General features: G+C 59.2%; 57 protein-coding genes (2 of these 57 only partly in view). 28 read left to right on the plus strand and 29 right to left on the minus strand.

The window, feature by feature from the left end:
* Together ACJ8QF_RS02795 and rhtA are read right to left on the minus strand one after the other, a co-directional pair.
* Positions 1–51: the start of a YhcH/YjgK/YiaL family protein gene (locus tag ACJ8QF_RS02795; protein WP_049187300.1), read on the minus strand. Its footprint begins 417 nt before the window's first position; the window shows 51 of its 468 coding nt (coding positions 1–51); it begins with the start codon at positions 49–51; the stop codon falls past the left edge of the window.
* A 132-nt stretch (positions 52–183) separates the two neighbouring features.
* Positions 184–1,071 carry a threonine/homoserine exporter RhtA gene (gene rhtA / locus ACJ8QF_RS02800; protein ID WP_004939202.1) on the minus strand — a complete coding sequence of 296 codons (888 nt, stop codon included), beginning with the start codon at positions 1,069–1,071 and terminating at the stop codon, positions 184–186.
* A gap of 400 nt (positions 1,072–1,471) precedes the next feature.
* On the opposite strand from rhtA, the gene ompX reads away from it, so the two are divergent.
* Positions 1,472–1,990, plus strand: coding sequence for an outer membrane protein OmpX (ompX, locus tag ACJ8QF_RS02805; protein WP_004939201.1), 519 nt, complete (start codon positions 1,472–1,474; stop codon positions 1,988–1,990).
* 90 nt (positions 1,991–2,080) lie between these two features.
* Here the strand turns inward: ompX and ACJ8QF_RS02810 are convergent, their stop codons facing one another.
* A complete protein-coding gene (locus ACJ8QF_RS02810) occupies positions 2,081–3,061 on the minus strand; it encodes a nitrilase family protein (protein WP_131164491.1) in 981 nt (326 codons plus the stop codon).
* Positions 3,062–3,152: 91 nt separating this feature from the next.
* Between ACJ8QF_RS02810 and ACJ8QF_RS02815 the strand changes: the two genes are divergently transcribed.
* Positions 3,153–4,025: a LysR family transcriptional regulator gene (locus ACJ8QF_RS02815; RefSeq protein WP_004939197.1), complete on the plus strand. Its 873-nt coding sequence runs from the start codon at positions 3,153–3,155 to the stop codon at positions 4,023–4,025.
* A 4-nt stretch (positions 4,026–4,029) separates the two neighbouring features.
* On the opposite strand, the gene ACJ8QF_RS02820 is transcribed toward ACJ8QF_RS02815, so the two are convergent.
* The 6 genes from ACJ8QF_RS02820 to ltnD form a co-directional block, all read right to left on the minus strand.
* Entirely contained in the window at positions 4,030–4,560 is a 531-nt protein-coding gene (locus ACJ8QF_RS02820; protein WP_197752907.1) for a GNAT family N-acetyltransferase, read from the minus strand.
* Between the two features lie 63 nt (positions 4,561–4,623).
* The gene (locus tag ACJ8QF_RS02825) at positions 4,624–5,994 is read right to left on the minus strand and encodes a GntP family transporter (protein WP_015377160.1); all 1,371 of its coding nucleotides are present in this window, start codon (positions 5,992–5,994) and stop codon (positions 4,624–4,626) included.
* Positions 5,995–6,100: 106 nt separating this feature from the next.
* Positions 6,101–6,877: a 2-oxo-tetronate isomerase gene (gene otnI / locus ACJ8QF_RS02830; RefSeq protein ID WP_004939193.1), complete on the minus strand. Its 777-nt coding sequence runs from the start codon at positions 6,875–6,877 to the stop codon at positions 6,101–6,103.
* 3 nt (positions 6,878–6,880) lie between these two features.
* Positions 6,881–7,513 carry a 3-oxo-tetronate 4-phosphate decarboxylase gene (gene otnC / locus ACJ8QF_RS02835; RefSeq protein ID WP_410003307.1) on the minus strand — a complete coding sequence of 211 codons (633 nt, stop codon included), beginning with the start codon at positions 7,511–7,513 and terminating at the stop codon, positions 6,881–6,883.
* A complete protein-coding gene (otnK, locus tag ACJ8QF_RS02840; protein ID WP_154870595.1) occupies positions 7,510–8,769 on the minus strand; it encodes a 3-oxo-tetronate kinase in 1,260 nt (419 codons plus the stop codon). The genes otnC and otnK overlap by 4 nt, the downstream gene beginning before the upstream one ends.
* Positions 8,769–9,683, minus strand: a complete 915-nt coding sequence (gene ltnD, locus ACJ8QF_RS02845; RefSeq protein ID WP_154870596.1) for an L-threonate dehydrogenase — start codon at positions 9,681–9,683, stop codon at positions 8,769–8,771. Before ltnD ends, otnK begins: the two co-directional genes overlap by 1 nt.
* 283 nt (positions 9,684–9,966) lie before the next feature.
* On the opposite strand from ltnD, the gene ygbI reads away from it, so the two are divergent.
* Complete coding sequence (gene ygbI / locus ACJ8QF_RS02850; RefSeq protein ID WP_049187309.1) at positions 9,967–10,737, plus strand: DNA-binding transcriptional repressor YgbI; 771 nt, start codon at positions 9,967–9,969, stop codon at positions 10,735–10,737.
* 101 nt (positions 10,738–10,838) lie between these two features.
* On the opposite strand, the gene ACJ8QF_RS02855 is transcribed toward ygbI, so the two are convergent.
* The 4 genes from ACJ8QF_RS02855 to ACJ8QF_RS02870 all read right to left on the minus strand — a co-directional run bounded on the left by ACJ8QF_RS02855 (position 10,839) and on the right by ACJ8QF_RS02870 (position 13,542).
* On the minus strand, positions 10,839–11,414 hold the full coding sequence (locus ACJ8QF_RS02855) for a hypothetical protein (protein ID WP_442537241.1): 576 nt from the start codon (positions 11,412–11,414) through the stop codon (positions 10,839–10,841).
* A gap of 122 nt (positions 11,415–11,536) precedes the next feature.
* Positions 11,537–12,304, minus strand: coding sequence for a molybdopterin-dependent oxidoreductase (locus tag ACJ8QF_RS02860; protein ID WP_004939173.1), 768 nt, complete (start codon positions 12,302–12,304; stop codon positions 11,537–11,539).
* Positions 12,297–12,902 (minus strand): cytochrome b/b6 domain-containing protein, encoded by a 606-nt coding sequence (locus ACJ8QF_RS02865; protein WP_033633746.1) that lies wholly within the window; start codon positions 12,900–12,902, stop codon positions 12,297–12,299. Before ACJ8QF_RS02865 ends, ACJ8QF_RS02860 begins: the two co-directional genes overlap by 8 nt.
* 13 nt (positions 12,903–12,915) lie before the next feature.
* Positions 12,916–13,542: a hypothetical protein gene (locus tag ACJ8QF_RS02870; protein ID WP_275095609.1), complete on the minus strand. Its 627-nt coding sequence runs from the start codon at positions 13,540–13,542 to the stop codon at positions 12,916–12,918.
* A 140-nt stretch (positions 13,543–13,682) separates the two neighbouring features.
* On the opposite strand from ACJ8QF_RS02870, the gene ACJ8QF_RS02875 reads away from it, so the two are divergent.
* The 9 genes from ACJ8QF_RS02875 (at position 13,683) to ACJ8QF_RS02915 (ending at position 24,569) form a co-directional block, all read left to right on the plus strand.
* Positions 13,683–14,354 (plus strand): heavy metal response regulator transcription factor, encoded by a 672-nt coding sequence (locus tag ACJ8QF_RS02875; protein WP_442537242.1) that lies wholly within the window; start codon positions 13,683–13,685, stop codon positions 14,352–14,354.
* A complete protein-coding gene (locus tag ACJ8QF_RS02880) occupies positions 14,351–15,772 on the plus strand; it encodes a heavy metal sensor histidine kinase (protein ID WP_004939156.1) in 1,422 nt (473 codons plus the stop codon). The genes ACJ8QF_RS02875 and ACJ8QF_RS02880 overlap by 4 nt, the downstream gene beginning before the upstream one ends.
* 528 nt (positions 15,773–16,300) lie before the next feature.
* Positions 16,301–17,140, plus strand: a complete 840-nt coding sequence (locus ACJ8QF_RS02885; RefSeq protein ID WP_280631661.1) for a winged helix-turn-helix domain-containing protein — start codon at positions 16,301–16,303, stop codon at positions 17,138–17,140.
* 165 nt (positions 17,141–17,305) lie between these two features.
* Positions 17,306–17,935, plus strand: a complete 630-nt coding sequence (locus ACJ8QF_RS02890; RefSeq protein WP_131164484.1) for a helix-turn-helix transcriptional regulator — start codon at positions 17,306–17,308, stop codon at positions 17,933–17,935.
* A gap of 427 nt (positions 17,936–18,362) precedes the next feature.
* Entirely contained in the window at positions 18,363–18,950 is a 588-nt protein-coding gene (ecpA, locus tag ACJ8QF_RS02895; RefSeq protein ID WP_004939148.1) for a common pilus major fimbrillin subunit EcpA, read from the plus strand.
* Positions 18,951–19,028: 78 nt separating this feature from the next.
* On the plus strand, positions 19,029–19,697 hold the full coding sequence (locus ACJ8QF_RS02900; RefSeq protein WP_442537243.1) for a hypothetical protein: 669 nt from the start codon (positions 19,029–19,031) through the stop codon (positions 19,695–19,697).
* 17 nt (positions 19,698–19,714) lie between these two features.
* Positions 19,715–22,267 carry a CS1-pili formation C-terminal domain-containing protein gene (locus ACJ8QF_RS02905; RefSeq protein ID WP_275095611.1) on the plus strand — a complete coding sequence of 851 codons (2,553 nt, stop codon included), beginning with the start codon at positions 19,715–19,717 and terminating at the stop codon, positions 22,265–22,267.
* Positions 22,257–23,891, plus strand: coding sequence for a fimbrial adhesin EcpD (gene ecpD / locus ACJ8QF_RS02910; protein ID WP_280630771.1), 1,635 nt, complete (start codon positions 22,257–22,259; stop codon positions 23,889–23,891). The genes ACJ8QF_RS02905 and ecpD overlap by 11 nt, the downstream gene beginning before the upstream one ends.
* Positions 23,892–23,900: 9 nt before the next feature.
* Positions 23,901–24,569, plus strand: a complete 669-nt coding sequence (locus ACJ8QF_RS02915) for a fimbria/pilus periplasmic chaperone (protein WP_049187322.1) — start codon at positions 23,901–23,903, stop codon at positions 24,567–24,569.
* Here ACJ8QF_RS02915 and ACJ8QF_RS02920 read toward each other — a convergent pair.
* Complete coding sequence (locus tag ACJ8QF_RS02920; RefSeq protein WP_004939130.1) at positions 24,566–26,032, minus strand: sensor histidine kinase; 1,467 nt, start codon at positions 26,030–26,032, stop codon at positions 24,566–24,568. The two genes, ACJ8QF_RS02915 and ACJ8QF_RS02920, sit on opposite strands and share 4 nt — an antisense overlap.
* A gap of 3 nt (positions 26,033–26,035) precedes the next feature.
* Positions 26,036–26,749, minus strand: coding sequence for a response regulator transcription factor (locus ACJ8QF_RS02925; RefSeq protein WP_004939128.1), 714 nt, complete (start codon positions 26,747–26,749; stop codon positions 26,036–26,038).
* Positions 26,750–26,899: 150 nt separating this feature from the next.
* On the opposite strand from ACJ8QF_RS02925, the gene ACJ8QF_RS02930 reads away from it, so the two are divergent.
* From ACJ8QF_RS02930 to ACJ8QF_RS02945, 4 genes are all read left to right on the plus strand, one after another.
* Positions 26,900–27,511, plus strand: a complete 612-nt coding sequence (locus tag ACJ8QF_RS02930; RefSeq protein WP_004939124.1) for a cytochrome b/b6 domain-containing protein — start codon at positions 26,900–26,902, stop codon at positions 27,509–27,511.
* 10 nt (positions 27,512–27,521) lie between these two features.
* Complete coding sequence (locus ACJ8QF_RS02935; protein WP_044031628.1) at positions 27,522–28,298, plus strand: molybdopterin-dependent oxidoreductase; 777 nt, start codon at positions 27,522–27,524, stop codon at positions 28,296–28,298.
* A gap of 59 nt (positions 28,299–28,357) precedes the next feature.
* Positions 28,358–28,648, plus strand: coding sequence for a pentapeptide MXKDX repeat protein (locus ACJ8QF_RS02940; RefSeq protein ID WP_280630770.1), 291 nt, complete (start codon positions 28,358–28,360; stop codon positions 28,646–28,648).
* 65 nt (positions 28,649–28,713) lie between these two features.
* Entirely contained in the window at positions 28,714–29,184 is a 471-nt protein-coding gene (locus tag ACJ8QF_RS02945) for a YkgB family protein (protein WP_280630769.1), read from the plus strand.
* Between the two features lie 44 nt (positions 29,185–29,228).
* Here the strand turns inward: ACJ8QF_RS02945 and ACJ8QF_RS02950 are convergent, their stop codons facing one another.
* Positions 29,229–31,268 carry a choline transporter gene (locus tag ACJ8QF_RS02950; RefSeq protein WP_004939112.1) on the minus strand — a complete coding sequence of 680 codons (2,040 nt, stop codon included), beginning with the start codon at positions 31,266–31,268 and terminating at the stop codon, positions 29,229–29,231.
* Here ACJ8QF_RS02950 and ACJ8QF_RS02955 point away from each other — a divergent pair.
* The 4 genes from ACJ8QF_RS02955 (at position 31,259) to betA (ending at position 35,561) form a co-directional block, all read left to right on the plus strand.
* Positions 31,259–31,597 (plus strand): hypothetical protein, encoded by a 339-nt coding sequence (locus ACJ8QF_RS02955; RefSeq protein WP_280630768.1) that lies wholly within the window; start codon positions 31,259–31,261, stop codon positions 31,595–31,597. The two genes, ACJ8QF_RS02950 and ACJ8QF_RS02955, sit on opposite strands and share 10 nt — an antisense overlap.
* A gap of 71 nt (positions 31,598–31,668) precedes the next feature.
* Positions 31,669–32,271 carry a transcriptional regulator BetI gene (betI, locus tag ACJ8QF_RS02960; RefSeq protein WP_154870602.1) on the plus strand — a complete coding sequence of 201 codons (603 nt, stop codon included), beginning with the start codon at positions 31,669–31,671 and terminating at the stop codon, positions 32,269–32,271.
* Positions 32,272–32,285: 14 nt separating this feature from the next.
* Complete coding sequence (betB, locus tag ACJ8QF_RS02965) at positions 32,286–33,758, plus strand: betaine-aldehyde dehydrogenase (protein WP_280630767.1); 1,473 nt, start codon at positions 32,286–32,288, stop codon at positions 33,756–33,758.
* A 135-nt stretch (positions 33,759–33,893) separates the two neighbouring features.
* Positions 33,894–35,561 (plus strand): choline dehydrogenase, encoded by a 1,668-nt coding sequence (betA, locus tag ACJ8QF_RS02970; protein ID WP_280630766.1) that lies wholly within the window; start codon positions 33,894–33,896, stop codon positions 35,559–35,561.
* Between the two features lie 108 nt (positions 35,562–35,669).
* Here the strand turns inward: betA and ACJ8QF_RS02975 are convergent, their stop codons facing one another.
* From ACJ8QF_RS02975 to ACJ8QF_RS02985, 3 genes are all read right to left on the minus strand, one after another.
* Positions 35,670–37,295 carry an FMN-binding glutamate synthase family protein gene (locus ACJ8QF_RS02975; protein ID WP_015377182.1) on the minus strand — a complete coding sequence of 542 codons (1,626 nt, stop codon included), beginning with the start codon at positions 37,293–37,295 and terminating at the stop codon, positions 35,670–35,672.
* Between the two features lie 183 nt (positions 37,296–37,478).
* Positions 37,479–38,069 carry a LuxR family transcriptional regulator gene (locus ACJ8QF_RS02980; protein WP_004939094.1) on the minus strand — a complete coding sequence of 197 codons (591 nt, stop codon included), beginning with the start codon at positions 38,067–38,069 and terminating at the stop codon, positions 37,479–37,481.
* 21 nt (positions 38,070–38,090) lie between these two features.
* Positions 38,091–38,807 carry an EAL domain-containing protein gene (locus ACJ8QF_RS02985; protein ID WP_197752895.1) on the minus strand — a complete coding sequence of 239 codons (717 nt, stop codon included), beginning with the start codon at positions 38,805–38,807 and terminating at the stop codon, positions 38,091–38,093.
* Positions 38,808–39,321: 514 nt separating this feature from the next.
* Here ACJ8QF_RS02985 and ACJ8QF_RS02990 point away from each other — a divergent pair.
* From ACJ8QF_RS02990 to ACJ8QF_RS03005, 4 genes are all read left to right on the plus strand, one after another.
* Complete coding sequence (locus ACJ8QF_RS02990) at positions 39,322–39,849, plus strand: fimbrial protein (RefSeq protein ID WP_004939088.1); 528 nt, start codon at positions 39,322–39,324, stop codon at positions 39,847–39,849.
* Positions 39,850–39,915: 66 nt separating this feature from the next.
* Positions 39,916–40,599, plus strand: coding sequence for a fimbrial biogenesis chaperone (locus tag ACJ8QF_RS02995; protein ID WP_004939085.1), 684 nt, complete (start codon positions 39,916–39,918; stop codon positions 40,597–40,599).
* Between the two features lie 27 nt (positions 40,600–40,626).
* The gene (locus ACJ8QF_RS03000) at positions 40,627–43,242 is read left to right on the plus strand and encodes a fimbria/pilus outer membrane usher protein (protein WP_015377184.1); all 2,616 of its coding nucleotides are present in this window, start codon (positions 40,627–40,629) and stop codon (positions 43,240–43,242) included.
* 11 nt (positions 43,243–43,253) lie between these two features.
* Positions 43,254–44,294, plus strand: coding sequence for a fimbrial protein (locus tag ACJ8QF_RS03005; protein WP_048322570.1), 1,041 nt, complete (start codon positions 43,254–43,256; stop codon positions 44,292–44,294).
* A 75-nt stretch (positions 44,295–44,369) separates the two neighbouring features.
* Here ACJ8QF_RS03005 and ACJ8QF_RS03010 read toward each other — a convergent pair whose 3' ends face one another.
* From ACJ8QF_RS03010 to ACJ8QF_RS03030, 5 genes are all read right to left on the minus strand, one after another.
* A complete protein-coding gene (locus ACJ8QF_RS03010; RefSeq protein ID WP_049187328.1) occupies positions 44,370–44,828 on the minus strand; it encodes a helix-turn-helix domain-containing protein in 459 nt (152 codons plus the stop codon).
* A gap of 205 nt (positions 44,829–45,033) precedes the next feature.
* Positions 45,034–46,614, minus strand: coding sequence for a malate:quinone oxidoreductase (locus ACJ8QF_RS03015; RefSeq protein ID WP_280630763.1), 1,581 nt, complete (start codon positions 46,612–46,614; stop codon positions 45,034–45,036).
* A gap of 460 nt (positions 46,615–47,074) precedes the next feature.
* A complete protein-coding gene (gene phoA / locus ACJ8QF_RS03020) occupies positions 47,075–48,502 on the minus strand; it encodes an alkaline phosphatase (protein WP_015377187.1) in 1,428 nt (475 codons plus the stop codon).
* 131 nt (positions 48,503–48,633) lie between these two features.
* A complete protein-coding gene (locus ACJ8QF_RS03025) occupies positions 48,634–49,341 on the minus strand; it encodes a glutathione S-transferase N-terminal domain-containing protein (RefSeq protein ID WP_004939065.1) in 708 nt (235 codons plus the stop codon).
* Between the two features lie 74 nt (positions 49,342–49,415).
* Positions 49,416–50,099: an ArsR/SmtB family transcription factor gene (locus tag ACJ8QF_RS03030; RefSeq protein WP_442537244.1), complete on the minus strand. Its 684-nt coding sequence runs from the start codon at positions 50,097–50,099 to the stop codon at positions 49,416–49,418.
* 175 nt (positions 50,100–50,274) lie between these two features.
* On the opposite strand from ACJ8QF_RS03030, the gene ACJ8QF_RS03035 reads away from it, so the two are divergent.
* Complete coding sequence (locus ACJ8QF_RS03035) at positions 50,275–50,622, plus strand: antibiotic biosynthesis monooxygenase family protein (RefSeq protein ID WP_049187336.1); 348 nt, start codon at positions 50,275–50,277, stop codon at positions 50,620–50,622.
* Between the two features lie 32 nt (positions 50,623–50,654).
* Here ACJ8QF_RS03035 and ACJ8QF_RS03040 read toward each other — a convergent pair whose 3' ends face one another.
* Positions 50,655–51,386 (minus strand): isochorismatase family protein, encoded by a 732-nt coding sequence (locus tag ACJ8QF_RS03040; protein WP_015377190.1) that lies wholly within the window; start codon positions 51,384–51,386, stop codon positions 50,655–50,657.
* Positions 51,387–51,518: 132 nt separating this feature from the next.
* Here ACJ8QF_RS03040 and ACJ8QF_RS03045 point away from each other — a divergent pair, with 132 nt between their 5' ends.
* Together ACJ8QF_RS03045 and ACJ8QF_RS03050 are read left to right on the plus strand one after the other, a co-directional pair.
* Entirely contained in the window at positions 51,519–52,415 is an 897-nt protein-coding gene (locus tag ACJ8QF_RS03045; protein WP_442537245.1) for a LysR substrate-binding domain-containing protein, read from the plus strand.
* Between the two features lie 168 nt (positions 52,416–52,583).
* Positions 52,584–53,081 carry an AAA family ATPase gene (locus tag ACJ8QF_RS03050; RefSeq protein WP_442537246.1) on the plus strand — a complete coding sequence of 166 codons (498 nt, stop codon included), beginning with the start codon at positions 52,584–52,586 and terminating at the stop codon, positions 53,079–53,081.
* A gap of 32 nt (positions 53,082–53,113) precedes the next feature.
* On the opposite strand, the gene ACJ8QF_RS03055 is transcribed toward ACJ8QF_RS03050, so the two are convergent.
* The 4 genes from ACJ8QF_RS03055 to ACJ8QF_RS03070 form a co-directional block, all read right to left on the minus strand.
* The gene (locus tag ACJ8QF_RS03055; RefSeq protein ID WP_280630761.1) at positions 53,114–53,620 is read right to left on the minus strand and encodes a GNAT family N-acetyltransferase; all 507 of its coding nucleotides are present in this window, start codon (positions 53,618–53,620) and stop codon (positions 53,114–53,116) included.
* 62 nt (positions 53,621–53,682) lie between these two features.
* Positions 53,683–53,940, minus strand: a complete 258-nt coding sequence (locus ACJ8QF_RS03060; protein ID WP_004939031.1) for a YjhX family toxin — start codon at positions 53,938–53,940, stop codon at positions 53,683–53,685.
* A gap of 233 nt (positions 53,941–54,173) precedes the next feature.
* A complete protein-coding gene (gene cynS / locus ACJ8QF_RS03065; RefSeq protein ID WP_442537247.1) occupies positions 54,174–54,644 on the minus strand; it encodes a cyanase in 471 nt (156 codons plus the stop codon).
* Positions 54,645–54,663: 19 nt separating this feature from the next.
* Positions 54,664–55,317: a carbonic anhydrase gene (locus ACJ8QF_RS03070; protein WP_073529642.1), complete on the minus strand. Its 654-nt coding sequence runs from the start codon at positions 55,315–55,317 to the stop codon at positions 54,664–54,666.
* Positions 55,318–55,428: 111 nt separating this feature from the next.
* Between ACJ8QF_RS03070 and cynR the strand changes: the two genes are divergently transcribed.
* Positions 55,429–55,845, plus strand: the start of a protein-coding gene (cynR, locus tag ACJ8QF_RS03075) for a transcriptional regulator CynR (protein ID WP_154870610.1). It continues 534 nt past the right edge of the window; 417 of the gene's 951 nt are visible here — the first part of the coding sequence; the start codon lies at positions 55,429–55,431; its stop codon lies beyond the right edge, outside the window.

A 55,845-nucleotide genomic window follows, 5' to 3' on the forward strand; every position in this document is an offset into this window, starting at 1 on the left:
CGGCGCGAGTCCGCGGCCGAAGCGTGGGTTGAACAGGCTGTTGTGAATCACTGTTATTCTCCATGTGAGCGAAAGTCCAAAGAACCTGCGATACAGGCTAAGGGGAAGTATGCCGATTTGTCACGAGGAAAACAGTTAACCCGCCTGCATTCCGGCGTTGCGGACGGCAGGCGAGTCAGGCGATCAGGAAAGGCTTTCGAGGCGCGGTTTGGGGCGAATGGTCAGGGCGGAACCCATGGAGGCGGCGATAATCGCCGCCAGCGCCAACCATTGTACGCCGCTCAGGTGTTCGCCGAGGAACAGCATGCCGGACAGCGCCGCCATCGCCGGCTCCAGGCTCATTAAGGTGCCGAAAGTGCGCGCCGGAATTTTGGGCAGCGCGATGATCTCCAGCGAATAAGGCAGCGCGGTGGAGAGGATCGCCACCGCCAGCGCGACCGGCAGAATATCGAGGTTGAACAGCACGCTGCCGGTTTGCCAGGCGCCGATCGGGCAGAACACCAGCGCAGCGATCAACGAACCGAGCGCCACCGTACCGGGGCCGTGATCGCCGCCGGCCTTTTGGCCGAAAATGATATAGACCGCCCAGCAGGCGCCGGCGCCGAGCGCACAGGCGGCGCCGAACGGATCGATCCCGCCTACGCCGTGGCCGAGCGGCAACAGGAACCACAACCCGGCGATCGCCAGCGCCACCCAGAGAAAGTCGATCGGCCGCCGCGACGAGAACATGGCCACCGCCAACGGGCCGGTAAACTCCAGCGCCACGGCGATGCCGAGCGGCACGGTGCGCAGCGAAAGGTAGAACAGGTAGTTCATCGCGCCGAGCGACAGGCCGTAAATCAGCAGCGGCAAGCGGCTGCCGGCGACGATGCGCATACGCCACGGGCGGAAGATAATGAACAGAATCAGGGTGCCGATGAAAAGACGCAGCGTAGTAATGCCTTCCGCGCCCACGATCGGGAACAGGCTTTTGGCCAACGAGGCACCGCTTTGGATAGACACCATGGCGATGATTAACAGACAGATGGGCAGCAGCGCGGAGGGCGCTCTGCCGGAAGTAGATAACGACATCCTTAACGGGCCTTTTTTGCGCCGTTCCTCAGCCTTGAGAAAACGGTCGAAACGGGGATGCGAGCAGTGTAAATGAAATGGCGAAAATCTGTCTGAGAAAAGCGCGCATCGCGGTGAAATCCGCCGATCCTCGGATGAGATGTGGCGGATTTGGTCAAAAAGTGCGCTTTTTCTTAAGAATTATCTGGATATTAAATTGGTGATTTTTGTCACAGAAAGCCGTAGAATACGGCCGAAAATAGAGCGAAAAGAAGCAGATACACTGTTCTTGAAATCTTCTGTTACACGATATAAAGCATTAGACACTCATTTCAAGGCAGAGTTTCACGCTAATTTTTGTTATATTTTCAAAGCATGAACAAATGGATGTACTTAATAATAAAACGCGTTTGAGGTGGTTATGAAAAAAATTGCATGTCTTTCCGCAGTAGCAGCTTGCGTATTAGCAGTTAGCGCAGGTACCGCATTCGCTGGTCAGAGCACCGTATCCGCTGGCTATGCGCAGGGTGATCTCCAAGGCGTTGCTAACAAGGCCAACGGTTTCAACCTGAAATACCGTTACGAGTTCGACAACAACCCACTGGGTGTGATCGGCTCCTTCACCCACCTGGAAAAAAATCGTTCTGAAAGCGGTTTCTACAAGAAATCTCAGTACGATTCCATCACCGCAGGTCCAGCTTACCGCTTCAACGACTGGGCGAGCATCTACGGTGTGATCGGTGTTGGCTACGGCAAAAACATCGACAACGCCCAGGCTGGCGGTAACAAAGGTGGCAACAGCGACTACGGCTTCACCTACGGTGCAGGTCTGCAGTTCAACCCAATCGAAAACGTTGCCCTGGACGTTGGCTACGAGCAGAGCCGCATCCGCAGCGTGGACGTTGGCAGCTGGAACGTTGGCGTAGGCTACCGCTTCTAAGATTTCTTCATGCCTGCGGGCGTGAATGCGCGGCACAGGTTGCCGCGCGGATAAAAAATCCGCCTTCGGGCGGATTTTTTTTATCTGTCATTAGCCGCTGTGCCCCGTCGGCTGCGTCGAAAAGCGCGCGCTGCGGGCATCGCGCTCATAGCCTTGCGGTTCGGTCAGTAAACCGTACAGCTCGGGGCGGCGTCCGTAAATCCAGCGGCGTCCGGTACTGAGCGGGATCAGCGTCAGATCGAGATCGGCACTGACCAGCCGGTCTTCCGCCGCCCAGGTCTCCGCTACGATGCGGCCGTAGGGATCGAGGATCATCGCATTGCCGGTGCGTACCTCATCGTCATCGCGGCCCACGCCGTTGCTGAATAACAAAAATAGCCCGTTGTCATGAGCGCGCGAGGGCAGCCAGCGCATCAGCCAGCCGCGGCCGTGTTCGCCGCGAAAGGCGGCTTCTATCGCCTGCGGATCTTCCGCTCGCCGCTGCCACAGCGCCTGTGGGATCGGCTTCATGCCGTGCGGGCTGCGCGAATGGGTGCCGCCGGTCTGGTGTGGGGCCATCAATACCTCCGCGCCAAGCAGCGCCGTCGCGCGCACATTCTCCACCAGATTGTTGTCCCAACAGATCAATACGCCCACGCGCACGCCCCAGGGAGTGTCGAACACCGTATAGCGATCGCCGCTGGCGATAGCCGGGTGTTCGAAGGCGTGCAGTTTACGGTGCACATGCAGCGCGCCGTCCGGCAGGCATACGGCGTAGGCGTTGTAGCAACGGCCGTCGTCGCCCAGTTCGATCAGCCCGACGCCGATCGCCATATTGTAACGCTCAGCCAGCGGGCGAATGCGCGCCAGCGAAGGGCTGGACGCGATCGGTTCCGCCAGCGCCCGCACTTCGGCGTCGGACAGATGGCGCACGTGCCAATAGCCGGTGATACACATTTCCGGGAAGGCCAGCAGCTGTACCTGCTGCTCGGCCGCCTGAGCGATAAAGCGCTCGATAGTCGACAGGTTGTAATTCTTATCGTTGGCGCGATGCTGGAATTGTACCGTGGCGGCGCGTAATGAGATGGTCATGGTGTCTCTCCGATTAGGGTCTGCGTTGATTACAGCAGGTGGTTTGATTACTGTATAATCAATTAAATTCCCTATTCGATAACCTAATGGAATGGATATAAAACAACTGCGCGCCCTGGTGGCGCTGGCTGAACAGGGCAACTATCGGCAGGCGGCGAGCCGGCTATGCATCAGCCAACCGGCGCTGAGCAAGCAAATTCAGGCGCTGGAAACCCAGCTCGGCGTTCGAGTGTTCGAGCGTGGCCGACAGGGGGCGGTGCTCACCGCCGGCGGGCAGCGGCTCTACCCGGAAGCGCAGGCGCTGGTGGAGCAGTACCAGCAGTTTCAGCGGCGCGCGCGGCGGGTGGCGCTCGGGGAAGCGGGGCGGCTGGCGCTGGGATTTGGCCTTTCCAGCTTTCATCTGGCGCCGCAGCTGGTGGCGGCCTTTCGCCAACGGTTTCCCGAAGTGGCGATCGGCCTGGAGGACTTGCCGTCGGAACGCCAGTATCAGCTGTTGCTGCAGGGAGAGTTGCAGGCGGGGTTCGTGCGCTTGCCGGTCAATACGCCGCTGTGCGGCGTGGCATTGCTGAGCGATCGGTTGGTGCTGGCCGCGCCGGGCGCGCTGGCGCTGCGCGCCGACGATCTGATGGCGCGTTTCAATCAGCTGCCGCTGTTGCAGTTGACTCCCAAACGCGGGCGCGGGCTGAGCGATCAGTCGCTGCGGTTTATCGCCGCCCACCGGTTGACGCCGAACGTGGTGCAGCAGGCCGGCGATATCCAGACGTTGCTGGCGCTGGTTGCCGCCGGCGTCGGTGTCGCGCTGCTGCCGCACAGCATCACGCATATCGCGCCGGCCGGCATCGACATTTTACCGCTGAGCGGCGAGGAGACGGAGTGGCAGGTCGGTATCGCCTGGGATCCGCAGCGCGCCGATGCGCTGCGGGACAACTTCATTCAGACGGCGTTGGCGGCGCAACGCGCTTAGGCATTCAAAGCGGGCAATGCATCACGACGATCGGGCTCTGGTGATACTCGCTGCGGTGGCTTTCGCTAAAGCCGACTTTTTTCGCCAGCGCCAGCGAAGCCTGGTTTTCCGGTGAGATGATGCAGACGGTTTGCTTGCCGGGCAGGTGCGTTTTACCCCAGGCCAGCGCCGCCCGCAGCGCCTCGGTGGCGTAGCCTTTGCCGTGCGCCGAGCTCACCAGCGTCCAGCCCATTTCCGGCGCGTCGAGCGCCGGGGTGATGTCACGCAGGAAGTTGGAGAAGCCGATGCTGCCGAGATACTCGCCGTTCTGTTTGTCACGCACCGCCCAATACCCGTATCCCAACAGCGCCCAGTGGCCGACGTAGCGCATCAGGCGCCCCCAGGAGTCTTCCCGGTCGCGCGGCGTGCCGCCGATATAGCGCACCACCAGCGGATCGGCCCACAGCGCGGCCAGCGAGTCGAAGTCGTCCAGCGTGTGCGCGTCCAGCCGCAGGCGTTCGGTGATAAGCGTTGGCGCGGTGTTGATTACGGTCATGTTGCTGCTCCTGCACAGGGTGAAAGGCGATGAAAAACAACGGCGTTCAGTATGCCAGAGAAATCACACCGCCAGCCACAACAGCCAGGTGAACAGAAAGCCGCTCAGGCCGAGCAGGGTGGTCAGCACCGTCCAGGTCTTCAGGCCATCGGCCACCGACAGCCCCAGATAGCGCGTGACGATCCAAAAACCGGAGTCGTTGACGTGGGAAAGCCCCAGCCCGCCAAAACAGGTCGCCAGCGTCACCAGCACCAGCTGCAGCTGATTCAACCCGCTGACCGCTTCCGACAACAGGCCGCCGGTGGTCAGGATCGCCACGGTGGCGGAACCCTGCGAAGCGCGCAGCGCCAGCGAAATGATAAACGCGGCGGGCACCAGCGGCAGGCCGATGGCCGTCAGCACTTCGGCCAGCGCCTTGCCGACGCCGGACTCCACCAGCACCTTGCCGAACACGCCGCCCGCGCCGGTCACCAGGATCACCACCGCGGCGGTCGGCAGCGCGGCGCCCATCACGTCACCGGCGTGTTGCAGGCTCCAGCCGCGGCGCAGCGCCAGGAAATAGAAGGCCAGCAGCAGGGCTATCATCAGCGCCACCGCCGGCGACCCCAGCAGCGACAGCGCATCGCGCAGCGCCGAGCCTGCCGGCAACAGCGTGGCGGAGACGGTGCCGAGCATGATGATGGCGATTGGGATGACGATCAGTGCCGCCACCAGGCCGGCGCCGGGTGGGTTGATGCGATCGCTGAGCGGCGCTCGCCCTTCCGGCCGCGGCTCCGGCGCCGCCAGCTGCAGCTGTTCCAGCACCTCTATCGATAACGGATAGGTTTTGCGATTGAGGTAGTTGGCGGCGAAATAGCCGATCGCGCCGACCGGAATACAGATCGCGAGGCCGATGATGGTCAGCCAACCGATGTCGGCGTTGAGCAAGCCGGCGGCGGCGACCGGGCCGGGGTGCGGCGGCAGCGCGACGTGTACCGTCAACATCACGCCGGCCATCGGCAGGCCGAACTTCAGCGGCGACACTTTGGCGACCTTGGCGAAGCCGTAAATAATCGGCGCCAGAATGATAAAGCCGACGTCGAAGAATACCGGAATGCCGAGGATAAATGCGGCGAGGGTCAGTGCGGCGACGGTATGTTTCGGCCCCAGCCCCTGGCTGAAACGTTGCGCCAGCGACTCGGCGCCGCCCGAGTGTTCGATCATGCGCCCGAGCATCGCCCCCAGACCGATGATGATGGTCACCGAGCCGAGCACGCCGCCCATCCCGGCGGTCATCACTTTCATCACTTCACCGGTCGGAATGCCGCTGGCCAGCGCCACCAGCAGACTGACCACCAACAGCGCGACAAAGGGTTGCACCTTCGCCTTAATCACCATCAATAACAGCAGCACCACGCCGAGTACGGCAATCAGCAACAGCAGAGAGGTAGACATGAAAAAAGCCTTTCGTTGGGTAAGCGTTGGGCACCGCGATCGCCGCGTGGCGATACGGGTGCGTTTCATTGTTATAAAATCGTTTTCCTGGTGTCGGCGTGCGACGTTAGCGGTAAGGCTTCAGCCAGCCGAGCCCGGCGGCGGTGTCGCCGCGCGGCCGGTATTCGCAACCGATCCAGCCCTGATAGCCGAGCGCATCCAGCCTGTCGAACAGCCACGGGTAATTCAGTTCACCCTCGTCCGGTTCGTGACGATCCGGCACTGAGGCTATCTGGATATGCGCGTAGCGCCCGGCCAGCGTCTCCAGCAGCCCGCTGATATTGCCGTCCACTAACTGCGCGTGGAAAAAGTCGAACTGAATGAACACGTTCGGTCTCTCGATCGCCGTCACCACCTCCGCCGCCTGATGTTGACTGGCGAACAGGTAGTCGGGCTTGACCGGTGGGCTGAGCGCTTCGATCAGCACCTTGACGCCGTGCGGGGCGAAGGCGTCGGCGGCATAGCGCGCATTGGCGATAAAGGTGTCGAGATAACGTTGCCGATCCGCGCCCGCGGGCACCACGCCGGCCATCAGGTGCACGCAGGGACAGGAAAGGGCGATGGCGTAGGCCAGCGCGCGATCGATATCAGCGCGCGCATCTTGCTCGCGGCCCGGCAGCGCTGCCAGCCCCCATTCGCCGGCGGCGACATCGCCGGGCGCGGTATTGAACAGCACCTGTTGCAGGCCGTGTTCGCGCAGCTTTTCGGCCAACAGCTCGGCGGGATGCTCGTAAGGGAACAGGAATTCCACCGCGCTGAAGCCTTGTTCGGCAGCGGCAGCGAAGCGCTCTAGGAACGGCACTTCGTTAAACATCATCGATAAATTGGCGGCAAATTTAGGCATGGGTCAGCTCCGTAATTCGGCAATTTCATCATCGGTCAAATAGCGGATAGGACGATCGCCGAGGGTGAAGATCAGCCGCGCCGCATCTTCCATCTCTTCGGTATTGTCCGCCGCCGCTCGCAGGTCTTTACCGGTCACCACCGGCCCGTGGTTGGCCAGTAAAAAGGCGCGGTGGGCCGGCGCCAGGCGCGCCAGATCCTGCGCCAGCCTTTCGTCGCCAGGGCGATAGTAGGGCACCACCGGCACCTTGCCGACGCGCATCACCACATAGGGGGTGAACGGTTTGATGGCGTTGTCGACGTCCAGCCCTTGCAGGCAAGAGAGCGCCGTGAGGTAGGTGCAATGCAGGTGCACCACCGCTTTGCATTCCGGATTGTTCAGATACAGCGCTCGGTGAAAGCTGATCTCTTTCGACGGCTTGTCGCCGGACAGCCAATCGCCGTTCAGGCTCACTTTAGACAGGCGATCGGCCTGCAGCTCGCCCAGGCAAGAGCCGGTCGGCGTCGCCAGCAGCGCGCCGTCCGGCAGCAACAGCGAGAGGTTGCCGGCGGAACCGGTGGCGTAGCCGCGTTGGAAAAACGAGGCGCCGAGACGCACCATCTCTTCGCGCGCCTGCTGTTCAATCGTCATGGTCATACCGGGAACTCCGTTTGCGCGCGTGAGAAGAAGGCTTCATCGCCAAAATTGCCCGATTTCAGCGCCAGGGAAATCGCCCGATCGCTGGCGCGCACCCAGGGAACGCCGGGAGAAATACCGGGGCCAATATGGAAGCCGCGAATGCCCAGCGCCTGCGTGACCACGCCGGAGGTTTCGCCGCCGGCGACGATAAAGCGGCTGAATCCCAACCGGTGCAGTTGCACCACCAATTCGGCGAACAGCGCTTCCACCGCTTCACTGGCGGCGGCGCCGTGCTGCCGTTGCGTTTGCTGCAGCGTTTCCGGCGGCGCAGTGGCGTAGATCAGCGGGGCAAGCGCCTCCCCGGCGTGATGCTGCGCCCAGTGCGCCAACTCGGCGGCGTAGGCGGCGCGTGCCTGTGGTTCGAGGCAACGGCCGATATCGATGGCCTGCGCCGAAGCGCGCTCGCGGTAGTGCGCCACCTGCCGGTTAGTCATCACAGAACACGAGCCCGACAGCACTGCTGCCTTTTCCCCCTGCGGCGCGCCGGCTGCCTCTGCCGCACGATCGCCGCTTTGCGCCCATTGCCGCGCCAGGCCGATCGCCAGGCCCGAACCGCCGGTCACCAGCTTCATCGTTTTCAACGCTTCACCCTGGATGAGCAGATGCCGCTCGTTGAGCGTATCCAGCACCGCGTAGCGCACGCCTTCCTGCGCCAGTTGGCGCAGCTTCTCGCTGACCGCCTCGGCGCCGCGATCCATTTCCGCCGCCGTCACCAGCCCGCAGCGCCCGGCGGCCTGGGATTCCATCAGGCGCAGCAGGTTGCTGTCGGTCATCGGCGTGACCGGGTGATGACGCATGCCGGATTCAGACAACAGCTGTTCCCCGACGAACAGGTGGCCCTGATAGACCGTGCGGCCGTTTACCGGCAACGCCGGTGAGACAACCGTGAAATTTTCCCCCAGCGCGGTGAGCAGGGCGTCGGTCACCGGGCCGATATTGCCCTGTGCGGTGCTGTCGAAAGTGGAGCAGTATTTGAAGTAGAACTGGCGGCAGCCCTGTTTTTGCAACCAGGCCAGCGCCTGCAACGACAGTTCGACCGCCTGTTCTGCCGGGCAGGAACGCGATTTCAGGCTGATGACCGCCGCCTGTGCGTTTACCTGCGTTTCGTCCTGCGGCACGCCGTTCAGCTGCACCGTCGGCAGGCCGTTTTGCACCAGAAAACTGGCGATATCGGTCGCGCCGGTAAAGTCATCCGCGATTACGCCAAGCAGCATCAGAGCGTCTCCTTTTTCTGCGGCAGATCGATGCCGGCAAAGATTTTGATCACCGCACTGTCGTCTTCTTTACCGTAGCCGGCGTTGCTGGCGGCGGTAAACATGGTGAAAGCGGTGGAGGCCAGCGGCAGCGGGAAGTGCAGCGCCCTGGCGGTATCCGCCACCAGCCCGAGATCCTTGACGAAGATATCCACCGCCGATTTGGGCGTATAGTCGCCGTCGACCACGTGGCGCATGCGATTTTCGAACATCCAGGAGTTGCCGGCGGCGTGGGTGACCACGTCGTACATCACGTCCAGCGGGATGCCGGCGCGGGCGGCCAGCGCCATGGCTTCGGCTCCGGCGGCGATGTGCACGCCGGCCAACAGCTGGTGGATGATTTTTACCGTCGCGCCCAGACCGATGGTCTCGCCGATGCGGTAAACCTTGCCGGCGATGGCGTTCAGCACGGGTTGCAGACGCTCGAAGGTAGCGTCGGCGCCGGCGGCCATCACCGTCATCTGGCCTTCCTCCGCCTTGGCCGCTCCGCCGGAAACCGGCGCGTCCAACATTGGTAGCCCGTAGTCCAGCAGCCGTTGCTCGATCTGTTTGGCGTCATCGGCGGAAATGGTCGAAGAGACCATCACCGCAGTGCCTGGCTTGAGCTTTGGCGCCAGGCCTTGTTCGCCGAACAAGATCTGCTTCACTTGGGCGGCGTTCACCACCAGCAGCAGCACGGCGTCCAACTCGGCCGCGAAGTCGCACGCGCTGGTAGACGCTTGTTGCGCGCCGGCCTGTTGCAGCGTCGCCAGCGCCTGCGGATTCAGGTCCGCCCCGTAGGTGGTCAATCCGGCGCGAAGGCACGAACGCGCCGCGCCCATGCCCATCGCGCCCAGTCCGATGATGCAGACGGCATAATTCCCTGGGTGTGTCATACTGCACTCCTGTTAATTTTAGTGATAATTTGTTTTGTTGTGTTAAATGTAAGCGCTTGGCGACGGTTTATCCGCGATCGATATCACAATAATTAACAATATGTGAAACGGATTTTTCGTCTGATTTCTGGCCTGAATCAACATTACTGTCATGTTTTTAAATAAGTTTATGTTTACCTAGCCTAACTGCGTGCGCCGTCACGCTGCGAAAAATTAGGGCTACCGGCGAACGAAAATTGACGTAAAATCACAATTATTATCACCGCAGCAACGAGAGGGAACCGTGATACCTGTAGAACGCCATCAACAAATTCTTGCGCTGGTATCCGAACGCGGCGTCGTCAGCATTGCCGAGCTGACCGAACGGCTGGGGGTGTCGCACATGACAATCCGCCGTGATTTGCAAAAACTGGAGGAACAGGGCGCGGTGCAGTCGGTCTCGGGCGGCGTGCAGGCGCCCGAGCGGGTGGCGAGCGAACCTTCGCACCAGGCCAAAGAGGGGATGTTCGGCCGGCAGAAACTCGCCATTGGCCGGCTGGCGGCGCGGCAAATTCCCGCCAACAGCTGTATCTATCTGGATGCCGGCACCACCACGCTGGCGCTGGCGAAACAGATCGGTGAACGTGACGATTTGACGGTGGTGACCAACGACTTTGTCATCGCCGGCTTCCTGATCGAACACAGCCAGTGCCGAATCATCCACACCGGCGGCACCGTGTGCCGGGAAAACCGCTCCTGCGTCGGCGAAGCGGCGGCGCAGGCGCTGCGCGGTCTGTTTATCGATCTGGCGTTCATCTCCGCCTCTTCGTGGAGCATGCGCGGCCTGTCGACGCCGAACGAAGACAAGGTGATGGTGAAGAAGGCCATCGTCGAGGCCAGCCGCCGCCGCATTCTGCTCAGCGATACGTCCAAATACGGCAAGGTCGCGACCTACCTGGCGCTGCCGATCGCCGCCTTTGACGCCGTCATTACCGACGAGGGGTTGCCCGCCGCCGCGCGGGAGGCCATTGAGCAAGCGGGGATTGCTTTGCTGACGGCGGGAGAAGAGGAATAAGAACGAAGCGGAATCAGGATGAAAGTTCGGTATCGATGCCACGTGCGGGCGCTTCACTGGCTTCAACGCCGCCGCGTTCACGCCATTCGCGGCGCCTTTGTTCAGCCCATTCTTCGTGGAAGGCTTGCATCTCTTTTTGATGCCGTTCCTTTATGCTCATAGGGTTTGGGTGGGATTCTGCCGTTAACAGGCGGGATTTCGATGACATATAATCCGTCCTCAATAAGCGCTTGGTTGTACAAATAATGTACGTGATGCGCGTGTTTTTTCAAGAGCGAGTCATAAATTCTGGCTAGCGCTGGCCTGAGCGGTACACTGAAAACCAATCTCGCTTGGTATTGCGCCACAAAAGTGACGATCGCCAGGCCGATGCCATTAATGAAGAGTTGTTCTCGTTCACATCGGGTGTATGCCATCCTGGTATAGGTATCAAATAAGGATCTGGTTACTTCGGCGCGGTTTTCCAATGCTCTTACATCGTACAGTTCCATGACGTAAGCATGGTCCAATACTTCCGAGGCAGGATAAGCCCCAATAAGCCATTGACGCATCCTTAACGTCGCTTTTTTAAAATCAAGGTAATACGCAGCCACGCTGCTGGCTTTTTTATAAACCGTTATTCGGTACCTATACTCCGTGACAGGTCGTGCATTGATCTCCCTCACATCAATCTCCATGATAAAATCCTTTTTACTATTATTTTTCCTATAGTTATCCCCTTTGTGACGAACAGATTATTAACCGCGACGGAGAGGCTCCTCCAGCCGCCGATGAGGCTTATGCGCAGCGCCGCGCAAAACTAAATGCCGCTGAACCAGTTGTAGCCCTGATCTTCCCAGTAGCCGCCCGGATTGACGTCGCTGACGAAGATCGCGGCGATATGTTTGGCGTTTTTGAACCCCAACTTGGTTGGCACGCGCAGCCGCAGCGGGTAGCCATAGTCCGCCGGCAGCGCCTTGCCGCCGAAATCCAGCGCCAGGATGGTCTGCGGGTGCAGCGCGGTGGCCATGTCGAGGCTGGAGTAGTAACGATCGGCGCATTTGAAGCCGACATAACCGGCATTCAGATCCGCGCCGACATGCTGCAGAAAGGTACGCAGCGGCACGCCGCCCCATTGGCCAATGGCGCTCCACCCCTCAATGCAGATCAGGCGCGTGATTTGGCTTTGCTGCGGCAGCCGCTGCAGCTGTTCCAGCGTCCAGGGCGCTTTTTTCTCCACTTTCCCCGCGACCTCAAGCCGATAGCCGGCGAGATCGATCTCGGGGACGTTATATTCCGGGTAAAACGCGTTGAAGGGGAAAGGGTGGGTAATTTGATCGGGCCGATAAGTTTGCGCCAGCCGCTGGCCGCTGAACAGCCAGGCCTGCACCCGGTCGTTCCAGCGCGACATGGCCCACAGCACCTTATCCACCCGATCTCCGTCTTGCAGGTTGCAACCGGTGAGCATGGCGATACCGCCCAGCGTCAGGCCGGAACGCAACATCAGGCGGCGCTGCAGATTGACCAACTGCTTTTTTTGGTCCGGTTCCAGTTTTGGCGCGGTTGCCCGCGGTTTTTTCTCATTCATGTTTGCCACCCGTTATCATCGCCCACAGCGTTTTGGGCACGACGATCACCATGAAGACGTGGATCGCCACGAACAGACCGATGCCGGCCATGGCGAAGAAATGCACGTAGCGCGCGAAATCGAAGCCGCCAAACAGGGCGACCAATCCCTGCAGCTGAACCGGCTTCCAAATCGCCAGGCCGGACAGCACCAGCAATAGGCCCAGCGCCAGTACGCCGAGGTACATCAGTTTCTGAATGGCGTTATAGTGGCCATGCCGGTGGCGCAGGCGCAGCGTCAACGCCAGCCAGATATCCTGCCGCAGCGCGCCGATACGAAGCGGCAACAGATCGCGGCGAAAATGACCGCTGAACAGGCTCCACAGCAGATAGCAGACGGCGTTGAGCGCCAATAGCCACATCACCGCCAAATGCCAACCAATCGCGCCGCCCAGCCAACCGCCCAGCGTCATCTGCGGCGGAAAGCGGAAATCGAACAGCGGCGAGGCGTTGTAGATTTCCCAACCGCTCATGAACATGCACACCATGGCGAACAGGTTGATCCAATGAGTGATGCGAACCGGCCAGCGATGCACCGGCGGCGACGCGTTGGTCTTCATGGCATTCCTCCGGTTACATCGGCGGCACGGTGCCGTCTTTGCCGGCGGAAATGCGGGTGGCGACGCGCTCGCCCTTTTCGTTGGCGGCGGAGAACAGCACGATGTGCACGCCCGGTTTCAGCAGGTTCAGATCGCCCGGATCCAGCGTCACGATCGGCACGTCTTCCGGCACGACAACGGTTTTCTGCTGGTTGCCGTAGGTGACGGTCAGGGTACGGCCGTTGGATTTCACCAGTTTGCCGACGGTGCCGTTAGTCATGGTGTCCACTTTGCCGTCGGCGGATTCCCAGGCAGAGTGCCCTTCGCCGGTGCCGCGCAGGCTGGCGGCGAACACGTGTACCTCCAGCGCTTTGAGCGTGCCGTCCGGCTGCGGCACGGCGGCGGTGCCGATAAAGCTGTCCGGTTTGATGTCGTCCAGCGTTGCTTTGGAGACGCTGAGCACTTTGGTCTGATCGTTCAGCTTGACGCTGAGGGTCTCGCCCTTGCGATCGGTCAGCTGCAAATTGCCGTCGGCAACCTGGCTGATGGTGCCGCGCAGCGGCGCAATCACCTTGCCCGGCGGTTGGGCGGCGGCGGCCAAGCCGCTGGACAGCAGCAAGGTGGATAACAGTAAACCGGCTATACGATGACGGGTAATCATAACGTTCTCCTGAAATGAGTTTGCCGGTTAAGCATGGTTGACCTACTGGGTCAGCGCCATGGCCGTTTAATGACATTAATGTCATCAAGTTTGTCCGCCGAAGCTGCTAGTATTTTTGCAGACGTAACGAGGTGGCGAGCATGCGAATACTGGTAGTTGAAGACGATATCGGCACAGGGGATTACCTGAAGAAAGGGCTGGGGGAAGCGGGCTACGGCGTCGATTTGGCGCGCACCGGCACCGATGGGCTGTTTCGCGCGTTGGAGCAGGATTATGATGCGATCGTGCTCGACGTGATGCTGCCGGGGCTGGACGGCTGGCAGATCATCGAGGTGTTGCGCAAGAAAAGCGACGTGCCGATCCTGTTTCTCACCGCCCGCGACGGCGTACAGGATCGCATCCACGGTCTGGAGCTGGGCGCGGACGACTATCTTATCAAACCCTTTTCCTTTACCGAGCTGGTGCTGCGTTTGCGCACCTTGCTGCGCCGCGGGCCGGCGCGCGAAGCCGATCATTACGCCATCGCCGATCTGCAGTTGGACGTGTTGCGCCGCCGGGCGGTGCGCCAGGATCTGGTGATCCCGTTGACCAATAAAGAATTCATGTTGCTGCATCTGCTGGTACGGCGCGAAGGTGAAGTGCTGTCGCGCACGCAGATCGCCTCCCAGGTGTGGGACATGAATTTCGACAGCGACACTAATGTGGTTGATGTGGCGATCAAACGCCTGCGCGCCAAAATCGACCGGCCGTTCGACGTCAAGCTGATCCACAGCGTGCGCGGCATCGGCTATGTTTGCGAGCCGCGCTCGTGAACGCCCGCGCTTCACGTCGGCCGGTGTCGCTGACGCTGCGCACCGCCATGCTGTTCGCGCTGGTGGCCGCCTGCGTGGTGAGCGGGGCGGGCTGGTATCTGTTCGGCGCCATGCGTCAGGAAATGACGCTCCGCAGCGATCTGCAGGTGACCGGGCGCGTAGAGTATTTCCGCCATTTACTGGGGCAGCGCTTTCCTTTGGCGCGCCTGACGGCTAATAACGGCCTGTTCGAAAATATGCTGGGCAATGAACAGGATGTGTTGATTTTCCAAATTCCGGGGCAAAAACCGCTCATCAATGTGAATCCGGCCAGGGTGGCCCTGCCGCCGATCGCGCCGACGCCGCCCGAACAGGCGCAGACGCTGGCCGCCGTGCGCGGCGGGGAAACGGCGCAGGGGGTGCCGCTGCGCGCGGCGTCGGCAATGGTGCGCCTGGAAGACGGCAGTTTGCTGCAGATTTCCGCCGCGCACGTGATGGTCAACGAACAGAAAATGCTGGCGCGCTACCTGTGGCGCATTGTCGCGGCGGTCGTTGTGGCTTTCCTGCTGATTGCGCTGCTGGGCTATGGGGTCATGCGCCGCGGATTGCGGCCGCTATGGCGCATGGCGGCGCAGGCGTCGGAAATCGCGCCCAATACATTGTCGACGCGCCTCAGTGAACAGGGGGCGCCGAAGGAGTTACAGCAATTGACCCGGGCGTTTAATGCGATGCTCGATCGGTTGAATGAAGGCTATCAGCGGCTGACGCAGTTTTCCGCCGATCTGGCCCATGAGATCCGCACCCCGGTGGGCGCGTTGATGGGCCAGTGTCAGGTGGCGCTGTATCAACCCCGCAGCGTGGAGGAGTACGAAACCCTATTGTCGAACAATATGGATGAGCTGGAGCGTATTTCGCGCATGGTGGAAAACATCCTGTTTCTGGCGCGCGCCGGTGAGGCGCAGTCCGCGCTGAACTACAGTCGTCTGGATGTGGCGGTCGAGCTGCGGCGGGTGGCGGATTACTTCGAAGGGCTGGCGGAAGAACGCGGCATCGCGCTGAACTGCGAAGGGGAAGGCGAGCTGAAGGCGGACGCGATGTTGTTCCAGCGGGCGCTGAGCAATCTGGTGGCCAACGCGGTGCGCTATGCCGATGAAAACAGCCTGATCGTATTGCGGGCTGAACGGCGCGCCGATGCCTGGTGGGTGCAGGTCATCAATCAGGGGCCGCCGATCGCGGCGGCACAGCTGGAAAAACTGTTCGATCGTTTCTACCGTGCCGATCCCGCGCGCAGCGCCGGCAGCCATGCCAGCGGCCTCGGGCTGTCTATCGTACGCGCCATCATGACGCTGCACGGCGGTGAGGTGCGCGCGCAGTGTTCCGATGGCCGAGGTTCTGCTTGCTTGACCTTTAGCCTGATATTCCCCTCATCAGTTCAATGAGCTACCGCGAATGTTTTCGCCTGTTGTGGAAAACGCGACAGGCGTCATTCGTAAGTTTTTCCTTTCATTATTGTTTCCCATCGCCTTGGCTGAACCTAAAATTTAACATTTGCGTCGCGGCAAACGCGTTAATTCATCAGGCTAATGCGGATGGACTGCGGTCTGTGATTACGCTCAACATTCACGTGTTATTATTTTTTTATTAAAATTTAGTTCTGCGGTCTTTTTTTGAGATGATTTTCCTTAAAATTGATAATTTGCGACACAAAAAACTAACTTTGTGGTTTTTGTCGCGTCAATATATCAATGAATGTGGTGATTGGTTAACCTTTGGTTATGGTTTGCAAGAAAAATCCTATATAAACGGTGGTGAGGTGACAAAGCGTATTTCGTGGCGTTAATTGAGTGGTTTTTCTTGCCTGTGCTTGGGTATTTTCGCGAATTACCTGATTAAATATTTATTTAATATTTCATTAACATTTGACGCCAAACTATAAATTATCGCTATAGTGAAAACATGTGAATAAAATGAAATATAGATTTAATGACCATATTCTCTTTGACGCAGACACCAGAACCCTTAGCCCAACAGATTTTTCTGACGATCCCATATCCATATCCAGTCCTTCCAAACGGTTGTTGCTGCTGTTGATTGCCCACCATGGCGAGGCCGTAGGGCGTGAACTGATATTCAAGAAGGTCTGGGACGATTACGGCATGGTGTCCAGCAATAATAATCTTAATCAGTGCGTCAGCAAATTGCGTCGGGTGATTAAAAACCTTGGCGTCGAGGATGAGGTCATTGTTACGGTTCCTAAAGTGGGCTTTATGTTGCGTGATGAGATTACCATCGAGTCTTATGAGGACGCGGAAGATATTCACGACGCGGAGCCTGCCGCGACTGTGCCGGGATCTGCGCCCGCAGCGGCGGTCAATCCGGCGTCCGACACCGTCATCGACGGGGTCTCTTCTCATCTTGGTTATTCCCGCCGTGGGTGGCTGATGTTCAGCGCGATGGTTCTGGGGGGGATCCTCATGGCTATTGCTGTCACGGCCTATTTCAGCGGCTCGGGGGCCCGGCAGGAGAGCTACCTGGGAAAGTCAGGTAACTGTAAGGTTTTCATGTCGTTGCCTGATGCCTCGGCGACGGTCAACGCCAGCCTGAATCGGGATATTCTGGCTTACGCCGCGCACCAAACGGGAGAATGCAACGGCGATGAGTTTTTGCTGGTGGTGCGCAGCAATCAGGTCAGGGCTTACATTTCCGGTATTTCCCGCTTATTCCTGCTGCGCTGCAAGATCTTGCGTGAACATAAAATGGAGATCTGTTCAGGATTGGAAAGCGACAATGCCGAGTTTATTAATTGACCATTGATAGCCGCCACCCAACGCGATTGAAGGATGGTGGATATGACAAAAATATTACAGTGTTGAAATAGAACGTTCGACTTTCATTTGGCGGGTTGCCGTGTGGCGCTTACGAGAGGTATTTCCCTTTCTCTACCGCTTTCTACCTCATTATGGTGATTATGTATGGTTAAAGCCGATTTCGGTGATGCGCTGCTATTTTTCGAACCCAGCTATTTAGTGAGAAGAGGAATGGAAGCATTTCTCGTTACCCAATCAAGTGACAGCTATTTTATCGACACCTTGAGGGAGCTGGAAGGAGTATTGAAAGAGGGAAAGCCTCGCGCGCTTATAATGGAGTTATATCATCAGAGAGAATATTTGTATGATGTATTACGGTTCGTTCTGACGGCAAAAAATGTTTGGCCGGAAATTCCCTTGGTGATTTTCACCGCGGTAGAACACCCCGGTATATTAGCGTTGTTGGCGGCAGATGCCCGCATAGCGATAGTGGCAAAGGGGGAGCCATTGCACTGCCTGAGTGACGCCATTGCGGCTGCGGGCATGTTCTCCGGCTATCGTTCCCCGCATATTCGCGCTGGCTTGGTGTATTCGGCAGCCGCATTATCTGACAGTGAATGGCGAGTTTTGGCCATGATGGTTGCTGGCGCATCCCCACGAAGCATCGCCAACGTGACCCGGAGAAGTTACAAAACCATAAGCTCCCATAAACTGAATATTATGCGAAAACTGGGTCTCAATCAGGCCGGCTTTATGCGGCTTATTCTTTCCCTGAGAACCCGGTACCCTTCCTGACACAGGGCGAGAAGCCCCCTTTTTCTCTACAGCGGCCGATCTGGATTGGCTGCTGCCCCCTGCGTAAATCCAATCAATCTTTTCCCTCACCGAACAACGCCGGCGCTGAAATTTCACACGGCCATGGGAAGGGCGAACAGAGCGTATTTGTGGTTAAACAATAACCGCCCTGCAGGGGTTAAACCACAATTTGATTGTGCTTTCATCAAAGGCTTAACCCGTTTTTTAATGTGATTGATGGGGGTTAAAACATTAATGTTGGAATTTAAATCTAAATATTTGAACTTTAACAGTTAATGATTCTTTTTTGATCGGTCGGGGATATTCTTGTGGCGTCAAGCAGACTGGCTAAACGCAGTGATGCAAACGGCTGGCTGAGAATGGACGAAAGAAAGAAAACATATTCAACATTGAAGGGAGTTATACCATGAAGAAAATGACACTGGCTCTGGCGATCGTTTCCGCCTTTGCAGCGGTCAGCACTGCTCAAGCCGCCGACGTTACCGCTCAGGCGCTGGCAACCTGGTCTGCAACTGCCAAGAAAGACACCACCAGCAAACTGGTTGTGACGCCGATTGGCAGCCTGGCCTTCAACTATGCAGAAGGCATTAAGGGTTTCAACAGCCAGAAAGGCCTGTTTGACGTCACCGTGGAAGGCGATACCACGGCCACCGCTTTCAAACTGACCTCAAAATTGGTCTCCAATACGCTGACTCAGCTGGACACTTCCGGTTCTACGCTGGAAGTCGGGGTGAACTATAACGGAGCGGTGGTCGGGAAAACGGCTGAAACCACCATGATCGACACCACCGCCGGCATTTTGGGCGGCAATCTGAGCGCCCTGTCCAATGCCTACAACCAGGCCGGCCGCACCAGCGCGCAGGATCAGTTCACCTTCAGCATCATCGGCGCGACGTCAAACGGCACCACCGCCGTGACGGATTTCAGCACGCTGCCGGAAGGTATCTGGAGCGGCGACGTCAGCGTCGAGTTCAACGCGACCTGGACTTCCTAATCCCCCGAACGATTCTGCATCTGGCAGGGGGGAGACCTCCTGCTATTTATCGCTCATCAACGCCAGTGGAATACCGCAATGACACGCTTTTCTCTCGCCGTCACCCTGATGTTAATGCTGCTGCGGCCGGCTTTGGCGCTCGATGTGGGTGAGATCAGCACCTTCATGCCTGGCGACAGCGCGCGCCTGAGCAAGGAAATCAAAAACACCACCGACAGCGGCCGGCTGGTGACCATCAAGATCGAACGCATTTCCAGTCCCCTGGCCTCCGGTACGGTGATCCCGATGAGCAGCCGGGATGAAATGCTGCTGTCGCCCGCCAGCCTGATCTTGCCGGCCAACGCCAGCGATGTGATCCGCTTTTACTACAAGGGGCCGAATGATGCCCAGGAGCGTTACTACCGCATCGTTTGGTTCGATCAGGCGTTGAGCGAGGCGGGGCAAAACTCCGCTTGGCGTAATGCCGTGGCCACCACGTCGGCGCACATCGGCACCATTTTGGTGGTGGCGCCTCGGCAGGATCGCTTCGCCTATCAGTTCGCTAACGGACGGATCAAAAACACCGGCAACGCCACGTTCAAAGTGGTGGCCTACGGCAATTGCAGGAACAAGCAAGACGGCAGCGACTGCAAGGAAAACTATTTCGTGATGCCGGGGAAGGATCGCGCCTTCAGCAAGGTTGACGTCAACGATAAAAAAGGACGCGTCGCGCTGTGGCACGGCGAACAGTTTATCCCGGTGAAGTAATGCGCGCGTTATCCACGATGGATGCAAAACAATCACGCAAGGAGTGGCATGTGAACGCTGTGCTGTTGAGAACGCTTTTGGCCGCCGGTGCGCTGGCGCTCCCGACGCTGTTGCCTGGCCGTATGGCGATGGCGGCCGGTTTGACGCAGATTAACGGCGTGCTGATCCCGCACACTTTCAGCCTGGCGTTGCGCGAGGGGATGAGTATTCCGCTGTTGTTGCATTATGAAAAGAGCGATGGCGTCAAAGACGACAGCCGCATCGGCCATGCCTTTCTCTACCTGGATCAGGACCGGCTAAAGATTCGTCGGGTGACGCTGGAGGATAACGACGACGGCGCCCGGCTGACGGCGGCGATTGCCGGCCAGCTGCAGGCTTTGCAGGATGCGCCATTCGATCGGCAGCAGCATATCCGGATCGCGGACGACGCCTGGCTGGCGCTGGATTTCCGGCAGCTCAACCTGCAGCTGGTGGTGAAAGAATCCGCGTTGGGGACGGTGCTGCGCGCTCGTTCCAGCGACATCGGCGCGTCCAGCGTGGATGCCGTAAGCAGCACGCTGGATTATAACCTCGGGGTCTACGATAACCGGGCCCGCGCCAGCGAAGGCAACACCTCCAGTTATTTATCGCTCAACAGCGTCACGGCGTTGCGTGAACACCACGTGGAGTTGAACGGTTCCATCTACGGTATCGGCAGCGGCGATGAAAACGCCACGCTGTACAAAGCGATGTTCGAGCGTGATTTCGCCGGCCGCCGTTTCGCCGCCGGCATGCTGGACAGCTGGAATCTGCAGTCGCTGGGGCCGGTCACGACCATCAACTCGAGCAAGATTTATGGCCTGTCCTACGGCAACCGCGCCAACTCGACGGTATTCGATAATTCCCAATCGCTGACGCCGATCGTGGTTTTTTTCCCCTCGGCCGGCGAGGTGCATCTGTCGCGCGACGGGCGGCTGCTCAGCGTACAAAACTTCACGATGGGCAATCATGAAGTGGACACCGGCAGTTTGCCCTACGGTATCTATGACGTGGAGGTGGAGGTCGTGGTCAACGGCAAAGTGGTCGATAAACGCATGCAGCGAGTGAATAAACTGTTCAGCCCCAATCGCGGGGCGAATGCGCCGCTGGCCTGGCAATTCTGGGGTGGGATGCTGCGCATGGACGACTGGCGCGGCGAACGGGAGCGCCACCGCCCGGCAAAGGACTCTTATTTGCTTGGAGCTTCGGCTACCGGCAATCTGCAAACGCTTAATTGGGCGCTGTCGGGGTATTCGTTTGACGGCAACGCCGTCGGCGAGAGCCGCGTCAGCCTGCCGGTGACCGAGTCGATTCAGATCAACCTGCAAAATATGGCGGCATCCGATCGCTCCTGGAGTTTGGTCAACAGCGTCAGCGCCGCGTTGCCCGGCGGCTTCAGCAGCGTATGGATCAATCAGGAGAAAACGCAGATTGGCGATCGTCTGTTGCAAAATGACGCCTATAACCGCGCAGTTGGCGGCAGCCTTAATCTGGGGGCCCTGTGGTCTCCGTTGGGCACCCTGAGCGCTAGCTACAACGACGATAAGAAGAACGACAGTCACTATTACAACGCCGACTATTACCAGAACATCTTTACCGGCCGCTTCGGCACGCTGGGCGTCCGGGCGGGCGTGCAACGCTACAACAACGGCAGCAGCAACGCCAATACCGGCAAGTACATCGCGCTCGATTTTTCACTGCCGATGGGTAACTGGCTCAGCGCCGGCGTTTCCAATCAAAACGGTTACACCACCGCCAACCTGGCGGCGCGCAAGGACATCAAGGACGGGCCGATCCGCACCCTGGGCGCCAACCTGTCGCGGGCGATTTCCGGTGATACTCGCGGCGACAACCGCTTCAACGGTGGTGGCTATGCGCGCTTCGACACCAAGTATTCGGCTGGCACGCTCAACGTCAGCAGTTCCGCCGACGGCTACGTTAACAGCAGCCTGACCGCGAGCGGCAGCATGGGCTGGCAAGGGCGTAATATTGCCATCAGCGGCCGCAACGAAGGCAACGCCGGGATTATCTTCAATACCGGCATTGAAAACGACGGCCTGCTGACCGCACGGGTTGACGGCCGGATGGTGAAGCTGAGCGGCAATAAGAATTACCTGCCTTTGTCGCCTTACGGTCAGTACGACGTAGAGCTGATGAACAACAAAAACTCGGCGGAGAGCTTTGACATCGTCACCAGGCGCAAGAGCAAGCTCACCCTGTATCCGGGCAACGTGGCGGTGATCTCGCCGGAGATAAAACAGATGGTGACGGTGTTTGGCCGCATCAAAGCGGAGGACGGCACGCTGCTGGCCAACGCCTATATCAAGAACCATATCGGCCGCACCCGCACCGATGAGAAAGGCGAATTTATCATGGACGTCGACAAGAAATTCCCGGTTATCGATTTTACCCACGGCGGCAATCAGACATGCGAAGTGGATTTGGATCTCAGCAAGGCGCAAGGCGCCGTGTGGGTCGGCGACGTGATCTGCACCGGGCTGAAAACCTATGCAGGCAATATGTCATCCGGGGAGTCTGACCATGAGAGCTAACGTTGCGCTGTTGTTGTTGGCGCTGGTCGCCCCCGCGCTGCAGGCGGCGGTCAGCCAGACCAGCTGGCCGGATGCGGCGGTCATGAAATTTGTCTTCGTGGAGAACAACGCCGACGACAACTTTTTCGTCACGCCGGCCGGCGGGCTGGATCCGCGCATGACCGGCGCCAATAAGTGGACCGGGCTGAAATACGGCGGTTCCGGCACTGTCTATCAGCAGAGCTTGGGATACGTGGATAATGGTTACAACACGGGGCTGAATGCCAACTGGCGCTATGACATGTGGCTGGAAAATGCGCCGATAAAGAATCCGTTCCTCGGCCTGCGCTGCATCAACTGGTATGCCGGTTGCAATATGGATACCAGCTTGATTCTGCCGCAGACCACCGACGAAAAGGGATTTTACGGCGCCGTGGTCACGCCCGGCGGCGCAAAATGGATGCACGGCATGATGTCGCCGAGCTTCTATCAGTATCTGAAGCAGATGGCGGCGGGTGAAGCTTTCAGCATGCAGATCAACGGCTGCCAAACGTCGGTGGCTTACGACGCCGCGGCCGGCGGCCGCTGTCGGGATCAGGCCAGCGGCAGCTGGTACAAGCGCACCGTCACGCACAGCAAGGCGGCCCACCTGCGCTTTATCAATACCAATGCCGTATCGGAGGTGTTCGTCAACAGCGATGGGGTGCCGATCATCGGCGAGGGCAATGCCGATTGCAAGAACCAGACCATCGGCGCCCGCTCAGGCATCATGTGCAAGATGGTCAGCTACGATTTGCAGACAGACGGCAGCGTGAGCAATACCTCGATTCATATTTTCCCTGCGATTAACCATGCGGCGCTGTCCTCAGCGGTGAACGCCGCCGATCTGCAGTTCAGTCTGAACGGCAACACCTGGAAAAACACGTCGGGCACCGGCAGCTACTATACGTTTAACGAGCTGAAGAGCAGCAACGCCGTCTATGTGTTCTTCTCCAGTAACTTCTTCAAACAGATGGTCGCGCTGGGGATTTCCGACAGCGGCACTCGTGATCTGATCAATTTCCGTTTTCAGAACACCACCTCGCCGGAGTCGGGATGGTATGAGTTTTCCACTTCAAACCAGCTGATTATCAAGCCGCGCGATTTCAGCATCAGCATTATTTCCGATGATTACGACAACAGCCCACACCGTGAAGGTTATGTCGGCCCGGCGGAGCCGGCGCTGGAGTTCGGCTACTTCGTGACCACCAGCGGCAAAACCGCCGCCGATCAGGTGAGGGTGATGGCGACCGGGCCGACTCAGGCGATCAACGGGGTGAACTATTGCCTCTTTTCTTCGGCGGATAACAGTACCCAGGTGCCGTTCCCCGCCACCCTCGGCATCACCACCAGCACCAACGGCCAGCAGAGCTTCGCCGCCGGCTGCGATGGCCAGTGGCACGACATGACCAATGCGCTCTGGAGCAGCACGCCGTGGAATGATATCTCCGGTGAAGTGGGTGTGCTGAACAAGACCCGCGTGACCTTTAGCATTCCGATGAACAATCCGATCTCGCTGAGAACCGTCGACGGCAACGGTTGGTATGGCGACGTCAGCGCCGCCGGTGAAATTCATGTCGAAGCCACCTGGCGCAACATCAATTGAGGGCAGGGCGTGAAACTTGTGCTGATAGGGTTGCTGTGTTTGTCCTTTCCCTTTACCGCCGCCGCGATCAATGTCGGTACCCTGACGTTTGCCATGGATCAGGATCGCTCATTCACCGCCAAGCGGGTGTTGAATAACAACCGCAGCGCGCGCCTGTATCAGGTGAGCATTCGCGCCATCGATCGGCCGGGAGAGCGCGAGGTGCGCAGCCGGCCGGCGGACGGCGAGCTGCTGTTCGCGCCGCGCCAGCTGACGCTGCAGGCCGGGCAGGCGGAGTACTACAAGTTTTTCTACCGCGGGCCGCAGGATAATCGCGAGCGTTATTACCGGGTATCATTTCGCGAAGTGCCGACCCGATTGTTCGAGCCGGGGCCGCGTCGGGGCGCCGGCGTCAACCTGGAGCCGATCGTGGTGATGGACACCATTCTGGTGGTGCGCCCGCGTCAGGTAAACTTTGCCTATCGGCTCGATGCGCAGCGCGGTACGCTCACCAACACCGGCAACACCTACTTCAAGTTCCTGCTCAAGCCGGGCTGCAACAGCACGGATGAAGAGGGCGTCACCGAATACCTGCGCCCCGGCGATACGCTGACCCATGCCGGTATTCGGCAGAAGGGGCAGAAATTCATTATTTATAACAACAAATTTATCAGCGTCGATCGCAGCTGCCTCGATTAACGCGGCGGAATGGCAAAGCGGAAGCAGGCACCGCTTTGCGGTTGTTCGATCAGCTGAATATCGCTGTCGTGCAGCTGCAGAATGCGCCGCACGATCATTAACCCCAGCCCGCCCGCAGGGCGCCGGGCGCCGCTCAGGACAGACGGCCGCACGAACAGATCGGCGCGCAGCGTCTGCGGAATGCCGGGGCCGCTGTCGCTGACCTGCACCATCACCCGATCTTCCTGCCGCCACAGCCGCACGCCGATGTCGCCGCCGGGCGGCGTATGGCGAATGGCGTTGTCCAGCAGGTTGGTCAGCACCCGCTCAATCATGCTGAGATCGGCGAACACCAGCGGAATGCCGGGAGCAATATCGGCATGCAGCCGCTGATTACGCGCCTCCGCCGCCAGCTCGAACTTTTGGAACACGTCCTGCAACAGCTCGCTGAGGGAGAAGGGCTCTTTCTGCGGTTTCACCACGCCGTACTCCAGCCGCGCCAGCTCGAACAGCTCCTGCGCCAGCTTGCCCACTTTGCGGCTCTGCGCCAGGGCGATCTCCAGATAGCGGCGCCGATCGGCGTCGCTCAGGGTAGCGGCCTTGACCGACAGCGTTTCCAGATAGCCGTGCAGCGAGGTGAGCGGGGTGCGCAGATCGTGCGAGACGTTGGCGATGAATTCGCGCCGCAGCCGATCCTGCTGCGCCAGCGTTTGCCACTGTTCGGCGAGACGCTGCGCCATGCGGTGAAAGGCCTGTTGCAGCTGGCTGACCTCGTCGCGCCCGGCCGGCGCCGCCGGCAGCGCCGCGTAGGCCTGCACCGCCTCGATGCCGCCGCTATCCAGCGCATTGACCTGACGGGTCAGGCGCCGGATGGGGCGAGTGACCCAGTAGAACGCGAAACCGCCGGCCAGCAGGCTGAACAGCACCATCACCCCGGAGGTCCACAGCGCCATCCTGGCCGCTGAGTTGAACTGGGCGTTGCTGGCCAGCGCCGTGTACTCTTCACCGAGCAAGACCACATACAGGTAACCTTCGATCCGGCCGTCGACCTTCAGCGGCGCAACGCTGAACACTTTGCGCCCGTCCGCGCTGCGCGGATCGTCGCCATACACCGGCATCTGCGCGCCATCGAGCAGCGCCTGCAGCGGCGCCAGCGCGACCCGCTGCCGCTTCAGATGCCCGGCCGGCGCGGCGTTGCCGATAATCGTGCCCTGTTTGTCGAGCAGATAAACCTCAACGCTGGGGTTCACCGCCATCAGCTGATCGAACAGGATATGCACCGCCTGCGGCTCCGGCCCGTTCACCCCCAGCAGCGGATTGCTGTCGGCGATATGCTGCGCCAGGTTGCCGGACAGGCGCTGGATCACCGCCTGGCTGTACTGGGTATTGCTGCGCACCTGCATCCAGCCGGAAAAGGCGCAGCCGATGACGATCAGCAGCGCGAAGATAATCGTGAGGCGTTGCGCTAACGTAAGGTTTTTCATGGCTCACTCTTGCGGCGCAGCCGCGAATTTATAGCCCATGCCCCACACCGTGAGGATGCGCTCGGGTTCCGCCGGATTGCGCTCAATCTTGATGCGCAGCCGGTTGATATGGGTGTTGACGGTGTGCTCATACCCTTCGTGCTGATAGCCCCAGACCTGATTCAACAGGCTGAGGCGCGAGAATACCTGGCCCGGGTGGCGGGCGAAAAAGTACAGCAGGTCGAATTCGCGCGGCGTCAGCTCGATCGGCTGTTGGTGCAGGCGCACCTCGCGGGCGATAGGATCGATGGTCAGATCGTTGAAGCTGAGCGCGCCGGCGTCCAGGCGCAGGTTGCGGCTCATCGCCTCCTGACGGCGAAACAGCGCCTTGACCCGCGCCACCAGCTCCAGCATGGAAAAAGGTTTGGCCAGATAGTCGTCGGCGCCCAGTTCCAGCCCCAGCACGCGGTGCACCTCGCTGGAGCGCGCGCTGGTGATGATGATCGGCGTGTAGCGCGTCATGGTGCGCGCCCGGCGGCAAATCTCCAATCCATCGACGCCCGGCAACATCAGATCGAGGATCAAGGCGTCCCAGCCGCCCTGTTCCAGCATCGCCATGCCCTGATTGCCGTCGGCGGCGTGGCTGATGGCGTAACCCTCGTCACGCAGATGCAGCTGCAGCAGCTCGGCGATGTCGCCGTCGTCCTCGACGATCAAAATTCGTTTTGGCTTGTCCATTCTCATTACCGCTGATTGCCCGATTCTCTCTGAAGTCTACACAACCGCCACCGGCGGAGTTATCACATTTTATTTAACTTTGCGTGAGGTCTTGGGGAACAAATCCGGGGAATACTGGGCTCATCGCATCGTTAGCTGGCAGGAATCGCTATGAGCTTCACCCTCACCCCGGAACAACGACAGACGGTACATCCTCTCTGGCTGCGGTTGACGCATTGGCTGAATGCGCTGGCGATGCTGATCATGGTGACCAGCGGCTGGCGCATCTATAACGCCTCGCCGCTGTTCAATTTCAGTTTTCTCAACGAGCTGACGCTTGGCGGCTGGCTGGGCGGCGCGCTGCAGTGGCACTTCGCCGGCATGTGGCTGTTTGGCGTCAACGGGCTGTGCTACCTGCTGCTTAACCTCGCCAGCGGGCGTTTCAAACGCAAATATTGGCCGCTCAGCCCGAAGCAGTTTCTCGCCGATGTCGGCGCGGCGCTGCGCGGCCGGCTGCAGCACGCCGATCTGCGTCACTACAACATGGTGCAGCGCGTGGCCTATCTGTCGGTGATGCTCCTGGGCGTGCTGAGCGCGTTGTCCGGACTGGTGCTGTGGAAATCGGTGCAGTTTCCACTGCTGCGCACGCTGCTCGGCGGCTATGAAGCGGCGCGCTATATCCACTTTTTCGCCATGTCGGCGCTGGTGGCCTTCGTCGCGATCCATCTGGTGATGGTGGCACTGGTGCCCCGTACGCTGCTGGCCATGCTGCGCGGACGTTAAGGAGTTCACGATGAAAAAGGATAAACAGACCATGACGATCGTTGAAGGGCAGGCGATCGTTAAAGAAGCGCAGCGCTTGTTGACCGCGTCGTCCCGCCGCCGCTTTCTGCGCAACGGTCTGACGCTGGGCGGCATCGCCATGCTCACCGGCTGCGATCTCAGCGGCAACGCTAACGTCGAGCAGGCGCTGAGCCGCATTTCGCGCCTCAACGATCGGGTACAGGGCTGGCTGTTCAACGGCGATCGCCTGGCGCCGGTCTACCCGGAATCGATGATCACCCGGCCATTCCCGTTCAACGCCTTTTACGCCGAGGAGGACGCGCCCGACATCAACGGCGACGACTATCGGCTGGAGGTGGCGGGGCTGGTGCAGGATAAGCGCGCCTGGAGCCTGCCGCAGCTGCATCGGATGGCGCAGGTCAGCCAGGTGACGCGTCATATTTGCGTCGAGGGTTGGAGCGCAATCGGCAAGTGGGGCGGCGTGCCGTTCGCCACCTTTCTTAAGGTAATCGGCGCGGATCTGAGCGCCCGCTACGTCAGCTTCAAATGCGCCGACGACTACTACACCAGCATCGATATGGCCACCGCGCTGCATCCGCAGACGATTATCGCGCTGACCTACGACGGCCAGATCTTGCCGCGCAAGTACGGCTACCCGATGAAGCTGCGCATGCCGACCAAGCTGGGCTACAAGAATCCGAAACACATTCAGGTGATCGAGGTCACCAACCGCTTCCCAGGCGGTTACTGGGAAGACCAGGGCTACAACTGGTTTGGCGGCAGCTGAGGCGGCCGCCGGCCATTCTCCGGCACTCCGGTGCCTTTGACATGACGGAAGGAAATACCATGAAAAAGTTATTCGCAATGATGATGTGCAGCGCGCTGATACTGGGTGTGGCCGGCGCCAACGCCGCCGATGGCATGAGCAAAGACGCGATGAAAAAGGACGGCATGAGCCAGATGTCGCACGATGGCATGGCGAAAGACGGCATGAAGAAAGAGTGTATGGGCAAGGACTGCATGAAGAAAGACAAGATGGGCCAAGACGCCATGAAAAAGGATGGCATGGCGAAAGACGGTATGGCCAAAGACGGCATGAAGAAAGATGAGATGAAGAAGGATGCGATGGGGCACTAAGCCGCCGCACCCCGCGGCCGCAAGCGGCAGATCCGCTGCGGCTGCGGGCAACATAAGGAGAGAGGATGATGCTGGCGAGTTGGTTACGGCGCTTTCAGCGCTCGAACGGGGACGTTATCTTTGTGCGCGCGGCGTTGGTGGTGATTTTCGCCGCCTTCGGTTACGCCAAGTGGTTTGATTACGAGGCGCAGGGGCTGGTGCCTCTGATCGGCAACAGCCCGCTGCTGAGCTGGATGCACCAGGCGTTTGGCATTCGCGGCGCCAGTTATGCGCTGGGCGTCGCCGAATGGAGCTTCGGTTTGCTGCTGCTGGCGGGATTCTGGTCGCGGCGGTTGGGGTTGCTGGGGGCGATCGGATCGACGGTGACCTACCTGACCACGTTGACGCTGATCTTTTCTACGCCGGGCGCCTGGGAGCCCTCCGCCGGCGGTTTTCCCGCCATGGCCGGCGCCACCAGCTTTTTAATCAAGGATCTGGTGTTGTTGGCCGGCTCCCTGGTGCTGCTGAAAGCCGACTTGCCGGCCGAGCAGGCATAAAAAAGGGCGTAGCCTGGCTACGCCCTCTGGTTATTGATTGACCGTCACATATCCGGGAAGGTCAGGGTGCCCCCCGGCGCTTCGCGATGAATGTGCAGGAAGTTCAGGTGCTTCTCGTACTGGTCGAGGATATCGCCAATCACCTGTTCTTTGCTGTAGTCCATCAGGTCGTTGCCCTGGGTGCCTTCCATCAGGAAGGTTTCCAGCCGGTAGTAGTGCGACTTGCCGGAGCGGGCGCGGTAGGTGAAGCCCGGCACCGAGTAGCGCATCGGCCAGATCTGATAGATGAAGTTCTGTTCCTCGCCCAGGTGTACCAGCAGCTCCAGGTGGTTCAGGCGTTCGTCTTCGGTCGGCGGCACTTCGCTGAACTCCACTTTCGCGCCGCGCAACTCCAGCTCGCGCGCCACGTCCTGCATCGCCGGGCGGCAAACCTTATCCAACATTTTCTGCGTGTACTGCGTGCCCGGGTAGTTCATCACCCGCGACAGGCGCTGTTTCCAGTTGAGCACGTCGTGGCTGGAGACCGGCACCGGCGCCAGGGTGCTGAGCGCGCTGGCCTTGCGGTAGTCCTCCACCCGCAGCGATTTGTACAGCCCGGCCATCACGAAGAAGATCACGAAGCTGAACGGCAGACCCATGATCACCGTGGTTTTCTGCAGCGCCGGCACACCGTCGGTCATCAGCATGCCGATGGTCAGCAGGCCGATGGCCACCGACCAGAAAATCCGCAGCCAGTTCGGCGCATCATTATTGATGTCGGCCAGGCGCGAGGTGAAGTTACCCAGCACCAGCGAGCCGGAGTCCGCCGAGGTGACGTAGAACAGCAGGCCGGTGATGGTGGCGACCGAGGCGCTGAAGGTGAAGCCGGGGTATTGCGCCAGCAGGCTGTAGAAGCCGCGCTCCGGGAACTGCATCACTTCCTGAGCAAACTCGGCGTTGCCGTGGATGATCTGGTACAGCGCGCTGTTGCCGAAGATAGACAGCCACAGCAGGGTGAACACGAACGGTATGATCAGCGTGCCGACCACGAACTGACGAATGGTGCGCCCGCGCGAGATGCGCGCCAGGAACAGGCCGACGAACGGCGACCACGCCACCCACCAGGCCCAGAAGAACAGCGTCCAGTTGTTCATCCACTCCACCGGCCGATCGAAGGCGAAGCTGTTGAGCGTCATGCCCATAAAGCGGTTGACGTAATCGCCGACGTTAAGCACCAGCGCGTTGAGCAGGAACTCGGTGTCGCCGAAGAACAGCACGAACAGGATCAGGCCCAGCGCCAGCAGCACGTTCAGCTCGGACAGGATGCGGATGCCCTTGTTGACGCCCGAAGTCACCGAGATGGTGGCCATGATCACCGACAGCAGGATCAGCGAGCCCTGCACCGTCAGGTTTTCCGGGATCTCGAACAACACCTTGAGGCCGTAGTTGAGCTGCACCACGCCGATGCCCAGCGTGGTGGCGATGCCGAAGATGGTGCCTAGCACCGCGGCGATGTCCACGCTGTGGCCGATCGGGCCATTGATGCGCTTACCGAAGATTGGGTACAGCGCCGAGCGGATGGTCAGCGGCAGATTGTAGCGATAGCTGAAGTAGCCGAGGGCGATGCCCATCAGCGCATACATCGACCAGCCGGTCAGGCCGTAGTGGAACAGCGTCCAGACCATTGCCTGGCGCGCGGCCTCCAGCGTTTGCGCGTCGCCTTCCGGCGGCATCATGTACTGGGTCACCGGCTCGGCGACCGAGAAGAACATCAAATCGATGCCGATGCCGGCGGCGAACAGCATCGCCGCCCAGCTCATCAGGCTGAACTCCGGCTTGGACTGCTCCGGCCCGAGCTTGATGGAACCGAAGCGCGAGGCGGCGATAAACACCACGAACACGATGTACAGCGTCGCCGCCAGCAGGTAGTACCAACCGAAGGTGGTCGACACCCAATTCAGCGTGCGGGTGATCCACTGCCCGGAGAAGTCGGTGAAAAAGATGGTCATCAGCGAGAAGGCCAGGATCAGCCCCGCCGAGGTGAAGAAAACCACAGGGTTGAGGCGGTCCTGCTGCGGTTTGGAGGAGGTTTCGCGTGTTGTCATCGTCATCCTCTGAACTGAGTAAAATCGTGCCGCTCCGCATTTCGGGGCGCGTTGGCGCCGCCGGAAAACGGGCGAATGAAGGCTGCGACCATCCCCATGGGAATGGCCTGAGTAACGCCGCTTTCGCCTGTTGCCGAAGCACCGGAGCGCTTCGCGGTGGGAACCGCTTACAGCCACTGATTTTGGTCAGATTCGTTAATTACCTCACAAAAATCAGCCAGTTCCACAACCAGATAGTACAAATTTTTAACCAGGCGGCAATAAAATATATGCAATTTTTATTGAACGTTCAATCAAAAAAAAGTTTAATAGTCCGCATGATGACCTGAATCACGGGCGAAACGGCAGTGAAATTTGCCCGCTGAGATAAGGCCGAAGTCGGTTTTGTGAGAGTCGAAATATGCCAAAGGTAGGAATGCAGCCAATCAGAAGGCAGCAGTTGATTGATGCCACGCTCGCCGCGGTAAACGAAGTGGGAATGCATGACGCCACCATCGCGCAGATCGCGCGGCGGGCCGGCGTTTCCAACGGCATCATCAGCCATTATTTCAAGGACAAGAACGGCCTGCTGGAAGCCACGATGCGCTATCTGATCAGCCACCTGGGCGAGGCGGTGAAGCTGCGGTTGCAGGCGCTGACCGATAACAGCCCGGCGGCGCGGCTGCAGGCGATCGTCGCCGGCAACTTCGACGACAGCCAGATCAACAGCGCGGCGATGAAGACCTGGCTGGCCTTTTGGGCCAGCAGCCTGCACCAGCCGCAGCTCAACCGGCTGCAACAGGTGAACGGCCGCCGGCTTTATTCCAACCTGTGCGCCGAGTTTCGCCGCGTCATGCCGCAGGCGCAGGCGCGGTTGGCGGCCAAGGGGCTGGCGGCGCTGATCGATGGGCTGTGGCTGCGCAGCGCGCTGCGCGGCTCTGCGTTCAATCAGGCGCAGGCGCTGGCGCTCACGACCGAATACATCACGTTCCAACTCCGGGGGCAGACGCCGCCCGGAGGATAACTCAAGGAGATCCTATGTCCCGTTTTGGCTTGCAGAAGCTCTATATTCATGGCGCCTATGTAGACAGCACTGCTGGAAAAACCTTCAACGCCATTAACCCGGCGAACGGCGAAGTTCTGGCTGAAGTCCAGTCCGCCGGCGCTGAAGACGTCGATCGTGCGGTGGCCAGCGCGGCCAGCGGGCAGAAGGTGTGGGCGGCGATGACGGCGATGGCGCGTTCGCGCATCCTGCGTCGCGCGGTGGATATTCTGCGCGAGCGCAACAATGAGCTGGCGGCGCTGGAAACGCTGGATACCGGCAAAGCGATGTCGGAAACCACCGCGGTGGACATCGTCACCGGCGCCGACGTGCTGGAGTATTACGCCGGCCTGATCCCGGCCATTGAAGGCGAACAGATCCCGCTGCGCGATACCTCGTTCGTCTATACCCGCCGCGAACCGCTGGGCGTGGTGGCCGGCATCGGCGCCTGGAACTACCCGATTCAGATCGCGCTGTGGAAGTCCGCGCCGGCGCTGGCGGCGGGCAATGCGATGATCTTCAAGCCAAGCGAAGTCACGTCATTGACGGCGCTGAAGCTGGCGGAAATCTACACCGAAGCCGGCCTGCCGGACGGCGTGTTCAACGTGGTGACCGGCAGCGGGGCGGAAGTGGGGCAATACCTGACCGACCATCCGGGCATTGCCAAAGTCTCTTTCACCGGCGGGGTGAAAACCGGCAAGAAGGTGATGGCCAACGCGTCGGGTTCGACGCTGAAAGAAGTCACCATGGAACTGGGCGGCAAGTCGCCGCTGATTATCTTCGACGACGCCGATCTGGATCGCGCCGCCGATATCGCCATGATGGCCAACTTCTACAGTTCCGGCCAGGTGTGCACCAACGGCACCCGCGTCTTTGTGCCGGCGGCGCTGCAGGCGCAGTTTGAGGCGAAAATCCTCGAGCGCGTGAAGCGCATTCGCCTCGGTGACCCGACCGATCCGCAAACCAACTTCGGGCCGCTGGTCAGCTTTGCGCACATGGAGTCGGTGCTGCGCTTTATCGAGAGCGGCAAGAACAGCGGCGCGCGCCTGCTGTGCGGCGGCGAACGCGTCACCCACGGTGAGTTCGGCAAGGGCGCTTACGTGGCGCCGACGGTATTCAGCGACTGCCGCGACGACATGGAAATCGTGCGCGAAGAGATCTTCGGGCCGGTGATGAGCATTCTCAGCTACCAGAGCGAAGAGGAAGTGGTGCGCCGTGCCAACGACACCACCTTCGGCCTGGCCGCGGGCGTGGTGACCCACGATCTGGCCCGCGCGCACCGCGTGATCCACCAGCTGGAAGCCGGCATTTGCTGGATCAACACCTGGGGCGAGTCGGCGGCGGAAATGCCGGTCGGTGGCTACAAGCAGTCCGGCGTCGGCCGCGAAAACGGCCTGACCACGCTGGAGCACTACACCCAGATCAAATCGGTGCAGGTTGAGCTGGGCGATTACGCCTCGGTATTTTAACTATCCCCGTCGTCTTTCGAGCCGCAGCCGGGTTGGCTGCGGCCGACACTCCCCGAGAGCCAAATACACCGCCTGTTGCGGATCCGCGTTTCGCGTTTTCGTCTCATGCAGGCCAATAAAGTAAGGAGATAATGAATGGAATTTGACTACATCATTATCGGTGCCGGTTCCGCCGGCAACGTGTTAGCCACCCGATTGACCGAAGACGCCGACGTCAGCGTCCTGCTGCTGGAAGCCGGCGGCCCGGATTACCGGATGGATTTCCGTACCCAGATGCCGGCCGCGCTGGCGTTTCCGCTGCAGGGCCGCCGCTATAACTGGGCGTATGAAACCGATCCTGAGCCGCACATGAACAACCGCCGGATGGAATGCGGCCGCGGCAAAGGGCTGGGCGGTTCATCCCTGATCAACGGCATGTGTTACATTCGCGGCAACGCGATGGATTTCGACAACTGGGCCAAGGCGCCGGGTCTGGAAGACTGGACCTATCTGGACTGCCTGCCGTATTTCCGTAAGGCGGAAACGCGCGATATCGGCCCGAACGATTACCACGGCGGTGAGGGCCCGGTGAGCGTCACCACGCCGAAGGCCGGTAACAACGAACTGTTCCACGCCATGGTGGAAGCCGGCGTGCAGGCGGGCTATCCGCGCACCGACGATCTGAACGGTTACCAACAAGAAGGCTTCGGCCCGATGGATCGCACCGTGACGCCGAAGGGGCGCCGCGCCAGCACCGCCCGCGGTTATCTGGATCAGGCGCGTTCTCGGCCGAACCTGAAGATCGTCACCCATGCGCTGACCGACCATATCGTGTTCGACGGCAAGCGCGCAGTGGGCGTCAACTATCTGCAGGGCGACAGCAATCAGCTGATCCATGCCAAAGCGCGCCGCGAAGTGCTGCTGTGCGCCGGCGCCATCGCCTCGCCGCAAATTCTGCAGCGTTCGGGCGTCGGCCCGGCGGCGCTGCTGAAAAGTCTGGACATCAACGTGGTGCACGATCTGCCGGGGGTAGGGGAAAACCTGCAGGACCACCTGGAGATGTACCTGCAGTACGCCTGCAAGAAACCGGTGTCGCTGTACCCGGCGTTGCAATGGTTCAATCAGCCGAAGATCGGCGCGGAATGGCTGTTCAACGGCACCGGCGTCGGCGCCAGCAACCAGTTCGAGGCCGGCGGTTTCATCCGCAGCCGCGCAGAGTTTGCCTGGCCGAACATTCAGTATCACTTCCTGCCGGTGGCGATTAACTATAACGGCAGCAACGCGGTGAAAGAGCATGGCTTCCAGGCCCACGTCGGCTCGATGCGTTCGCCGAGCCGCGGCCGGGTGCAGGTGAAGTCGAAGGATCCGCGCCAGCATCCGAGCATTCTGTTCAACTACATGTCGACCGAACAGGATTGGCAGGAGTTCCGCGACGCTATCCGCATCACGCGCGAAATCATGGCGCAGCCTGCCCTGGACGAATACCGCGGCCGCGAGATCAGCCCAGGGCCGGAGGTGCAGACCGACGAGCAGCTGGACGCCTTCGTGCGCGAGCACGCCGAAACCGCCTTCCACCCGTCCTGCTCGTGCAAGATGGGCGAAGACGAGATGGCGGTGGTCGACGGCCAGGGCCGGGTGCACGGCATGGAAGGATTGCGGGTGGTGGATGCGTCAATCATGCCGCTGATCATTACCGGCAACCTGAACGCCACCACCATCATGATCGCCGAAAAGATCGCCGACCGCATTCGCCAGCGCGCGCCGCTGCCGCGCAGCACCGCCGACTACTACGTCGCCGGCGATGCGCCGGTGCGCAAGCAGTAACCGACACGCCCTCTCGCCGTTGAGGGGGAGGGCCGCCGTAGCAAGCAACCCCTCTCCATATGCTCTTCCCCAAGGCGAGGGGGCAACTCTCTTTTATCCCTTATCCCATCATGCCGCCGGCAGCGAGATCGCCTGATCGAAACTGGTGGGCGTCGCCATGCGCCACATGCGGGCGTAGAACTCGCTTTTGATTTCCGGCTGCAGCAGCGCGCCCGGCTCCAGATAGTAATAGATATCGGCGTACACCTTGATCTCGGTCGGCGTGATGCGGCGCAGCATATGGTGCGAGGTCAGCTGCTCCGGGCGGCTGACGCCGGCCGCCGCCAGCATGTCTGCCAGCGCTTTCACCGTATTCTGATGGAAGTGGTAGACGCGTTCCGCCTTGTTCGGCACCACCAGCGCCTTTTGCCGCAGCGGATCTTGCGTCGCTACGCCGGTCGGGCAGTGGTTGGTGTGGCAGCTTTGCGACTGGATGCAGCCGACGGCGAACATAAAGCCGCGCGCCGAATTCACCCAGTCGGCGCCGAGCACCAGCACGCTGGCGATGTCAAAGGCGCTGATGATCTTGCCGCTGGCGCCAATCTTGATTTGGTCGCGCAGGCCGCAGCCCACCAGCGTGTTATGCACGAACAGCAGCCCTTCGCGCAGCGGCATGCCCATATAGTTGGAGAGTTCGAGCGGCGCGGCACCGGTGCCGCCCTCCTTGCCGTCCACCACGATGAAATCCGGCAGGATGCGGGTGTGCAGCATCGCCTTTACGATGGCGACGAACTCCCACGGGTGGCCGATGCACAGCTTGAAACCGACCGGTTTGCCGCCTGACAGCTCGCGCAGCTGTTGGATAAATTGCATCATTTCCAGCGGGGTGGTGAAGGCGCTGTGCGAGGCCGGCGAGATGCAATCCACGCCTTCCGGCACGCCGCGGGTGGCGGCGATTTCCGCATCTACCTTTTTCGCCGGCAGAATGCCGCCGTGGCCCGGCTTGGCGCCCTGGCTGAGCTTGATTTCAATCATTTTCACCTGCGGGCTTTGCGCCTGTTCGGCAAAGCGGCGCGGATCGAAATGGCCGTCGGCGGTGCGGCAGCCGAAATAGCCGCTGCCCAGTTCCCACACCAGGTCGCCGTTGTTTTCGCGGTGATAGCGGCTGATGCTGCCCTCACCGGTGTCGTGGTAGAAGTTACCCTTGGCCGCGCCGAGGTTGAGCGCGCGGATGGCGTTGGCGGAGAGTGCGCCGAAGCTCATGGCCGAAATGTTGAAGATCGACGCGGAGTAGGGCTGGCGGCAGTCGGCGCCGCCGATGGTGATGCGGAAACTGGTTGGGTCGGCGGCTTCCACCGGCCGCATGGAGTGGCCGATGCACTCATAGCCGGTTTGGTAGACGTCCAGCAGGGTGCCGAACGGTTTGTCACCCATCTCGTTTTTCGCCCGGCGATACACCAGCGTGCGCTGGGTGCGCGAAAACGGGATCTCTTCATTATCCTGCTCGAGGAAATACTGGCGCAGTTCCGGACGGATGAACTCGAAGAAGAAGCGCAGGCGGCCGATGATCGGGTAGTTGCGGCAGATGGCGTGGCGCTGCTGCGTGAGATCGTAGATACCCAGTACCATCAGGCAACCGCAGGCCAGGGCCGGCAGCCAGAACCAGGGATGGTTGTGCATCATGATCAAGAAAACCAGGGTGAGCAAGATGCTCAGCACAAAGCAGGTATAGCGGCTGAATAAGGACGACTTCATAACATCTCCTGATGTTTATTTTAATCCACACGACATGACTCACGGATAATCCGTGTGCAAATCGTAACCAACAGGAGAGGATGTTGTGTGTCTGTTGCTGCTTTGTCGCCGGTTGTTACATTAATTTAACCTGGCGGAAGGGAGGGGTTGCCGCGCGGCGTGCCGCGCAACAAGCCAAGATGTTTATTTGCCGGCGACGAAGATGGTGCTCATGCTGCGCAGCCGCAGCTTTTTCATCGCGCTGTATTTTTGCGAGAAGATGGTTTTCGGGTGCGTGCCGCGCTTTTCCGCAATGTGCAGCAGGCTGTCGCCGCGCAGCAGGTTGAAGATCACATCGCTTTCCGCCGGGCTAAGCTCGCGGGTTTTCTGCACTCTGATGCCGCCCGGTTCTTTGCTTTCCAGCAGCCGCTGGATTTTTTCCTGCAGCGAATAAAGCGGAATGCGGGTAGAGACCAATTCAACGGAAATCCCCAGGATCGACAGCAGCTTCACTACGCGCTCGTCGTCATAGAACACCAGCAGGCGCGTCTTGCTGTTGTATTGCTGGTGCAGGGACACCAGGCTTTCGATCACGTTGACGCTTTGTTCCAGGTTTTGCGAGGTGAAAATCAGCGCGATATCGTGCTTGGTGATCTTCTCTGCTTTAGCGCCGCCGTGCATGAAATCGGAAAACAGGCGGATATCGTACGCGCCGTAATGTTTCTTCAGCAGCACCGACAGGCCAACATAGCTGTACTTACACTCACTAATCACAAGAACGTTGTTTTTAGACATAGGGCAAACACCAATACCGAGTTAAAAGTATTCAGCTGTAAGAAGCGAGTTCAAATCCTTGATGCTGGATTCCTTCCACAGCTTTCCCTGCAGTGCGTAATATGGCATTTCATCCAGCCATTTCTTGTGTTCGGGAGTTTCAACTCCTTCGATAATTACCTTGTAATGATTAAGGTAAAAGAAGCGCAGTAACGCGCGCATCAAGCCCTCGCCGCCGGACTTTTTCATAAAGTCCCAGAGCAGAAAACGATCGAGCTTAACGAAGCGGAACTGGCTGTTGTACAACGCGGAAAAACCCGCATAGCCAGAACCAAAATCATCGAGCCAAAATGAATAACTATTCAATGACGGATCGCCGTGCACGCGATCTTTCACCAGCCGGGTTGAATTCTCGCTGATCTCAAAATGAATACAGCGCAGGGCATTAATTCTCTCGGCAAAGTGACTATTCGCCAGCGATTGCAGGGAATAATCGTCAACATTCAAAGTGGCTATCACTTGGTTTTCATGAAACCAGTGTTTGTATTTATCGATCAGATTGATCTGATCCATCAAAATCTCAATCCGGGTGGCGCTGTCGGCGTGACGAAAGAACTGTTCAGGAGAAAAATGGGCATATTCGCTATTAAACGTAAAGCGAGACAGACATTCAACGGCCAGCAATTGTCCCGATTTCGCGAACATTGGCTGAAAAACATAATTAATGCCGTTATTTTTCTCTCTGAAAGAACTGCTCATTTCCCAATCCTTGGATTGATATTTAACTTGTTGATTTTAAATGGTTAAAAAGAAAGTTACTCCAGGTTTATTGGTAAATTTCTTATTTAAAGCGTCAGGATGGCCGAAACGTGTCGACAGACCATTAAACGCGTAATTCGTGCCAAAGTCCAAACGTCGCAATCTGTTACTAAATGTAAATATTCGGGATAATATTCTGATTTTCAGGCCTTAACGCAAAATCTTGAACTCTGTAGCTTTCCCAAACACAGATTATTCCTATTCATATGAATCGTCAACATCGATCGATAGGTATCCGCCGATAGTTTATTCCTATCAAGAGGGGGCTTATGAATGTTTTAAACGATTTAACATTAAGAATATGCTTAGTCTATATTTCGTCCGGCAATGAGTTCATCGAGGCAACGCTCCTTTTCAGCAAGGGAGTGCTATCGCTGAGTGTATGCTCAGTGGCGGCAATATATATATAAGCCCGCCACTGAATCGATTATTTTATTGTTCTATGGAGCTGGAAATGAAAAAAGTATTATTGCCTTTGGCTGCCCTGGTATTGTCTGCAACTGCTTCCAACGCAATGGCAGCAAACGGCAACGTTAAATTCACCGGTGAAATTGTACAGTCCACCTGTAAAGTTGTTGATAAAGACCAGAATAAAGAAGTTTACCTGGGTAAATATCCTACCACCGCTTTCCCAACTGCCGGTTCTACCAGCGGTGCTAAAGCTTTCGATATCAGCCTGGAGAAATGTGAAGCGGGTAACTACACCCTGCGTTTCGACGGTAACACCCCAGCTGGCCACCCAGAGCTGTTGGCTGTAACTGGCGGCGCGACTGGCGTTGGCGTTGAAATTCTGGATAACAACGGTTCTACTCTGCCAATCTCTCAGGAAGTGGCTACCCCAGCTACCGTAACTGTTGCTGCTGATGGCGATAACCCAGGCGCTGCGACTTTCAACCTGCGCGCTCGTTACAAATCCTTCCAGGATCTGGTAACTGCCGGTCAGGCAAACTCTAACGCTACCTTCACCATCGAATACAAATAATTCGCTGGCAGGATAGATAGAGTTATTGGCCAAGGATGGCTAAATTTTGAGAGTTGAGACATTCCGATGAAAAAAATTCTGACTGGTATTTTATTCGCATTCTCTGTTAATGCCTTTGCCGGCATTCAGGTTGATGCGACGCGTGTCATCTATAACAGCGCAAGTAAATCCGCATCGCTCTCAATCAGCAATGACAGCGACGATACCTACATGGTGCAAACCTGGCTGGATACTGGCGATGCAAGCCAGATGCCTAAGAATTTGCCGATCGTGGTGACGCCACCCATTTTGAAGCTGGCTGCCAAGAAAGACGCCATTTTGCGTTTTATCTATTCCGGCAGCGGTTTGCCGCAGGACAGAGAATCTCTGCTCTGGGTCAACGTACAGGAAATTCCGCCAACGCCTAAGCAAGATAACGTGCTGCAGGTGGCGATCCGTACTCGTATCAAACTGTTCTATCGCCCGGATTCGTTGAAAACCAACCTGCAGCAGCAGGCAGAAGCGCTGAAGTGGAAGCGCCAGGGCGGCAATTTAGTCGTGACTAACGATGGCCCGCTGTTCGTCACGCTGGGCGTGTTGAACCTGAAGAGCGGCGGCAAGAGCTGGAAAGTGAACGCCGACATGGTCAAGCCACACGACAGCCTGCGTATTTCCCTGCCTCAGGGGGCGCAATCAGCCAACAATATGTCGTTTACCTATATCAACGACTATGGCGGTCACACCGAGATTAAAAACGTCGCACTGAATTGATTTGAAGCACTTCAAGGAATGAAAGAAATGGCACACAAAAGAATAACAACCCTCGCGCCAAAACGTTTGGTGAAGCTGATTAATGGTGTAATTTATTTTTCTGCTGTGCCTTTTTCATTCTCACATATGGCCATGGCGGAGGAGCAGTTCAACACCTCCTTCATCCATGGCGATGACAATATCGCCCAGGTGGCGTCGTTGGCCAGCGGGGATGACATTCTGCCGGGTAAATATCCGTTTGATATTTATCTCAACGGGCAGCGTATCGATCACCGCGAAATCGAATTCAAGAAAGAATCCAAAGACTCTCCGGTAGCGCCGTGCCTGACGGCCGCGGACTATCAGGATTACGGCGTAAAGCTGCCCGGCGATCTGACCACCGCCGGTGCCGCGCAATGCTACGCATTGCCACAACAGATCTCCGGCGCCAAGCTGAGCTATGACGCCGCCGTACAGCGTATGGATCTGGAAGTGCCGCAGGTGTTTCTGATCCCGCGCCCGCAAGGTGCCATTTCGCCGAAAGTTTACGATCGCGGCATCAATGCCGGCTTTGTTAACTATAACTTTAGCGGCACTCATAACCGCTACGGCAACAATCAGAACGACAAGACTTCCGACTATTACTTCCTGAGCCTTAACAATGGCCTCAATATTGGCGATTGGCGCCTGCGCAACAACTCGACGTTGAACCAACAGTCGGGCGCCGGTACGCATTGGAAGAACATTTCCAGCTGGGCGGAAACGGACATCGTTTCTCTGCGCAGCCGTCTGGTGATCGGCCAGACCAACACCAATAACAATGTTTTCGACAGCATTCAGTTCCGCGGTGTGCAGATGTCCAGCGCCGACGACATGCTGCCGGAAAGCCAGCGCGGCTATGCGCCGGTGGTGCGCGGTGTGGCGACGACCAACGCGCGCGTTGAAGTGCGTCAGAACGGCTATACCATTTACAGCACCAACGTGCCGCCTGGGCCGTTTGCACTGACGGACATTTTCCCAAGCACCCTGAGCGGTAACCTGGACGTGACGGTGATCGAAGCCAACGGTTCGAGAACCTCTTTCGTCGTGCCGTTCTCCTCGGTGCCGAACATGCTGCGCGAAGGGATTTGGAACTATCAGCTGACCGCCGGTAAATACCACGACGGCACCAGCCGCTATCAGCCCAAGTTTGTCCAAGGCACCTTGTCGCACGGTATGGCGTATGACATCACGCCTTACGGTGGCGTGCTGGTGGCGGAAAACTACCGTTCAGCGGTCGTGGGCCTCGGTAAAAACCTGGGGAACTGGGGGGCTGTCTCTTTTGATATGTCCTATTCCGACACCAACCTGGTGAACGGCGATGACAAGCAGGGGGAGAGCTTCCGTTTCCTGTATTCCAAGTCGCTCAACGATTGGGGGACGGAATTCCGCATTGCCGGTTACCGTTACTCGACCTCCGGCTATTATGATTTCTCCGATGCGGTTGCCGAGCGCGAACGCTATGAGAACGGTTATTACCGTAACGATTACTACGATCAAAACGATCGCAACCTGGGCGTGCCGGACTGGGCGGAATCTCGCCGCCGCAGCTATTACACCAGCCGTTTCAACAACAAACGCCAGCGCGTTGAGCTGTCTGTCAACCAGCGCATCGCCGGTAATTCGACGCTGTACGCCAACCTCAGCAACCAGTCTTACTGGGGCGGGTCCGGTGAAGACCGCACCGTACAAACCGGTTTTAACAGCAGCTATAAAAATATCAGCTATGGCGTCTTTTATCAGGACAGCCGCAGCAACTACGGCTATAAAGACCGCAGCGTCAACCTGACCGTATCGATTCCGTTCAGCTTCTTCAGCAAGGATTCGTCGGACATGACCGCCAGCTTCAACGCCGGCCACAGCAAGCAGAGCGGCAACACCTACAGCGCTGGCCTGAGCGGCACCGCGCTGGATGACAACCGCTTGAACTATGCGGTGCAAAGCGGCCATGATCGTTATTCGGGCCAAACCAGCTCGGCCAACGTCGGTTATCAGGGCAGCATGGGGACCATCAATGCCGGTTATAGCTACAGCAAAGATTATCAGCAGTCTTCGTTGGGCGTGGCGGGCGGTATCGTTGCACACTCCGGCGGCGTGACGTTGACCCAGCCGCTGCAGAATACGTTTGTGCTGGTGGAAGCCAAAGACGCCAAGGGCGTTCGTATCGAAAACCAACCGGGCGTCGCCATCGACCGCTTCGGTTACGCGGTGATGACCTCTGCGTCGCCATACCGCCATAACCGTGTGGCGCTGCGCACCGAGGATATCGGCAACGGCCTGGATATCCCGATGGCGGCAAGAGACGTGGTGCCGACTTACGGCGCAATCACCCGCGTGAAGTTTGAAACGCACACGGGCCAAAGCCTGTTGGTACACAGCAAGATGACCGACGGCAGCGTACCGCCGATTGGCGCCAACGTCTTCAGTGCGGACGGCAAGAACAACGGTACTGTCGGTACCAACGGCGATATTTATATCTCAGGTGCCTCCGCAGGGGATCGTCTGCTGGTGAAATGGGGCAACGACGCGGGCGAAAGCTGCTCACTGGTGGTGCCGGAATTGAAAGCGGCGACCGAACAGTTGATGGGTTATCAGGAACTTTCGCTGACCTGCGGAAAACCGTAAAAGGAAAGGATATGTCTTCTTTGTTAAAGCATAAGAATCTCGGGTTGGCGGCTGGGCTGCTGGTCACGCTGGGCGCGTTTTCGCAGAGCAGCTATGCGCTGTCGTGTAAGCAGAACGGCAGCATTCGCCAGGATATCGTGCTGGATAAAGCCATCAAGGTGTCGACCGCCAATACCGCGCCGGGCGCGTTGCTGTGGCGTTCGCAGACCTTTACTTCCGTTTTTCAGTGCTCGGATACGGATGGTATGCCGCAAGGTGAAAACGCCTACTTATATTGGGATCCTCAGGCTCGCATGAGTCAGATCCATAACTCGATCGAAGTGGGTGTCACTTATCAGGGGATCGATGTTAAACCGACTAAGGGCGCACGCCAGGACGTGGGGCCCGGCACGGAATGCCGTCGTTCGGGCAGCCGCTGCCTGTCTCCGGCCAGACCGCTGACGGTTACCGTGTCGTATGCTGTCTATATCAAAGCGACCGGCAAGGCGCCGCCGGCCGGTGGCAAGATCAACGATAACAACTCGTACTCGGTATTCCAGGTTGATGGCGTCGGCGGCTTGAACAGCCGTCCGAACAGCAACTTTAACGCCTACATTTCCGGGCTGGGCAATATTCAGTTTATTTCCTGCAACCCGAAAATCACCGTGGTGGCCAACAACGGTTCGACGGTGAATTTCGGCACTATCCCGCGTCAGAATGCGGTGGTGGGCAAAATCGAGAAACAGGTGCCATTCTCGGTTGCCGCCAATATGTCCGATCCGACGACCGGACAGGACTGCCAGGGGGAGACGCTGCAGGCCAGCTTCAGCAGCACTTATCCGCTGCAGGATAACAGCGTGATCCTGCCGACCAGCGACAGCGGCTTCGGTATTTTGATCTCGCAGGCGGCGACGCCAAATACGCCGATCATGATGAACAGCCCGGTCGATCTGGGCCTGGTCAACGGCACCATCGTTGAAAAGAACTTTATGGCCAGCCTGAAATGGTTGAGCACCAACCCGAAAGTGGGGCCGTTCAGCGCATCGGCGAATATTGACGTCACCTTCAAATAATTCGGTGTCTCGTCAATAGAGAAAGGGTTCAGTTCTCGCGAACTGAACCCTTTTTTGTGCCTTATACCGCGCTGATTAACGCAGCCCCATCCAGCTGGTGCAAACGCCTTCCGGCGGTTTGCCGGCGTACCAACGGGGTAACACGGGGGCATCATGGCGCGGTTCGGCCTGCATTTCTATCGGCTGCGCCGGCCATTCTGCGACGTCCCAGCGGGTGGTGCGGCGATACACCGCCGGGGTTTTGCCGAACTGTTTCTTGAAGGCACGCGAGAACGAAGGCTGAGAGTCAAAATGGTATTGCAGGGCGATATCCAGGATCGGTCGTGGAGTGGAGCGCAGCGCCTGCGCCGCCTGCGACAGGCGCCGCTCGCGGATATAGCTGCCGAGCGCGTGGCCGGTGGTGCTGCGGAACATGCGCTGCAGGTGCCATTTGGAGTAGCCTGACTTGGCGGCGACGTTGTCCAGCAGCAGCGGCTGATCCAGATGAGTTTCAATCCAGTCTAGTAAATCGTGAATGATATTGACGCGATCCATGGTTTTAGTTCTCCCGCAAAAACGACATTCAGGTCACAGTGACTTAGCTTAATTATCCAAGAATATGCTTTGATAATAGGCGTGACTACGCCGTTACGCAAGGGTAAGCCGGGGATAAAAAGGTGGCCAAAAATGCTCTTTGAACGGCAGGGGAATAAAAAAAAGGCCGCATAAAGCGGCCTTTTCAGTAGGAAGTGACGGAAAATCAGTTAGTTTCCGGTTTCACTTCAATGTAGTTCAGACCCAGCACGCTGCTGGTGTAACCGCGGATCTTGTTGGTCATCTCGATATCGCCGTTCAGCTTGTGGCCGTAGGACGGGATGATCTCTTTCAGCTTGCTCTGCCATTCCGGCGTCGCCACTTTGTCTTTGAACACGGTTTCCATCAGGTGCAGCATGATTGGCGCAGCGGTGGAAGCGCCCGGCGAAGCGCCCAGCAGAGCGGCGATGCTGCCGTCTTCAGAGCTGACGACTTCGGTGCCGAACTGCAGCACGCCGCCTTTATCCGCGTCTTTCTTGATGATCTGTACGCGCTGGCCTGCGGTCCACAGCTTCCAGTCTTCCTGCTTGGCGTCCGGGAAGTACTCTTTCAATGCGGCGAAGCGATCGTCGTCGTTCATCATCAGCTGGCCGACCAGGTATTTCACCAGATCGAAGTTATCCAGACCGACGTGGGTCATCGGCATCAGGTTCGAGGTGCTCAGCGAGTGCAGCAGATCAAACAGCGAACCGTTCTTCAGGAACTTGCTGGAGAAGGTGGCGAACGGCCCGAACAGCAGCACGCGCTTGCCGTCCAGCATGCGGGTATCCAGGTGCGGCACGGACATCGGCGGCGAACCTACGCTGGCCAGGCCATACACTTTGGCCAGGTGCTGGTTGGCGATCTCCGGGTTGGTCGTGACCAGGAACTGGCCGCCGACCGGGAAGCCGCCGTAACCGTCGGCCTCAGGGATGCCGGATTTCTGCAGCAGGGTCAGGGACGCGCCGCCTGCACCGATGAACACGAACTTGGCGTTAACGGTGGTTTCTTTACCGTCGCGGTTCAGATCGGCAACGGTTACGCTCCAGGTCTGGTCGGCGTTGCGCTTGATGTCGCGCACTTCGTGGCTCAGGTTCAGCTTGAACTTGTCGCTGGCGCTCAGTGCGTCAACCAGCTGGTGGGTGATCACGCCGAAGTTAACGTCGGTACCCAACGGCATGCGGGTGGCGGCGATTTTCTGCGCCGGATCGCGGCCGTTCATCACCAGCGGCGCCCACTGTTTGATTTGCGCAGGGTCTTCGGAGTATTCCATACCGCGGAACAGGGTGCTGTGCTGCAGCGCCGCGTAGCGTTTACGCAGGAAGTTGACGTTGTCGTCGCCCCACACGAAGCTCATGTGCGGCACGCTGTTAATGAAGGATTTCGGATCTTTCAGGACATTGTTTTTCACCTGATAAGACCAGAACTGACGGGAGATTTCGAAAGACTCGTTAACCTTCACCGCCTTGCTGATGTCGATGGTGCCATCGGCTTTTTCCGGCGTGTAGTTCATTTCGCTGAAGGCGGAGTGGCCGGTACCGGCGTTGTTCCAGCCGTTGGAGCTCTCTTCCGCCACGCCGTTCATGCGCTCGTACATGTCGATGGTCCAGGTCGGCTCCAGCTCATGCAGATAGGTACCCAAGGTGGCGCTCATGATGCCGCCGCCGATCAACACCACGTCGACGGTTTTATTCTTCTCTTCAGCCGTCGCCTGTTGCGTAACGCCAAACAGGCTGAGACTGAAAATCAGGACGAGTAATTTTCTCATTGAATTAAATCTCTTGTGTGTAAATTCTACTCATTGCAGGTGAAAGAATTTAGCGGGAGTTACCCTGGAAATAATGAAGCCGACCGCCCGGCGTGAGCCGATAGGCAGCAATAATGCCTTTTTGTTAATAGGGTTTTTAACGAAAAGTGAACTATTGCAGGCCGTCCGGATGCAAATTGATCGGTTCACGTTACTGGCGGGGTATTATTGTTTGCGAGAATGTTAAAAACTACTTTTGTAACTAAAAAAAATGAATATAAGCAAAAATAGGCCGGTTGCTGTCGCAGTAATAAACAAAGAGGGAAGAAAGGTCGTATAACCGCGTTATTTCCGGGGGTTAATTGTCGCGTAATTAAACGTTATTTTGTTATCACACAATAATTGCGGTTAAATTGCAAATGCCTATCGGTAACCAATAATAAATGGCCACCGTTGCGGGCGGCCATCGTGCAGAAGGCGGTTACTTGATACCCATCGCATCGCGCATGGTGAAGAACAGATCGGTCTGATCGGTCAATCCCACCACGTTGGCGGCGTGCGGGCCGTAGGCCGCGACGCGCAATTGGGTGCCGGTGTGCCCCTGCGACTCTTCTTCCGAGTTGCCGTAGCTGAGGGTCATCGGCGCGCCGTCTTTGGTGGTCAGCATCTGGGTCAGGCCCGGCGCTTTGGCGTCGGCGGCGACGATCTGGCTGGAGTGCGCATGGTCGGCGGTGACGATCACCAGCGTGTTGCCGTCGGCGCGGGCGAAGGCCAGCGCTTTTTGCACCGCTTCGTCCAGATCGACGGTTTCACCAATCTGCCCGCACGGGTTAGCGGCGTGATCCTGCTTATCGATCGACGCGCCCTCTACCTGCAGGAAGAAGCCGTTCGGGTTATCTTTCAACAGTGCGATCGCTTTTTCGGTCATCGCCGCCAGCGTTGGCGTGGCCGCGGTGCGCGCCGGGTTGTTTTCGCAGGTTACCGCCGGCTTGTCGAGGTTGCCGTGGTAGCTGGCTTTCGGCCCCAGCCAGCGCACCGGCATGTTGCCGTCGGCGAACAGACCCAGCAGCGGTTTTTGCTGGTTGGCCAACGTAACGGCCTGCAGCTCATCCGCGTTGCTCACCCACTGGTAACCCTGGGCTGCCGCCTGATCTTTCAGCGATTTTCCTTGCCATTCGCCGCTTTTCGCCAGCTGGTTGAAGGACTTCGCGCCGCCGCCCAGCGTGACGTCGGCGCGGGTTTTCAGCAACTGCTCGGTGATGGAGCCGCGGCCGCCGTTTTCCAGCGCGTTAGCGGCGCATTTCTCGCTGGTTTCCTCCGGGCCGTAGCATTTGCGCGAGGTGACGTGCGACACCAGCGCCGCCGGCGTAGCGTCTTGCAACTCGGCGGTGGAGACGTTGCCGGTGGCCTTGCCGGCCGCCTTGGCGATCTCCAGCAGCGTCGGCTGATCTTTGCCGTTCACGTCCACGCCGAGCGCGCCGTTATAGGTTTTCACCCCGGTGGTCCAGGCGGTGGCGGAGGCGGCGGAATCGGTCACGTAATCCGGCTTGTGGGTTTTCTTGTCCAGCGAGTAGTGGGTGTATTGCCCGGTCAGCGGCAGGGCGTCGATGCCCTTGAAGTAACCGCCTGCGCCTTCAGCGTAATTGCGCGCGGCGGTGATCTCGGAATCCCCCATGCCGTCGCCGATCAGCAGAATCACGTTTTTCGCTGTTTTGTCCGACAGCGACGCCTTCAGCGCGGCGGTCTGATCGCCGGCCAGACGACGGGCGCCGCCCGGTTCGGCGAGGTTGCCGTGCGCGGCGCGTTCGGTCAGGCCATCGGCATTGGCCGAGGTTTCCGCCGCGATGGCGGAGGAACAGAGCAGGGCGGACAGCACGGCGCCGGCGATCAGGGATACAGCAGGTTGCATGGGGTAAGCTCCTTGTCGTAATACAACAATGTAAATAACATCAAATTGTTACGAAAGGAGAGTAGAGCAGAGGGATGACAATTTTATGACAATGAAAGACGGGATGGCCCGGCGGCCACCCCGTTTGACAATCAGGCCGCGCGCGCCGGAATAGCCAGCCCGCGCTGCACCGCCGGCCGCGCCAGACCGCGCTCCAGCCACTGCGCGACGCGCGGGAAACTGTCGAACGCCACCAGTTCGCGCGCCTCATAGAAGCCGATCAGGTTACGCACCCAGCCCAGCAGCGAAATATCGGCGATGGTGTAGTCCGCACCCATGATCCAGTCGCGGCCTTCAAGGCGCGTTTCCAATACGCCGAGCAGACGTTTCGATTCGTTTTTGTAACGCTCCAGCGGCCGCTTGTCTTCATATTCGCGTCCGGCAAACTTGTGGAAGAAACCGAGCTGGCCGAACATTGGGCCGACGGCGGCCATCTGGAAGAACACCCACTGAATGGTCTCATAACGCTGCGCCGGATCCTGCGGCAGGAAACGGCCGCTCTTTTCCGCCAGGTAGAGCAGAATGGCGCCGGATTCGAACAGCGGCAGCGGCCGGCCGCCGGGGCCGTCGGGATCGATGATCGCCGGGATCTTGCCGTTCGGGTTCAGCGCCAGGAATTCCGGCGTCCAGGTCTCGTTGTTGCCGATGTCGATCAGGTGCGCTTCATAAGGCAGGCCGATCTCTTCCAGCATGATGGACACTTTGACGCCGTTCGGCGTCGGCAGAGAGTAGAGCTGCAGCCGTTCCGGGTGCTGAGCCGGCCAGCGTTTGACGATCGGGAATTGGGTGGAATCGAGCATGGAAACTCCTCGGGTTGGCGGGGTCGTTTAAGCGTACCCCTTGAGTATTGCAGTAAAACTACCCCGCCGCCGGGTTACACCGTGAGGTCAAAATGTGCGGCCAGCGCTTTTTTACCGGCAGGGGGCAGCTGTAGTTCGCGGCTGTCGAACCGGCGGACGATCCAGCCGCGTTGGATAAAGGCGGCTAACAGCGCGGCGCCCAGCGCGCCACCGAGGTGAGAGCGGCGTTCGCTCCAGTCCAGGCAGCCGCAGGCGAAGCGGCGGCGGGTGGGAGCGGGGGAGCAATCGACGCCCAGCCGCGCCAGCGCGGCCTGACCGACGTCGCTTAACCGGTAGTCTTCTTCGCCGGTCAGCCAGTTCAGCGCATGCAGCCGATCGTGCAGCTTCACCGCCACCTCGCCCGCCATATGGTCGTAACAGGTGCGAGCATATTGCAGCGAGGTGGGCGTGCTGCTTTTCACCGACGGGCGCGGCACGCCCGCCAGCGCCATCAGACCCTCCAGCGCTGCGGCCACCGGTTGCCCGGCCAGCCGAAAATAGCGATAGCGCCCCTGTTTGAGGCAGGCAATCAGCCGCTGCTCCAGCAGCTTCGCCAGATGTGCGCTGGCGGTAGACGGGGCGACCTCGACCGCCGCGCTGAGCTCGGTGGCGGTGTAGGCGCGCCCGTCCATCAACAGGCACAGCATGCGCGCCCGGGTGCGGTCGGCGATGGCGGCGCTGAGCGCCGCTAAACGATCTTCTATCTCGATGTTATGCATACTTCGAGGTTAGACGAAGTATGACGGCGCGTCCATCGCTAGCCTGTGGCTATCGCATTCTGGTGCTGTGCGCCCGTGTCCGCTGGATATTGATGAGCGGGCGCTGAAATCGGTGCAGTGGCGCCGTTCGCTCAATGCGCGCGTGCCGGAATTTTACCGTTGAGAGGAGACGAGGATGATTGCCGTGATGTTTGAACTGCAGGCTGCCGACGGGCAGCGCGATACCTACCTGACGTTGGCGGCGGAGCTGAAGCCGCTGCTGGCGCAGATCGACGGATTCATTTCCATCGAGCGCTTTCAAAGCCTGGCCGATCCTGCACGCCTGCTGTCGCTCTCCTTCTGGCGCGACGAAACGGCGGTGCAGCAGTGGCGCAATCTCGAACAGCACCGGGCGGCGCAGGCGCGCGGCCGTGGCGAGGTGCTGGCGCAGTATCGCCTGCGGGTGGCGGAGGTGGTGCGGGACTACGGGCTGGAAAGTCGCGACCAGGCGCCGCAGGATAGCCGTTGTTATCACCGTACCTGAGAAAAAGCCCGCCGGCGGCGGGCTTTCACCCGCTATTTCGCCTCGCTGCCCACCTTCATCGCCCCGGCGTAGCTGGCGCCCATCCCCCAGGCGGCGCCGTGGTCGCGAGCGATCTGCAATACGCCCCCCGCCGTGGCTTTACGGCTCCAGTCCTGCTGCCATTCCAGCATCAACGCTACCCAGTTGATGGGCGTGGCGCCCGCCTGAACCAGACGCTGCATGGCGTTGTTTTGGCTGTCTGGTGTAATGTCGCCGGTGACGTCCGACAGGATATAAACCTCATACCCCTCGCCCAGGGCGGACAGCGCCGGCAACATCACGCAACTGGCGGTCCACAGCCCGCCGATGATGATTTTCTTGCGGCCGGATTGTTTGATCAGATCCACCACGCGCCGATCCTGCCAGACGTTGATGGCGGTGCGGTCGTACACCTGCAGGTCCGGGCGCGCCTGCGTCACCTGCTGGAATACCGGCCCGGCGAAGCTTTTGGCGTTGGCCGAGGCCAGAATGGTCGGCACGTTGAACACCTTGGCGGCCTTGGCGATGCCGGCGGCGTTATTCACCAGATTGGTTTGATCGATAGAGGAAATGGTCATGCCGAACATGTCCTGCAGATCGACCAACAGCAACAGGCTGTTGTCGGCGGTCAGCGGCTGCACATAACCCGCCTGGCGGCTATCGGCGGCGGGGGATTGCGCCAGCGCGGCGACGGGGGCGGTGGCGGCGCTCAGGCCGAGCATCAGGGCGAACAGGGTCTTTTTCATTATTAACTCCATCATTATCAGTAGATTAAATTCACTTACCACTCAGGGAAGCGGTTGGATAAAGTCTACTTAGGTTGTTGTGGTTAATAATCTGTGTTTTATTGAATTTATAATTAACTATCAGGACATAATATGGACGTGCTACTGACGATGCGCGCCTTTCGCCGCGTGGTTGAGCGCAACAGTTTCTATAAGGCGGCGGAGGATCTGGCGATCACGCCGGCGGCGTTGAGCAAGCAGATTAAGCAGTTGGAAAGCCGGCTGGGGACGCTGTTGCTCGTGCGCACCACCCGCAGCATGAGCCTGACCGAAGCCGGGCAGATCTATTACCAGGAAGCCTGTCGGTTGCTCGGCGAGTTCGACGCGCTGGAACAGACGGTTGCCGCCAGCGCGCAGCAGGTTTCCGGCACGCTGCGGGTCAATGCGCCGCTCTCATTCGGCCTGACGGTGCTGTCGCCGCTGTTGCCGCTGTTTATGCAACGTTACCCGCAGTTGCAGGTGGAACTGACGCTGGACGACAGGGTATTGGACGTAGTGGCGGCTGGTTTCGATATTTCCTTGCGCATTCGCCGACGGCTGCCGGACTCTTCCCTCAGCGCCCGGGCGCTGGGTGAAGTGCACCAGCGAATTTGCGCCGCGCCCGGCTATTTGGCGCAGCACGGCATGCCGCAAACGCCGAATGAATTACAGCGACACAGCTGTCTGGCCTATTCCCTGGCGGAAAGGCCGGGGCAGTGGCAGTTCACCGCCGGCGAGGAGAGCCTGAGCGTGGCGTTCACTCCCCGGTTGACCGCCAACAACAGCCTGATGCTGCGGGATATGTTGGTGGCGGGATTGGGCATCGGTTCGCTGCCGTCGTTCGTGGCGGATCCCGAGATCGCCGCCGGCAGGCTGGTGCGGCTGTTCCCTGAACAGATTGCCGACGTGCATCAGGTCTTCGCGGTTTACCCGACGCGCCGGCATGTGCAGCAGAAAGTGAGTTTATTCACCGAGTTTGTGCGAGAACAGGGGTTGATGACGGCGAATTGACAACGGCGTACGGTTGTCATATTCATTAGCTATGAAAAAATCCTACCGCTCATTCGCGCTAATTATTATCACCCTTCTCCAGAGGGTGGGGTAGCGCGTGTGTCGCCAATAAAAACCCGCCGGCAGGCGGGTTTTTTTATCCCCTTCCGGCAACGACCGGAGAACGTCATGAAAACCTACCCTGCAGTTTTACACCTGATGTGCGGCAAGGCCGGCGCAGGCAAATCGACGTTGGCGCAGCGTTTGGCCCAGCAGCCGCAAACGCTGTTGCTGAGCGAAGATGCATGGCTGGCGACGCTGTATGAACAGGAGATGGCCAGCCTGCAAGACTACGCGCGCTGCTCCGACCGGTTGCGGCGGGCGCTGGGCGGGCACCTTGTTCAGCTGCTGCGCGGCGGTTGGTCTGTGGCGCTCGATTTCCCGATGAATACGCCGGACAGGCGGCGCTGGGCCAAAGCCTTGGCGGAGGAGGCCGGCGTCGCGCACTGCCTGCACTTTCTCGACGTCAGCCATGCGCAATGCCTGAACCGGATAACGCTGAGAAATGCGCGCGGCGAACACCCGTTTACACTCAGCGAGGTGGAGTTTGAGCACCTGGCGCAGTATTTTGTTCCCCCGGCGGAAGAGGAAGGGATGACTATCTTGCGTTATGGCGAACGGGACTGAAAACCGGCGCCATGACGGCGCCGGCAACAGGGTTACGCTTTGGCGTTAAACGCGGCGTGGAATGCGACTTCCGCGCACGGCAGCGTGCCCTGGAAGGCGATGGCGCGGAAGTAGTCTTGCGGCACGCCCGGCAGGGTCAGCGCGTCTTGCGCCTGGAAGCCGAAACGGCCGTAATAGTTCGGCTCGCCCAGCACCACGCAGCCTGCGGCGCCGCGTTCCTGCAGCTCGGCCAGCAGCCGGCGAATAAGCCGGCTGCCGATCCCCTGGTTCTGACAGGCCGGTAGCACCGATACCGGCGCCAGCCCGTACCAACCAACGGCGCCGTTGCTGAGCACGACCGGTGAGACGGACGCGTGCCCGATCGGTGTGCCATTGCGTTCGGCGACCAGCGACAGGGTGAGTGCTCCTGCTGCGCGCAGCGCATTGACGATAAACTGCTCGGTGTGGCTGCTGTGTTCGGCGTGCAGGAATGCGGCGGCGGTCAGGGTGGCGATGGTGCCGACGTCGGCCGGCGTTTCGTGGCGTAACGTGATGTTCATGGTTGTATCCTGATTCAATAAGGCTGAGCCGACCGGGCTGCCTGCCCGGCCGGTATCGATGATTAACGGTTATCCAGCTGCGCCCGCACGGCCTTGAGCCCGGCGAAGGTGACGCGATAAGGGCGCCCCTGGCGAGAGAGGATCAGGCGTTTGGTTTTGAGCTTGGTGAAAACGGCCAGCGAGCAGTCGGCCAGGCCGAGCCCTTCGCGGGTGTAGCATTCAACGTGGGTGACGCGACCGGCGTCGTTGCGGGTGAAGGCGATATAGCCACCTTTGGCCAACACGTGCAGCACGCGTTGTTCCGCTTTGGAAATGTTCATGTTGGGAGATCCTGTAATAACCCCAGATACGCGCATCCCCGCGCAAACACGCGTCGGATACGTCAGAGTCCCTCGCCATGCGGCAAGGAAGCGACTATCGGGTGGTTACAATCTCCAACATACAGGCCTCGGGCAGTGAAAAACGCCAGGGCGGCGTTTAAGCGCAGTTAATGTAGCCAATGGCCGGTTGGCTGTCAATTTGCCGGCGACGCGGGCCGCCGGCGAAAGGCCAATCAGAAAGGCTTGGTCGGCAGGTATTTGCCGTCCATGGTGATCACCGCGCGTTCGCCACCGTCCGGATCGGCGACCTTCTTGATATCCAGCTTGAAGTTGATGGCGCTGATGATGCCGTCGCCAAACTGCTCGTGCACCAGCGCTTTCAGCGTGGAGCCGTAGACCTGCAGCATTTCATAGAAACGATAAATGGTCGGGTCGGTCGGCACGCCGCCGGGAATGCTGCCGCGCAGCGGGATGGTTTGCAGCAGTTGCACCGCTTCTTCATCCAGCCCCAGTTTGGCCGCCACGGTGCGCGCTGCCGGTTCCGGCAGCGCATGCTGCCCCAGCAGGGCGGCGGTGACAAACGCCAGGCTGAGGCCGGTGCCCTCGGCCAGCGCTTCGAACGTCAGGTTATGGCGGATCTTGGCGGCCATGATGGTGTCGGTGAGCGCTTCGCGCGGGGCGGCGTTATGCAGAGAGTGTGTCATATTGGCTCCTTTTGTTGGCTTAAAAACGGGCGATCGCCGGCGTGGCGGTCACCTCGGGATGGGTGGCGAGCGGCACGAAGCGGCGGGTTTCGCCGTCCAGCGCCTCGATAGCGCCGCTGGCGATGTCATAGACCCAGCCGTGCAGCGTCAGGCGGCCCTGATCCAGCGCCAGGGCGACGGAAGGGTGCGTTTTGATGTTGTTGAGTTGGGCGATGACGTTCTCGCGCACCATCGACGCGACCCGCGCTTCGTCGGAGGCATGCGGATAAGCCTGATTGACCGCCTTGGCGGAATCGGCGTAACGCAGCCAGCCGGCGACCGTCGGCAGGTGATCCAGACACTGACAGGTGGCGATGGCGGTCATCGCGCCGCAGTCGGAATGGCCGCAGATCACGATATCTTCCACGCCCAGCGCGGCGACCGCGTACTCGACCGAGGCGGTCACCCCGCCGGGTTCGGGGCCGAAAGAAGGCACGATGTTACCGGCATTGCGGATCACGAACAGATCGCCCGGCTCACGCTGGGTGACCAGCTCGGGCACCAGGCGGCTGTCGGAACACGAGATAAACAGCGTACGCGGATTTTGGCGGGTCGCCAGCCGCTGAAACAGCGCCGTGCGTTCAACAAAGGCTTCGCGCTGGAACTTCAGGAAGCCCTCAATCACCTCTTTCATTGTTTTTCTCCCTGGGGGGTAAGCGATGACGGCATGATGAACGCTTCTGGCTATAGGATCTAAGACCCATTTATAATGATGGCTATAGGTATTACTAATAGTTGGGGCGCTATGCTGCTGCGACATATCCGTTATTTTCTGGCCGTGGCCGAACAGGGCAATTTCACCCGTGCCGCCGAAGCGCTGCACGTCTCGCAACCGACCTTGTCGCAGCAGATCAAACAGCTGGAGGATGCGCTGGGAGCGCCGCTGTTCGATCGCAGCGGCAGAAGGGTGCAGCTGACCGACGCCGGTGAGGCCTGGATGCGCTATGCGCGCCTGGCGCTGCAGGATCTGGACGCCGGCGCGCGGGCGATCCATGACGTGGCGACGCTGGCGCGCGGCCATTTGCGGCTGGCGATGACGCCGACGTTCACCGCCTATCTGGTGGGGCCGACGATCGATGCGTTCTACCGCCGCTATCCGGGGATTACGCTGAGCATTGAGGAGATGGCGCAAGAGCGGATCGAGGCGCTGTTGGCGCAGGAT

This window comes from Serratia sp. CY81684 (assembly GCF_052166595.1).
GTDB classification, from domain to species: domain Bacteria; phylum Pseudomonadota; class Gammaproteobacteria; order Enterobacterales; family Enterobacteriaceae; genus Serratia; species Serratia nematodiphila.

Bases quoted from the DNA above. Each gene is read 5' to 3' on its own strand.
- ACJ8QF_RS03025 (WP_004939065.1), bottom strand. From the start codon at position 49,341: ATGCTCGATTCCACCCAATTCCCGATCGTCAAACGCTGGCCGGCTCAG.
- ACJ8QF_RS02875 (WP_442537242.1), top strand. From the start codon at position 13,683: ATGCGAATACTGGTAGTTGAAGACGATATCGGCACAGGGGATTACCTG.
- ACJ8QF_RS02980 (WP_004939094.1), bottom strand. From the start codon at position 38,069: ATGTCTAAAAACAACGTTCTTGTGATTAGTGAGTGTAAGTACAGCTAT.
- phoA (WP_015377187.1), bottom strand. From the start codon at position 48,502: ATGCAACCTGCTGTATCCCTGATCGCCGGCGCCGTGCTGTCCGCCCTG.
- ACJ8QF_RS02905 (WP_275095611.1), top strand. From the start codon at position 19,715: ATGGATGCAAAACAATCACGCAAGGAGTGGCATGTGAACGCTGTGCTG.
- ACJ8QF_RS03030 (WP_442537244.1), bottom strand. From the start codon at position 50,099: ATGCATAACATCGAGATAGAAGATCGTTTAGCGGCGCTCAGCGCCGCC.
- ACJ8QF_RS02820 (WP_197752907.1), bottom strand. From the start codon at position 4,560: ATGACCGTAATCAACACCGCGCCAACGCTTATCACCGAACGCCTGCGG.
- ACJ8QF_RS03015 (WP_280630763.1), bottom strand. From the start codon at position 46,614: ATGAGAAAATTACTCGTCCTGATTTTCAGTCTCAGCCTGTTTGGCGTT.
- ACJ8QF_RS02950 (WP_004939112.1), bottom strand. From the start codon at position 31,268: ATGACAACACGCGAAACCTCCTCCAAACCGCAGCAGGACCGCCTCAAC.
- ACJ8QF_RS02825 (WP_015377160.1), bottom strand. From the start codon at position 5,994: ATGTCTACCTCTCTGCTGTTGCTGATTGCCGTACTCGGCGTGGTGCTG.
- ACJ8QF_RS03005 (WP_048322570.1), top strand. From the start codon at position 43,254: ATGTCTTCTTTGTTAAAGCATAAGAATCTCGGGTTGGCGGCTGGGCTG.
- ACJ8QF_RS02900 (WP_442537243.1), top strand. From the start codon at position 19,029: ATGACACGCTTTTCTCTCGCCGTCACCCTGATGTTAATGCTGCTGCGG.
- ACJ8QF_RS02885 (WP_280631661.1), top strand. From the start codon at position 16,301: ATGAAATATAGATTTAATGACCATATTCTCTTTGACGCAGACACCAGA.
- ACJ8QF_RS03040 (WP_015377190.1), bottom strand. From the start codon at position 51,386: ATGAAAAAGACCCTGTTCGCCCTGATGCTCGGCCTGAGCGCCGCCACC.
- ACJ8QF_RS02995 (WP_004939085.1), top strand. From the start codon at position 39,916: ATGAAAAAAATTCTGACTGGTATTTTATTCGCATTCTCTGTTAATGCC.
- ltnD (WP_154870596.1), bottom strand. From the start codon at position 9,683: ATGACACACCCAGGGAATTATGCCGTCTGCATCATCGGACTGGGCGCG.
- ACJ8QF_RS02940 (WP_280630770.1), top strand. From the start codon at position 28,358: ATGAAAAAGTTATTCGCAATGATGATGTGCAGCGCGCTGATACTGGGT.
- ACJ8QF_RS02865 (WP_033633746.1), bottom strand. From the start codon at position 12,902: ATGAAGACCAACGCGTCGCCGCCGGTGCATCGCTGGCCGGTTCGCATC.
- ACJ8QF_RS02945 (WP_280630769.1), top strand. From the start codon at position 28,714: ATGATGCTGGCGAGTTGGTTACGGCGCTTTCAGCGCTCGAACGGGGAC.
- ACJ8QF_RS02860 (WP_004939173.1), bottom strand. From the start codon at position 12,304: ATGAATGAGAAAAAACCGCGGGCAACCGCGCCAAAACTGGAACCGGAC.
- ACJ8QF_RS02935 (WP_044031628.1), top strand. From the start codon at position 27,522: ATGAAAAAGGATAAACAGACCATGACGATCGTTGAAGGGCAGGCGATC.
- ACJ8QF_RS02810 (WP_131164491.1), bottom strand. From the start codon at position 3,061: ATGACCATCTCATTACGCGCCGCCACGGTACAATTCCAGCATCGCGCC.
- otnC (WP_410003307.1), bottom strand. From the start codon at position 7,513: ATGACCATGACGATTGAACAGCAGGCGCGCGAAGAGATGGTGCGTCTC.
- ACJ8QF_RS03000 (WP_015377184.1), top strand. From the start codon at position 40,627: ATGGCACACAAAAGAATAACAACCCTCGCGCCAAAACGTTTGGTGAAG.
- ACJ8QF_RS03055 (WP_280630761.1), bottom strand. From the start codon at position 53,620: ATGAACATCACGTTACGCCACGAAACGCCGGCCGACGTCGGCACCATC.
- ompX (WP_004939201.1), top strand. From the start codon at position 1,472: ATGAAAAAAATTGCATGTCTTTCCGCAGTAGCAGCTTGCGTATTAGCA.
- ACJ8QF_RS03070 (WP_073529642.1), bottom strand. From the start codon at position 55,317: ATGAAAGAGGTGATTGAGGGCTTCCTGAAGTTCCAGCGCGAAGCCTTT.
- ACJ8QF_RS02890 (WP_131164484.1), top strand. From the start codon at position 17,306: ATGGTTAAAGCCGATTTCGGTGATGCGCTGCTATTTTTCGAACCCAGC.
- otnK (WP_154870595.1), bottom strand. From the start codon at position 8,769: ATGCTGCTTGGCGTAATCGCGGATGACTTTACCGGCGCGACCGATATC.
- ACJ8QF_RS03010 (WP_049187328.1), bottom strand. From the start codon at position 44,828: ATGGATCGCGTCAATATCATTCACGATTTACTAGACTGGATTGAAACT.
- rhtA (WP_004939202.1), bottom strand. From the start codon at position 1,071: ATGTCGTTATCTACTTCCGGCAGAGCGCCCTCCGCGCTGCTGCCCATC.
- ACJ8QF_RS02870 (WP_275095609.1), bottom strand. From the start codon at position 13,542: ATGATTACCCGTCATCGTATAGCCGGTTTACTGTTATCCACCTTGCTG.
- otnI (WP_004939193.1), bottom strand. From the start codon at position 6,877: ATGCCTAAATTTGCCGCCAATTTATCGATGATGTTTAACGAAGTGCCG.
- ACJ8QF_RS02990 (WP_004939088.1), top strand. From the start codon at position 39,322: ATGAAAAAAGTATTATTGCCTTTGGCTGCCCTGGTATTGTCTGCAACT.
- ACJ8QF_RS03060 (WP_004939031.1), bottom strand. From the start codon at position 53,940: ATGAACATTTCCAAAGCGGAACAACGCGTGCTGCACGTGTTGGCCAAA.
- ACJ8QF_RS02920 (WP_004939130.1), bottom strand. From the start codon at position 26,032: ATGAAAAACCTTACGTTAGCGCAACGCCTCACGATTATCTTCGCGCTG.
- ACJ8QF_RS02855 (WP_442537241.1), bottom strand. From the start codon at position 11,414: ATGGAGATTGATGTGAGGGAGATCAATGCACGACCTGTCACGGAGTAT.
- betB (WP_280630767.1), top strand. From the start codon at position 32,286: ATGTCCCGTTTTGGCTTGCAGAAGCTCTATATTCATGGCGCCTATGTA.
- ACJ8QF_RS02925 (WP_004939128.1), bottom strand. From the start codon at position 26,749: ATGGACAAGCCAAAACGAATTTTGATCGTCGAGGACGACGGCGACATC.
- ACJ8QF_RS03045 (WP_442537245.1), top strand. From the start codon at position 51,519: ATGGACGTGCTACTGACGATGCGCGCCTTTCGCCGCGTGGTTGAGCGC.
- cynS (WP_442537247.1), bottom strand. From the start codon at position 54,644: ATGACACACTCTCTGCATAACGCCGCCCCGCGCGAAGCGCTCACCGAC.
- ACJ8QF_RS02985 (WP_197752895.1), bottom strand. From the start codon at position 38,807: ATGAGCAGTTCTTTCAGAGAGAAAAATAACGGCATTAATTATGTTTTT.
- ACJ8QF_RS02975 (WP_015377182.1), bottom strand. From the start codon at position 37,295: ATGAAGTCGTCCTTATTCAGCCGCTATACCTGCTTTGTGCTGAGCATC.
- betI (WP_154870602.1), top strand. From the start codon at position 31,669: ATGCCAAAGGTAGGAATGCAGCCAATCAGAAGGCAGCAGTTGATTGAT.
- betA (WP_280630766.1), top strand. From the start codon at position 33,894: ATGGAATTTGACTACATCATTATCGGTGCCGGTTCCGCCGGCAACGTG.
- ecpA (WP_004939148.1), top strand. From the start codon at position 18,363: ATGAAGAAAATGACACTGGCTCTGGCGATCGTTTCCGCCTTTGCAGCG.
- ACJ8QF_RS02930 (WP_004939124.1), top strand. From the start codon at position 26,900: ATGAGCTTCACCCTCACCCCGGAACAACGACAGACGGTACATCCTCTC.
- ACJ8QF_RS02815 (WP_004939197.1), top strand. From the start codon at position 3,153: ATGGATATAAAACAACTGCGCGCCCTGGTGGCGCTGGCTGAACAGGGC.
- ACJ8QF_RS03050 (WP_442537246.1), top strand. From the start codon at position 52,584: ATGAAAACCTACCCTGCAGTTTTACACCTGATGTGCGGCAAGGCCGGC.
- ACJ8QF_RS03035 (WP_049187336.1), top strand. From the start codon at position 50,275: ATGATTGCCGTGATGTTTGAACTGCAGGCTGCCGACGGGCAGCGCGAT.
- ecpD (WP_280630771.1), top strand. From the start codon at position 22,257: ATGAGAGCTAACGTTGCGCTGTTGTTGTTGGCGCTGGTCGCCCCCGCG.